Consider the following 56682-nt stretch of genomic DNA (forward strand, 5'->3'; position numbering starts at 1 on the left):
GTAGGTACCCGCCAGGCTAAGGAATTCCGCAACAAACCCGCTGGTACCCGGCAGACCGATGCTGGCCATGGTGAACAGCAAGAAGAAGATCGCGTATTTGGGCATATTGATCGCGAGCCCGCCATAGCGACTGATCTCGCGCGTATGCAGCCGGTCATAAATCACACCGACACACAGGAACAAGGCGCCCGATACCAGGCCGTGGCTGAGCATCACGATCATTGCGCCTTCGAGGCCCTGAATATTGAAAGCGAACAGGCCCGCCGTCACGATCGCCATATGCGCGACCGAGGAATAAGCGATCAGCTTCTTCATATCTTCCTGCACCAGCGCAACGAGCGAAGTGTAAATCACCGCCACCATCGACAGGCCGAAAATGAGCCACGTAAACTGCGCGGAAGCCTCCGGGAACATCGGCAGGCTGAAACGGATGAAACCGTATCCGCCGAGCTTGAGCAACACGCCCGCCAGGATAACCGAACCCGCGGTAGGCGCTTGAACGTGCGCGGCTGGCAGCCAGGTGTGGACCGGCCACATTGGCATCTTCACCGCGAAGCTGGCGAAGAAGGCCAGCCACAACCAAGTCTGAGCGCCCGGCGCGAAATCATATTGCATCAGCGTCGGGATGTCCGACGTGCCCGCAACATTCACCATCCAGAACATTGCGATCAGCATCAGGACCGATCCGATCAGCGTGTAGAGGAAGAATTTGAAGCTGGCATAAATCCGGTCTGCCCCGCCCCAGATGCCGATCAACAGATACATCGGGATCAGACCGGCTTCGAAGAAGATGTAGAACAGGAACAGGTCCTGCGCTGCAAACACGCCGATCATCAGAGTTTCGGTAATCAGCAGAGCGGCCATATATTCGCCGACCCGCTTCTGTATCGCTTCCCAGCTGGCCAGGATACAAATCGGCATCAGGAACACGCTGAGCATGATCAGAAGCATCGCAATACCATCGATGCCGAGCGCGTATTGGAAGCCTGCAAACAGGTCTGCCCGCTCGGTAAACTGCCATTGCGGCCCGCCGATTTCGTAACCGACCCACAGCGCAATGCCGAGGCCGAGATTGATCAGAGTCGCAACCAGCGCAATCATGCGTGCCGCGCTTGCCTCCACAAAGAAGCACAGCATGGCCGCAGCAAACGGCACCAGCAGCAAGGCGGTGAGAACGGGGAAACCTTCCATCACAGGAGCACCCATGTGACTGCCGCGACAATGCCAAGCAGCATCACCAGCGCATAAGAATAGAGATAGCCGGACTGGAACCGCTTGGCCGCGCCAGACCCCTTCATCACGACCCAGGCCGCGCCATCAGGGCCGAACCGGTCGATGATGCCGATGTCACCAATCTTCCAGAACTGGCGGCCGAACCAGAAGGCCGGCTTCACGAAGACGACATTGTAGAGCTCGTCGAAATACCACTTGTTGTAGAGGAAATGGTAGATCGGGCCGAGCTGCTCTGCCGTTTTCGCAGGGATCGATGTGTCCTTGATGTAGGCCATCCAGGCGATGAACAGGCCGGTTATCATAGATACCGTCGCGGTCAGCTTCACCCATAGCGGGACGGCGTGCAGCGCATGCATCAGGTTCTCGTTGAAGTAGATTGCATTGCCCCAGAAATCGGCGCCGTCAATAAAGTCGTATTTGAACACGAAGCCGGCAAAAATCGCGCCGATGCTTAGCACCACCAGCGGCGTCAACATGACCCAGGGGCTTTCATGCGGCGCGTAGCCACCCGTTGTGTCTTCGCCCGCCTCTTCCGGCGTCTTGTGGACGCTGTGCTGGATATGCTCGCTCTCGATCCAGCGCGGCTTGCCCCAGAACGTCAGGAACATCAGACGCCAGCTGTAGAAGCTGGTCAGAAGGGCGGCGAAAGCTCCGGCCCAGAAAGCGAAGTTGGCCATGGTGGTGCCGCGCGCAAAGGCGACTTCCAGAATAGCATCCTTGGAATAGAAACCGGCAAAGCCGAATACGCCCAGCACACCGACGCCGGTAATCGCCAGCGTACCGGCCATCATCGCCCAGAAAGTAATCGGAATCTTCTTCCGCAGACCGCCGTAATAGCGCATGTCTTGCTCGTGATGCATCGAATGGATCACGGAACCGGCACCCAGGAACAGCAGCGCCTTGAAGAAGGCATGCGTGAACAGGTGGAACATGGCGACGCCATAGGCCCCTACGCCGGCGGCAAAGAACATGTAGCCCAGCTGCGAACAGGTCGAATATGCGATAACGCGCTTGATATCCCACTGGGTGGTGCCGACCGTTGCAGCAAACAGGCAGGTCGCGGCTCCGATAAAGGTCACGATCGCCAGCGCGGTAGGCGCGGTTTCGAACATTGGTGACAGGCGGCACACCATGAAGACACCGGCGGTGACCATCGTGGCTGCATGAATCAGCGCCGAAACCGGGGTCGGTCCTTCCATCGCATCGGGAAGCCATGTGTGCAGGCCCAGCTGGGCTGATTTGCCCATCGCGCCGATGAACAGCAGGATGCACAGGATATCCATCGTGTAGAGGCGGTATCCGAGGAAACCGATCGTGCTGCCGCTCATCGCGGGTGCAGCAGCCAGGATTTCCGGAATGGATGTGGTTCCGAACACCAGGAAGGTGCCGAAGATGCCGAGCATGAAGCCCAGGTCACCCACACGGTTGACCACGAAGGCCTTGATCGCGGCAGCATTGGCCGTCGGCTTCTTGAACCAGAACCCGATCAGCAAGTAACTGGCGAGGCCCACCCCTTCCCAACCAAAGAACATCTGGACGAGGTTATCGGCGGTCACCAGCATCAGCATAGCAAAGGTGAAAAGGCTGAGATAAGCGAAGAAGCGCGGCTGGTCCGGATCTTCCTCCATATAGCCCCAGCTATACAGGTGGACGAGCGCGGAAACGCTGGTGATCACTACCAGCATCACGGCCGTCAGCGCATCGACCCGCAATTCCCAGTCAAAGCTGAGCGAGCCCGATTGCACCCATTGCAGCACCGGCACCACAGTCGCCTCGGCATTGCCCGAGAGGAACGCCATGAAGATCGGCCAACTCAGCGCGCACGACAGGAACAGCGCGCCCGTGGTAAGCAATTTGACTGGCGTATTGCCCAGTGCGCGGTTGCCCAACCCGCCAATAATGGCTGCAAGCAACGGTGCGAAAACGATGATCAGGATGGAGGACACTGGTTTATCCCTTCAGCCTGTCGACATCGTCGACTGCAATGGTGCCACGGCCACGGAAATAGATGACGAGAATGGCGAGCCCGATGGCCGCTTCACCCGCTGCCACGGTCAACACAAACATGGCGAAGATCTGCCCGGTCAGATCGCCCAGGAAAGCGCTGAACGCGACCAGATTGAGATTGACCGCCAACAAGATCAATTCGATCGCCATCAGGATGACGATAATGTTCTTGCGGTTGAGGAAAATGCCCAGCACGCCGAGCACGAACAGGATCGTGCTGACAACGATATAGTGTTCGATACCGATCACAGCTCGACCCCCTCACCAATAGTCGGTTGCTTCATCACCGTCGCATCTTCCGGGCGGCGGCTGACTTGCTTGCCGATGTTCTGGTGCCCGCGCGTATTGCCCAGGTCACGATGCGTCAGCACAATCGCGCCGATCATCGCCACCAGCAGGATCAGCCCCGCCCCCTCGAACAGGAACAGGTATTTGCCATACATCAGCGCGCCCAGGCTCTCGATATTGGTTTCACCCACTAGCGGAGCGGCGGAGCCATCGGGCGTGCCCAGCTCCAGGATACCCGCGCGATAGGCGCCGATGCCCAGCACCAGTTCGGCCAGCAAGACCAAGGCGATCAGGATGCCAAGCGGGAAGTTCTTGATGAAACCGGCCCGCAATTCGGCGAAATCGATGTCCAGCATCATCACCACGAACAGGAACAGCACCGCGACCGCGCCCACGTAAACAATTACCAGCAGCATCGCGATGAATTCGGCGCCCAGCAGCACCATCAGGCCCGCTGCATTGAAGAAGGCAAGGATCAGCCACAGCACCGAATGCACCGGATTGCGGCTCATAATCGTCATCACACCACTGGCGATTACCAGTGCCGCGAAGAGATAGAATGCGAAAACTTGGATCATGGTGCCCCGGTTCAGTCTGGCGCGCGGTTAGCGATACGGCGCGTCGGCTTCAAGGTTTGCGGCAATCGCCCGCTCCCACTTGTCACCATTGGCGAGCAGCTTGTGCTTGTCATACAGCAGCTCTTCACGCGTTTCGGTCGAATATTCGAAGTTTGGCCCTTCGACGATGGCATCCACCGGGCATGCTTCCTGGCAGAAGCCGCAATAGATGCATTTGGTCATGTCGATATCGTACCGCGTGGTCCGGCGGCTGCCGTCATCACGCGGTTCGCTTTCGATCGTGATCGCCTGCGCCGGGCACACCGCCTCGCACAGTTTGCACGCAATGCAGCGCTCTTCCCCGTTGGGATAACGACGCAGCGCATGCTCGCCGCGAAAACGCGGACTCAGCGGGTTCTTTTCGAACGGATAATTGATCGTCACCTTCGGCTTGAAGAAATACTTCAAGGTCAGCGCATGCGCCTTGAGGATTTCCCAAAGGGTGAAGGATTTGAGGAGTTGGGTTGCGGTGGTCATTTCTGCTTGTCCTCAAGCCTGCTAGCAACGCAAACGCCCCCTAGGGTCTCGGTTTGGTCTGAAGCCTGTTGCCTTGGCATATACAAAACTATCGAGAGTCCACTCAGCCGCCCGGTTTCAGGGTCGATGCCCGAGCTCAGCTGATGTCTGGTCATCTGAAACAATGCGGCGAAGTCACCTTGGCTGTCGAGTGATCGCACATACTCTTGACCAGCTATACGGCGAGGCTTGGCCTCGAACGAGAGCATTCGCTCAAACCGGCGATCACTTTTTTCGAGCACACGAAACTCGGGCTCAACGAATGGCACGTCTGTCGTTGTCTTCCAGAGACCTTCGTATTCTCCGACCACCGTCATGCGACCGCGCTTGACGATCTCTAACGGGAGTTTGTGGCCAGCTTCATCGACAATAGCGCAATCGTAATGGACCGACGCAATGTGATCGCTCAAGCGCTGCGCCGGCAGCGGGCTTGCAGTCGGCTGAAACAAAAGAACCAGAGCCTCGATCATCCGTAGTGCCCCGTGGCCATAAGATAGCCGCTAATCAGGAAAACAAACAGCAGGCTCATCGGCAGGAACACCTTCCATCCGAGCCGCATCAGCTGGTCGTAGCGGTACCGTGGTACCGTTCCCCAGATCCAGCTGAACATCAGGAAGAACAGGAAGGTTTTCAGCAGGAACCAGACGAAGCCCGGCACATAATAGAGCGGTGCCCAGTCGATCGGGGGCAGCCATCCGCCGAAGAACAGCAGCGTGTTGAGGCTGCACATCAGCAGGATGTTGGCATACTCGCCCAGCCAGAAGAGCGCGAAGCTCATCGAGCTGTATTCGGTCTGGTATCCGGCGACGAGCTCGCTTTCCGCCTCGGTCAGGTCGAATGGCGCGCGTTGCGTTTCGGCGAGGCAGGAAATGAAGAACAGCACCCACATCGGGAACAGCAACAGGTTGAAGAAATATCCGTTGACGATGCCGAGCCCGTGCCCGCGCTGCGCCTCGACAATTTCGCTCAGGTTGAAGGTACCAGCCCACAGCACCACGCAGATCAGGATGAAACCGATCGAGACCTCGTAAGAGATCATCTGGGCCGCGGCGCGCATGGCGGAGAAAAACGGATATTTCGAGTTACTCGCCCACCCGCTCATCACGATGCCGTAAACACCCAGCGAGCTTATCGCGAGAACATAGAGCAGCCCGACATTGATATCGGCCAGCACCATACCGGCATCGAACGGGATAACCGCCCACGCGACCAGGGCCACGGTGAAGGTGATGATCGGCGCGAGCAGGAAGATCACCTTGTTCGCAGCGCTGGGGATGATGGTTTCCTGCAGGAACACCTTCAGCCCGTCGGCAAAGCTTTGCAGCAGGCCGAGCGGACCAACCACGTTGGGTCCGCGCCGCAGCATAATCGCGCCCAGCACCTTGCGATCGACATAGATTACCATCGCGACCGCCAGCATCAACGGCAGAGCGATCAGCAGAATGCCAGCAATGGTCGCGGTCGCCCACGCCCATTCGTAATTCATGCCGAGGGATTGGAAGAATTCGGTCATTCTGCCGCCTCCGCCAGTTCATCCCCATGGAGCAGCTCTGCCGAGCATTGCTGCATCACCGCGCTAGCGCGGGCGATGGGGTTGGTGAGGTAGAAATCCTGGATCGGATAAGCAGTGATCGTACCCTCCGCCTTGGCCTTGCTGTCTGCCTTGGGCAGCTTGCCATAATCGGCGAGGCCCTCTTCGCCCAATGCAGGAACTTCCGCAATCATCGCGGCCTGCAATTCGGCGAAGCTGTCGAACCCGACCTCCACGCCCAGCGCATCGGCCAGCGCGCGCAGGATTGTCCAGTCTTCGCGGGCATCGCCGGGCGCGAACACGGCTTTCTCGGCATATTGCACGCGGCCTTCGGTGTTGACGTAGGTGCCATCCTTCTCGGCGTAGCTCGCCGCCGGCAAGATGATATCCGCCTGATGCGCGCCCTTGTCGCCGTGATGGCCGATATAAACCTTCAGCGCATCGGCAAATGGCTCGAAATCCATCTCGTCAGCGCCAAGGCACAGGATCACCGATGGCTTCGCCGCCACGATATCCGCCATACCGCCCTTTTGCGCATAGCCGAGCATCAGCCCGCCCATCCTGGCAGCCGAGAAATGCATCACGTTGAAGCCGTTCCAGCCATCCTTCACCAGCTTGTACTTGTCGGCGAAAGCAAGCCCGGCCCCGAGCGCACCCTTGGCCAGTGCAGCACCACCCATGATGATGGCCGGGCGCTCTGCCGCCTTGAAAGCATCTGCCGCGTCTTTCGGCAGCTTGGACAGGACAGACAGGTCTTCGCCCAGGAATGCCGCGGGGTAAGTCGGGTCCCAGTCAGGCCCGATCACGAACACCTTCGCGCCGCGCTTCACAGCCTTGCGAATGCGGACATTCACCAGCGCCGCCTCGTGGCGGATATTGCTACCGACGATCAGGATCGCATCGGCATTTTCCATGCCGGCAAAGGTCGTGTTGAAATTGACGGCGGCGAGGTTCGACACGTCATAATCCATGCCGGTCTGGCGGCCTTCGAGCAGCGTGCTGCCCATCGCGCCGAGCAGAGCCTTGGCTGCGAACATTGTCTCGCAATCGACCATATCGCCCGCGACTGCGGCAATGCTCTTGCCTGGCCCCGCTGCCTTGTGGGCCTTGGCGATGGCCTTGAAGGCTTCGTCCCACGTGGCAGGCTTCAGCCCGCCGCGCTTGCGCATGAAGACCTTGTCGAGGCGCCGTTTCTGCAAGCCATCGACCTGATAGCGGCCTTTGTCGCTCAACCACTCCTCGTTCACGTCATCATTGATGCGCGGTAGTGCGCGCATGACTTCGCGGCCTTTGGAATGCAGCGTGATATTCGCGCCGACCGCATCCGATACATCGATGCTGAGCGTTTTTTTCAGCTCCCACGGACGTGCTTCGAAGGCGTAAGGGCGCGATGTGAGCGCGCCGACAGGGCACAGGTCGATGACATTCGCGCTCAGCTCGTGCTCGGCCGCCTGTTCCAGATAGGTTGTGATCTGCATGTCTTCGCCGCGATAGATCGCACCGATTTCATCAACACCGGCGATTTCTTCGGAAAAGCGGACGCAACGGGTGCAATGGATGCATCGGGTCATGATCGTTTTGATCAGCGGGCCCATATATTTCTCGGTCACTGCGCGCTTGTTCATGTCGTAGCGCGAACCGCCACGGCCATAGGCGACGGCCTGGTCCTGCAAATCGCACTCGCCGCCCTGATCGCAAATCGGGCAATCGAGCGGATGGTTGATCAGCAGGAATTCCATCACGCCTTCGCGCGCGGTCTTCACCATCTCGCTGTCGGTGCGGATTTCCTGACCGTCGGCAGCGGGCAGCGCGCAGCTTGCCTGCGGTTTGGGCGGTCCCGGCTTCACTTCGACCAGACACATGCGGCAATTGCCCGCAATGCTCAGTCGCTCGTGATAGCAAAAGCGCGGGATTTCCTTGCCCGCAAGCTCCGCCGCCTGCAGCACGGTCGCGCCGTCCGGAACCTCGATTTCCTGTCCGTCTACGGTGACTTTAGGCATCGGTTTCTTCCTGTTTGTGGGCCTTGAGCGCGCCGAAAAGGCGGCCCATGCTCATCCCGTCAGTGTCTACGGGACACTTGGCAACACCTTCCTTGAGGGCCGCCAGAAATGCCTCCTGGCTTTCTGCGTCGCGAATCTTGCCGATCAAGTCAGGATCCTTCTCCGCAAGACACGCAACGAAAGCCGCCTCCTTGCCCTCAGCAGGCTCCGCAACTTGCGAAAGGGCCATCAGAGGCAAGGCAAATGTGAGCGCTAGCAGCTTCATTCCGCCGCCTCCGCAAACTGCGCGTTGTGCTCTTCGATCCGGCGTTCCAGCTCGGGGCGGAAGTGCTTGATCAGGCCCTGGATCGGCCACGCTGCTGCGTCGCCCAGCGCGCAAATGGTGTGGCCTTCGACCTGCTTGGTTACCTGATGCAGCATATCGATTTCCTCGATTGCAGCATCGCCGGTGCGCAGTCGTTCCATCATACGCCACATCCAGCCCGTGCCTTCGCGGCACGGCGTGCACTGGCCACAGGATTCATGCTTGTAGAAATAGCTGATCCGGCTGATCGCGCGAACAATATCGGTGGATTTGTCCATTACGATCACGGCCGCGGTACCGAGGCCGGAACCAACAGCTTTCAGCCCGTCAAAATCCATCGGTGCGGTGCGGATATCATGCGCAGGCACCAGCGGAACGGATGAGCCGCCAGGAATCACCGCCAGCAGATTGTCCCACCCGCCGCGAATGCCGCCGCAATGCTTCTCGATCAGCTCCTCGAACGGGATGCTCATCTCTTCTTCGACGACGCACGGCTTTTCGACATGCCCGCTGATCTGGAACAGCTTGGTGCCGTGATTGCCTTCATTGCCGAACCCGGCAAACCAAGCCCCGCCGCGCCGCAGGATCGTGGGGACGACCGCGATGCTCTCGACATTGTTGACCGTGGTTGGGCAGCCATAGAGGCCCGCGCCGGCCGGGAATGGCGGCTTGAGCCGTGGCTGGCCCTTCTTGCCCTCCAGACTTTCGATCATCGCGGTTTCTTCGCCGCAGATATAGGCGCCTGCACCGCGATGCATGAAGACTTCGAAATCATAGCCGCTGCCGCTGGCATTTTTGCCAATCAGGCCGGCATCATATGCTTCGTCAATCGCGGCCTGTAGAACTTCGGCTTCACGAATATATTCGCCGCGAATGTAGATATAGGCGGCGCGTGCGCGCATCGCGAAACCGGCGACCAGCGCGCCTTCGATCAGTTTGTGCGGATCGTGGCGGATAATCTCGCGATCCTTGCAGCTGCCCGGCTCGGATTCGTCAGCATTGATGACGAGAAAAGACGGGCGACCGTCTTTCGATTCCTTGGGCATGAACGACCATTTGAGGCCCGTGGGGAAGCCGGCCCCACCTCGCCCGCGCAGGCCGGAATCCTTGATTTCCTGAATGATCGAATCATTGCCACGTTCGATCAGGGCCTTGGTGTTGTCCCAGTCCCCGCGCGCCTGTGCTGCCTTGAGACCCCAATTCTGGAAGCCATAGACATTGGTGAAGATGCGATCCTTATCGGCCAGCATCGCTAGCTCCTGTCTTTCTCAACACTCTCAACTGGCGCAGCGCCAGCGCTTGAAACATCAAGCCCATACCCATCAGGCCAATGCCCAAGGGCCGTTCACCCGACGCGGCCAGATAGGCCCCGACGCCGAAGCCGACCATGCCGGCGATAGCCAAGGCGAGAACACCGCCCATCAGTCGGCCTCACCCGGATCGGCGGCTTCCGCAGCTTTCTTGCGGCCTTGCCAATGCAGGAACAGCATCGTGATGCCGCCGAACACATAGACAAAGCCGATGCTCTCGGCGTCGACGTAGAATGTACGCACGCCGAAAATGATGAAAAAGATTCCGCCGACCAGCAGGAGCAACTGCATTACCAGTCCCCCCGGTAATCGTGATTGGCGTCGACCATGTCCTTCAGCGTCGTCGGTCCGCCTGAAGGTTCCGACGTGTGCCGCCCCGGCTCCTGCGTCCCGGCCTTGGGTTGTTCGCCCTTGGCCAGCGCGTCGAGCACGGCATCGAGCCGCTCCACGGTCAGGTCTTCGTAATTGTCGTCATTGATCTGGACCATCGGCGCAGTGGCGCAATTGCCCATGCATTCGACTTCGGTGAGGGTCCAAAGGCCGTCTTCGGAGACCTTTCCCTTGGCCATTCCGCGCTTCTTGCAGGCGGAGATAATGTCATCGCTGCCGCGCAGCATGCAAGGCGTCGTGCCGCATACCTGGACGTGATATTTTCCAACCGGAACAAGGTTGTACATGAAATAGAAGGTGGCGACCTCGACCACGCGAATGATCGGCATGTCGAGATATTCGGCGACATATTCCATCACCGGCAGCGGCAACCAGCCCTGCGTCTCGGTCTCTTCACCAACCTGGCGCTGGGCCAGATCGAGCAATGGCATGACTGCCGATTTCTGGCGGCCTTCCGGATATTTGGCGATATGCTTGTCAGCAGCCGCCTTGTTCTCTTTCGTCCATTCGAAAGAGCTCCAGCGGTCCCGCAATTCAGGCGTATCTGGTGCTAGGTGGCGATCAGCCATTCGAAAGCCTCATTTGAAGATAGCGGCCGACATACAGCCCGATGACAGCGGCAAAGGCCGTCGAGAGAATTTCCTTCAGCGCCACCTCGCCATGAAACACAGCGAGATAGGCCGCGACGGCGGAGGCGAAGGCCGCAAAAGCTGCGACGAAGATGAAGAGTTCGCGGAGGATCATGAGTCACGCCGCCCTACTCTAGCCGCCGGAGCTGTGGGGCGTGCACATTCAGGCGTGTCGATCCTCGAATAACTCAGCTGCGCGAAAACATCGGGCGACGTCGCGCGATCGAGGCCGAGTACGAGCACATTGCTGTCACAGCCAGAGCGTTGGTTGGCGGCACTATCGCAGGTGTAGCTGATGCGAACGCGCGCGCCGGGACCTTGATCGGTTTCCCTTTTGATCTGTGTGCAGTCCGAAAGGCGTGCAATTAAGCCCGCTGCGGTAAGAGCGCTCCGATCGGTATCGTGAGCTGAGAAGCGCATGGATTCCAGAACGTCAGTATCGCCTGCAGCAATGGCTCGCTCGGCCCGCTCGACGATATTTGACGCCTCTGCGCCTCCAAGCAGCATCAAAACCGATGCGCAGACTCCATGCAAAATCACCGGTCACACTCCCCGAACACGATATCGAGCGCGCCAAGAATGGCGGTGGCGTCGGGCAGCATGTGGCCTTTGGACATGAAATCCATCGCCTGCAGGTGCGAGAACGCCGTCGGGCGGATTTTGCAGCGATACGGCTTGTTGCTGCCGTCGCTCACCAGATAAACGCCGAATTCACCCTTGGGGCTTTCGGTCGCGACGTAGACTTCGCCCGCAGGGACGTGGAAGCCCTCGGTATACAGCTTGAAGTGGTGGATCAGGCTTTCCATCGACTGCTTCATCTCTCCGCGCTTGGGCGGGGAGACTTTGCCATCGGTGCTGGCAACCGGGCCTTGCGGCATCTGCGCCAAGCACTGCCGGATGATCTTCGCACTCTCGCGCACTTCCTTCACCCGCACCATGAAGCGATCATAGCAATCCGAATTGGTGCCGACGGGAATGTCGAATTCCATCCGGTCATAGACATCGTAGGGCTGCGATTTGCGCAGGTCCCACGGCACGCCGGCCGCGCGGATCATTGGGCCGGAGAAGCCCCAGCGCACCGCATCATCCTTGCTCACGACGGCGATATCGACGTTGCGCTGTTTGAAGATGCGGTTGTCCATCACCAGGCTCATCGCGTCGTCGAACAGCTGGAAGAACCGGTTGTCGAGCCATTCGCCGATATCGACGAGCAGTTTTTCCGGCACATCCTGGTGCACGCCGCCGGGACGGAACCAGGCGCTGTGCATGCGCGCACCGCTGGCCCGCTCGAAAAAGTTCATGCAATCTTCGCGCAGGTCCATGATCCACAGGTTCGGCGTGAACGCACCCACATCGAGGATATGCGCGCCCATATTGAGCATGTGATTGGAAATGCGCGTCAATTCGGCGAACAGCACGCGCAGATACTGGGCCCGTTCGGGCACTTCGACATTGAGCAGCTTCTCGATTGCGAGGACGTAGCTGTGTTCCTGGCACAGCGGCGAACAGTAATCGAGGCGGTCGAAATAGGGGAGCGCCTGGAGGTAGGTCTTGTGCTCGATCAGCTTTTCCGTGCCGCGGTGCAGCAGGCCGACATGCGGATCGATCCGTTCGATGATCTCGCCATCCAGCTCCATCACCATTCGCAAAACGCCGTGTGCGGCGGGGTGCTGGGGGCCGAAATTGAGCGTGTAGTTGGAAATTACATCGCCATCAGTGGTCGGTGATTCTTCGAGTTGAACGCTCATCCGCAAATCCATTCGCCGCTGAAATTCTGGGTCTGTCCGGCCGCATCTGTCACCACCACATTGGCCTGGCTGCGGGTGGCGTTACCGGCAATCGGGGCGACGCTGATGCTGACCCCATCGGCACCGAACGTGGTCCCGGCCTTGATCGCATCGAGCCCGCCTGCCGCATCAACCACGACCAGCTCTCCGCCGACGCGGATCACGCCCTTGCCGCCCTGTATATTGCCCGATGTGAACAGCACTTCGCGCCCGACATCCTGAAACACACAGCCGCCATCGCGCTGGCCAAGATCGACTGTGCCGATATCGCCCAACCGTTCAAGCTGCTTCACATCAGCGCCAGCGGGAACACTCTGGACCGCAGCATTGGCGATCGGAGCCTGCGCACCGTTAGTATCCTGAGCCTGAGCAGCAGGAGCCGCACCCTGCACCCCGCCAATACGGTCCGCAAAGTCTTGCGCGCTCTGGGGCTCGCCTTGCTCGGAGCAGGCAGCCAGAACCATCAGGGATGCTGCGACAAACAGGCGAGTCACTTGTCCACTCCCTTGGCAGCCTTCTCTTCGGCTTTCTTCCCTGCGCCAGTATCTTTGGGGCCCTCGGTCACCTTTGGCTTGTCGACATCCGGCACGTCGGCCTTCTCGTCACCCGGCAGCTGATAATCGGCTCCTTCCCACGGCGAGAGGAAATCGAAGCTGCGCAAATCCTGCGCGAGCTCGACCGGCTCGTAGACAACGCGCTTTTCCTCTTCGGAGTAACGCAGCTCGGTATATCCGGTCAGCGGGAAATCCTTGCGGAAGGGATGCCCTTCGAAACCATAGTCGGTCAGGATGCGGCGCAGGTCGGTGTTGCCATCGAACAGTACGCCATACATGTCGAACACTTCACGCTCGAGCCAGCCGGCATTGGGCCACAGGGTCGTAATGGTCGGGACCGGCGTCGTCTCGTCGGTACATACCTTCACCATCACGCGGTGGTTCTTGGTCAGGCTGAGCAGCATATAGACGACTTCGAACCGCTCGGCACGCTCGGGGAAATCGACCCCGGCCATTTCCATCATCTGCTGGTAATCGTAATCGTCGCGCAGGGTACGCAGCGCGTTCTCAATCTGGTCCCGCTCGACCGTGATCGATATCTCGCCATGCTCTTCCTGCGAAGAGACAACCATATCGCCAAGCGCCGCGACCAGCGTGTCGCGCACGCCTTCGTTGGAGGCGAATTTCGGAGCGGAGTGAACAACAGCCATGCCCTGCCCCTATCGCTCGATCGTGCCGACGCGGCGGATTTTGCGTTGCAGCTGCATCACGCCGTACAGCAGCGCCTCTGCCGTTGGCGGGCACCCGGGTACATAGATGTCCACCGGAACGATCCGGTCACATCCGCGCACTACGGAATAGCTGTAGTGGTAGTAGCCACCACCATTGGCGCAGCTGCCCATGCTGATCACATATTTGGGCTCAGACATCTGGTCGTAAACCTTGCGCAGGGCCGGTGCCATCTTGTTGCACAATGTGCCCGCGACAATCATCAGGTCCGACTGGCGCGGGGATGCGCGCGGGGCGGCACCGAACCGTTCCATGTCATAACGCGGCATATTGGCGTGGATCATCTCCACCGCACAGCACGCCAGGCCGAAGGTCATCCACCAAAGCGAGCCGGTCCGCGCCCACTGGAACACGTCTTCGGTAGACGTGACGAGGAAACCCTTGTCGTTCACTTCGGTCTGCAGCGCGTGGAAATAGTCAGCGTCAGGCTGCCGCACTTCGCCCGGTTGGGCGGTCGGCATCTGGTCCATATTGGCGGGCGTCAGCCCCGCCAGAGTGGTGTTGGCTGTGGTGTTCTGCGTGCTCATATCATTCCCACTCCAGCGCGCCTTTCTTCCACTCGTAAGCAAAGCCTACAGTGAGAATGGCGAGGAAGATCATCATGCCGATCCAGCCGACCCAGCCCGTATGATCGAGGCTGACCGCCCACGGAAACAGGAAGGCAACCTCCAGGTCGAAAATGATGAACAGGATCGCGACCAGGTAGAACCGCACGTCGAAGCGGCTGCGCGCGTCCTCGAACGCGGGAAAGCCGCATTCATATTCGCTCAGTTTCTCGGCATTCGGACTGTGCGCACCGGTCAGGCGCGAGACGCCCATCGGCAGGAACACGAACAGGGATGACAGACCCACTGCGATAAACAGGAAGATCAGGATCGGGAGGTATTGCGAAAGGTCGACCAATTGCTGACTCGCCAAGGCTGTATTTCGGTTGGGTGCGCCCTAGTCCTGCCTCCCCCAACGCGCAAGGGGGCGAAGGCCCGTATTGCCCCCGCCCCCGTGCAAAATCCGCAACTTGTTGTGCGCTTCGTTGACCTAAGACGTGCGCTCAGGCCTTTTTCATGTCCCGCGCAATGGTTTTACGGGTGGTGTCGCTATAGGGCGGAAGCAGGCCTGCCAGCTTTGCAACATTGGCCTTGGGCTGGGTGTAGACGCTCCGTGCGTGGCTGAATTCCTTGAACCCTTCAGGCCCATGATAGGAGCCGATGCCACTGGGGCCGACCCCGCCAAACGGCAGATCATCCATCGACACATGCATGATCACGTCATTGACCGTAACGCCGCCCGAAATGGTCCGGGTCAACACATGCTCGCGCTCGCCGGCATCGGCGCCAAAGTAATACAGGCCGAGCGGACGGTCGTTTTCGTTCACGTAGTCGATCGCTTCATCCACACCCTTGTAGGTCTTCACCGGCAAGACCGGCCCGAAGATTTCCTCCTGCATCGCCATCATGTCGTCATTGACGTTGCGCAGGATAGTCAGCGGCATCTTGCGTGAATTGGTAGAGGAGAAATCCTCATTCGCCGGATTGACTTCCAGCACCTCTGCTCCCTTGTCACGCGCATCGGCCACCATGCTTTGCAGGCGGTCATAATGCCGATCGGTCACGACAGACGTGTAATCATCATTATCGAGCAGGGTCGGATACATGTTGTGCGCCGCCTGTCGAACGGAATCGACAGCTGTCTGCTCCTTGTCCTCCGGCACATACATATAGTCCGGAGCGAGGCAGATCTGCCCGGCATTAAGCATCTTGCCCATGGCGATCCGCTCACCGGCCTGTTCGTAATTCGCGCTGCGCCCGAGGAATACCGGCGACTTCCCGCCAAGTTCCAGCGTTACCGGCACGAGATTGCGGCCTGCCGCTTCCATCACCTTGCGGCCCGTCGGCGTCGAGCCGGTGAACAACAGGTGATCGAACTGCAGCGATGAAAACGCAGCCGCCACTTCCGGGCTGCCGGTTATCACGGCGACTTCCTCTTCCGCGAAATATTTGGCGACCAACTCGGCCGTCATTTCGCTGGTCGCTTCGGTGAATTCGCTCGGCTTGATCATCGCGCGGTTGCCCGCCGCCAGGATCTGCATCAGCGGGCCGATCGACAGATTGACCGGGAAATTCCACGGACTCAGGATACCAACAACGCCCTTGGGTTCGTAGCGCAGCTCCGCCTTTGCTCCCAGCAGGCCAAGTGGGAACCGTGTACCGCGCTTCTCCGGCCGGGCCCATTTGTCCATGTTCTTGAGGCAGTATTTGCCGAAGCCAATGGTGCCGGTAATATCGGTGATCATCGATTGTTCGTGGCTGCGATTGCCGAAATCACGAGCCATTGCGCGAGCCAGTTCATCACCATGATCGACCAGCAAGGCAATGGCGCGCTTGATCCGGTCGCGCCGGGCGCTCAGCGGCTCGGGCCGCGCCGCCGTGAAGGCAGCCCGCTGCCTGTGCAGGATGGCTTCCATCTCCGCCTTCTTGTCATCAGCCATGATCGTCTCTCCTCAAGTTTCTATTTGCCACGCATCCTTGACCAAGCGCAGGAGGATGACAAGCTAATACCTATTGCCCATTCGCGCAGGTTTGCCTTTGCCGCAGTGCAGCATTAGGTGAACCTGAAACCAATAACGCAGCCCCGACACGAAAGGTCCTCTCCATGGCCCAGTTCTCCTCTGCCGATCCGATCGTCATCCTTTCCTACGCCCGCACCCCGATGGGTGGCATGCAAGGCGCATTTGCCGATGTCTCTGCGACGGATCTGGGCGCCACGGCGGTGAAAGCTGCGGTCGAGCGCTCTGGCGTACCGGGCGAGAAATTCGACCGTGCCTATATGGGCTGTGTGCTTCCCGCTGGCCTGGGCCAGGCCCCTGCCCGGCAGGCGGCGATCAAGGGTGGCTTGCCCAAATCCGTGCAGGCCACCACCGTCAACAAAGTGTGCGGCAGCGGTATGCAGACCGTGATCATGGGCTCCGAAGCGCTGGCATCGGGCACTGTCGACTACGTGGTCGCGGGCGGGATGGAGAGCATGACCAATGCGCCATATCTGCTGAAGAAGCACCGTTCGGGCGCGCGGATCGGCCACGACACGACCTATGACCACATGTTCCTCGACGGGCTGGAGGACGCCTATGAGGAAGGGCGCGCGATGGGCACGTTCGCACAGGATACTGCCAACGAATACCAGCTAACCCGCGACGACCAGGATAGCTATTCGATCGAATCCCTGCGCCGCGCCAATGCCGCGATCGAGAGCGGTGCGTTTGCCGGCGAAGTTGTTCCTGTCACCTTTTCTACCCGCAAGGGTGAAGTAACAGTCGACACCGACGAGCAGCCTGGCCGAGGTCGTCCGGACAAGATCCCGCAACTGCGCCCTGCCTTCGCCAAGGACGGTACGATTACCGCAGCAACATCAAGCTCCATTTCTGACGGCGCAGCAGCAGTCGTGTTGACCCGCGCAAGCGTGGCCAAGGAAAACGGGCAAGAGCCGGTGGCGCAGATTGTCGCCATGGCGGCCCATGCGCGCGAGCCCAAGGATTTCACCGTCGCACCCGTTGGCGCGATCGAGAAGGTCTTGGCCAATGCTGGTTGGAGCGTTGAAGATGTCGATCTGTGGGAAGTGAACGAGGCTTTCGCCTGCGTTTCCATGTTCGCCATGCGCGACATCGGTATCCCGCATGACCGGATCAATGTGAATGGTGGTGCGACGGCGCTCGGCCATCCGATCGGGGCCAGCGGCACGCGGATTATCGTCACCCTGATCAATGCCCTGAAAGAGCAAGGGAAGACCAAGGGCGTCGCCAGCCTGTGTATTGGTGGCGGCGAAGCCACTGCAATCGCGGTGGAAATTCCCTGATCCAGGCCGATTCGGCGAAATATCGCAGGAATGCTACAATGTCGGCCTCTTGTTGAGGGAGAGCGACATGAAGAAACTCATTGCAATAGCGAGCCTGGCGGCATTGGGGGCCTGTTCCCAGTCCGAACCATCGACCGGCGCTGATCCGACCGAAGTCGTCGTGCCGCAGCCGAGCGTGACGGCCGGAACCTATGAAGCCACCAATGCCGAGGGCGCGGTCAACCGTGCCGTTCTAGCAGAGGACGGCACATATGCCACCTATGGTGCAGACGGGAGTGCGACCGGTAGTGGCAGCTGGACCAATGTCGGGCGCCGGACCTGTTTCGACCCGGAAGGTGACACGACAGAAGTCTGCTACACCGATGGGACGCCCGCCGAAGACGGCACGTTCACAGCAACCAGCGATGACGGGAATGTCATTTCGGTCCGCCCGGTCGAGGGTGACATTGCGACCGAGTAAGGCAGCAAATCAGCATGGACATGAAAAGGGGGCGGCCATTTGGTCGCCCTTCTTTTTGTCAGACAGGCCCGGCGCCCCAAAGACGATCTTCCCGGACATAGCCAGCCCGTTTCCCGACCGAAAAGACGCACCAGCCTGCTTCGCAGTCACCCAGCTTGCCAACCACGCCGGGCTGGAGGTTCCACTTCACCGCCGAGTTGTCTGCAGGAGCCGCGCGCATCGGCACCAGTCCTTCACCTGTGACCAGCGCCCCCCTTTGCGCGCTGAGATACCGCGCTGCGACCCAGCCCTTGGCGCCAGCGGGGTCTTCGATATAGCGCCAGCCCTCGCGCAGCCGGAGGACCTTGACCGGCAAACCGTCGCGCCGGAACACCCAGTCAATCTTGTATTCCGTGCTCGGCCCAACCCGCATATTCAGTTCAGTCGTATCGATCGTAGCCCAATAGGGCGTCTCGCGCTGCTGCGCGCTGGCCGAACCGCAGGCGGCCAGCACCAAGCAGGCCAGGAGCAAAAGGGGCGTTCTCATCATGACTCGGCGCATTATGGTAAACAGAACCTTGCCCGCAAGACTTTGCAGCAAGCTGCTTGACCAAATTTGCGGTACTGTCCAAGCACGGGACAAATGAGCGCACCTAGCAACACCACCACCCGCCGCGTCGAAGGCACGCCAAAAGTCATCGTGACCCGTCACCTGATGCCTTCCATAGAAGCACGCATGAGCGAGCTTTACGAGACTACACTCAACACGCAGGACACGCCCTTTTCGCGCGACCAGCTCGCCACGGCGATGGCCGATTGCAATGTTCTCGTCCCGACCGTGACCGACAGGATCGACGCCGATTTGATCGAAGGGGCTGATGACCGGCTCAAACTGATCGCCAATTTCGGAGCGGGAACCGACCATATCGACCTGGCCGCAGCCGCGCGGCGCAAGATCATGGTCACCAACACGCCCGGTGTATTCACCGACGATACGGCCGATCTTGCGATGACAATGATCATTGGCGTGCCCCGCCGCATTCGTGACGGGGTGGCCCTGATCCGGCGCGGAGAGTGGACAGGCTGGGCCCCTTCTGCCCTATTGGGCCGCCAATTGGGGGGAAAGACCCTCGGCATTATCGGCATGGGCCGGATCGGCCAGGCAGTGGCCTATCGCGCCAAGGCATTCGGCCTGAATATCGCCTATCACAATCGCAAGCCGCTGCCGCAAGCGGTCGAGACGATGTTTGGCGCAACCTATGTCGGAGATCTCGACACGCTGATTGCAGAGGCAGACATCCTGACGCTGCATTGCCCCTCGACCGAGGAATCGCAGCATATGATCGATGCCAGGCGGATCGGATTGATGAAACCGGGTGCCTCGCTGATCAACACGGCGCGCGGTGACCTGGTCGATTACGAAGCCCTGATTGCGGCGCTGGAAGGCGGCGCGCTGATCGGTGCAGGTCTCGACGTTTACCCGGAAGAACCAAAAGTCGATCCGCGACTGCTGGCCCACCCCAATGTGATGACCCTGCCCCATATCGGCAGCGCAACTGTGGAGGGGCGCGAGGCTTCGGGCGAAAAAGTGATCGCCAATATCCGTTTCTGGGCCGACGGGCATCGCCCGCCCGACCAGGTTTTGGACGCGCTGGTCTGACCCGAACTGGCACCCTTTCAGATTCTACGCATAAAACTTGCGCAGACCGCTTGTCTGCAACCCAAAAATTGCCATAACCGCGCCTGATTGGGAGTGCGGGCCAGATCAAGAGCGCGCGCCATCATAGGGGAATTCGATGCGTCGCCTGTTTGCTGCCACTTTGCTCGCTGCAATCCCGTCGGGCCTTGCCGCCCAAGATCCGGCCCAGATCGCGATCAGTGATAGCGGCGATACGGCATGGATCCTGACGGCGTCGGCGCTGGTCCTGATGATGACCTTGCCCGGCCTCGGCCTGTTTTATGGCGGCCTGGTGCGCGCAAAGAACTTCCTCTCGGTCTTGCTGCAAGTCGGGGCGGTCGCCTCGATCGCATCGGTTTTGTGGGTGGTTGTCGGCTACACTCTGGCCTTTGGCACTGTCACCAACGGTTTCCTCGGCGCCGGCAATGCCTGGATGCTGATTGATATTGCGAATGTGCGTGACGGGCTGACAATTCCCGAAAGCACGTTCTCCCTGTTCCAAATGACCTTCGCCGTGATCACGCCAGCCCTGATGGTTGGTGCATGGGTGGACCGTGCACGATTCGGCTGGGTCCTGGCCTTCTGTGCCCTGTGGGGCCTGGTGGTCTACGCCCCTGTTGCCCACTGGGTCTGGGGTGGCGGTTGGCTCAGCGGCCTTGGCGTACTCGACTTTGCCGGCGGTATCGTTGTCCACACAACGGCAGGTGTTTCGGCATTGGTTGTCGCCCTGCTGCTGGGTAAGCGGGCCGGTTTCCCGCAGAAGCTGATGTTGCCTCATGCCCCCAGCCTGACCATGGCCGGTGCCGCGCTGCTGTGGGTCGGCTGGTTCGGTTTCAATGGCGGCAGTGCCCTGACCGCGACAGATGATGCTTCCAGCGCTATCATCAACACCCATGTCGCGGCGGCGACTGCGGCGCTGGTGTGGCTGCTGGTGGAGAAATTCACCGTCGGTAAGCCCACCAGCGTTGGCTGGGCAACAGGTGCGATTGCCGGCCTGGCAACGATCACTCCTGCGGCGGGTTTTGTGTCACCGGGTGCAGCGATCCTGTTCGGGATTCTTGCGGCAGTCATCTGCTACGGCGCGATCCAGCTGATCAAACAGCGTCTGCAAATCGACGACTCGCTGGATGTGTTTGCCGTCCACGGTGTCGGCGGCATCCTTGGCTCGATCCTGCTCGCCGTTTTCCTGTCAGACAGCCTGGGTGGCCTTGGCTATGGCGAAGGTGCCACCATGGTATCGCAAATGATCGCGCAGCTGATCGGGGTCGGTGCGGTTGCCGTGTTCAGCGCGGTTGCCACGGCAATCCTCGCCCTGATGGTCAGTGTGGTATTCCCGATGCGGGTGAGCGAAGACGAGGAACGCGAAGGCCTCGACATCACCAGTCACGCAGAGCGTGCGTGGGAAATGGACTAAAGCTTCAGGTGAAAAAACCGGTTGAAGTCTGACGGTGAATACCCGGCGAAAGCTTCACCGGGTTCAAAACCGAAACTGCGGTAGAGCCCGACCGCCGCGTCGAACAATGCGCCGCTGCCGGTTTCCAGCCTGACATGGCTTAGCCCTGCCTCGCGTGCAGAATTGATAATGTGCAGGACGATGGCCTTGCCTGCGCCCTTGCCAACCGCGTCGGGATGCGCCCGCATCGACTTGATCTCCAGGAAGCCATCGTGCCGCCGCATGGCGCCAACCGCGAGCAAGTCCGCCCCATCCCAAGCCGCAAGAACCGTGATGTCAGGCGCGCGCAGCGAGCCGAGATCAAGCACATGCGCAGTTCCGGGCGGCGAGTATCCCACCATCTCTGCATGGTGATATTCCAGGAGGGACCGAACTTCCGGTTCGGACAGGTCTGTAGGCCGTATCTCCATCACTCACCCGTCAGGATGCGATCGACCAGCTCCTTCACGGTTGGCGTGAAATTGTTGGAATAGAACGGATCGCTTTTGAAGCGGTAAGCGGCGTGGCCGGCAAACATCAGATTATCGTCCGTATGCCCGCCATGAGCGATATCTTGCAGGGTCTTCTGGATGCAGAAACTGCGTGGGTCGGCGAGACGCCCTGTGGTGTAGTCGTCGTGATCCTTCCAGCTTGAGAACTGGCAGTGGCTGAGACAGCCCATGCAATCCTTCTGGTCCTTCTGGATTTCAGCGCGCTTGTCGGGCGTCACGAACACGACGGTATCATCCGGCGTCTTGAGAGCCTGAGTCTGGCCTTCGCCAAACCATGCCTTGGCCTTCTGGTAGTCGTCCGGTTTTACCCAGAAGCTCTTGCCCTTCACCCCGAAATCGAGCTGCTTGGAATGATCTTCGTCCTGCGCCTTCGCGAAGCCGATCTGGCGTTCGCTGCGATGGATCAGATCGTAGAGGAACGGCGTTTTCACCGCGCTGGAATAGAACCCGGTGGGGCTGAATTTGTGCAGCAGCACGTCACCTTCATCCAGCGTCCGCAAACGATCTTTCCATTCCTGCGGGATCGGGCTTTCCTGCGTCAGCAGGGGCCGCGTGCCGAACTGGAACGCGATCTTGCCCAGGTCCGGATTGTCGATCCATTCATCCCATTCGCCCAGCGCCCAGACACCGCCCGCCATTACGATCGCCGTATCTTCCGAAACGCCTTCCTTGCGCATGGTTTCACGCAGTGCCTTGACCCGGGGGTACGGATCCTGCGGCTCGCGCGGGTTTTCTGCATTGGAAAGACCATTATGGCCGCCTGCCAGCCATGGGTCTTCGTACACCACAGCCGCCATCAGGTCCGGAACCTTGGAGTAACTGCGCTTCCACAAGGCGCGGAAAGCACGGGCAGAGCTGATGATCGGCAGGTAGTTGACGTTATACCGCGCGGCAATTTCGGCCAGCTTGTAGGGCATGCCTGCCCCGCATGTAACGCCGGCGATCATGCCCGGCGTATTCTCCAACACACCTTCGAGCACGGCCTGTGCTCCGCCCATTTCCCACAGGACGTTGATATTGATCGCGCCCTTGCCGTTGGAAATCTCGTAAGCCTTCTTCACCTGCTCGGTCGCGCCATCGATACCGTACTGGATCAGCTGGGCATGGCGATCCTTGCGGGTCGCGGCGTCATAGACCTGGGGAATGATCTCGCCATTCTCGTCGGTGCTGTCGGCATTGACCGCGCTGACGGTGCCGATGCCGCCGGCAGCAGCCCATGCGCCGGAGCTGGCGTGGTTGGTCGCCGAAACGCCCTTGCCACCTTCGACCAACGGCCAGACTTCGCGGCCGCCATATTGGATCGGCTGCAACCCCTTGAAACTCATGAATATTCCAATTCGCTATTTGTTGCCCGCGCCGCCCCCTGCGGCTTTCACGACATCGCCCCGGCAGGGCGAAATTGCATCCGGTTGAGGCCTCGTAGCCGCTCTGCGGAACTGTGCATAGTACCCCGCCAATTCGGGTGCATCACGAAACATCTCGAGCTCGAAACCAACCTGTTCGAATTCGCATTTGAGCAGGAACGGGTCGATACCATGCTGGTCTGTTGGCCGGTCGACATCCACGACGATGGCCCGGCCACCTTCTTTCAACGATGGCCAGAGGCGCCACAGGAACGCGTAAGGCTCCTGCACCTCGTGGTACATATGGACCATGAAAACACGGTCGAAACTGTCATCGGGCAAGCGCGGATCGTCCGCTGCACCGAGCTTGATCGATACGTTGTCGAGCCGCTCTTTCTCGACCCGGTTGCCCAGCCGCTGCAGTGCGTCATCATCAATGTCCTGGGCCAGGACCCGCCCAATCTCGCCAACCCGCTGGGCCAGGCGTACGGTGTAATAGCCCTCGCCCGCACCGATATCGGCGACAGTCATGCCCGGTTCGATAGCAGCAAAGTCCATAACCTTGCGCGCTTCGCCGACGCTGTCGCGCGCAGTTTCGGTGCTGAATTCGTTCGATCCAAGTGCCGATACCGGCCTGTCAGGCAGCGGGAATTCTGCCGCGCTTGCCATGCGATCTTCCGGGATGGCAGCTTGTTCGCAAGCCGCCAGGCCCACCAGGCATGGAAGAAGGATCGCGAGCGCGCGCATTATTCGACGTCCTCCACCTCGACTGCCTCACCTGTCACCTGCTGGGCCAGCGCGGCCGAGATAAAGGGATCGATCGCGCCATCCAGCACATCACCGGGCGCAGTACTGGTCTCGCCCGTGCGCAGGTCTTTTACCATCTGGTAGGGCTGCAGCACATAGCTGCGGATTTGGTGGCCCCAGCCGATCTCGGTCTTTTCCTGATACTCGCCACTGGCCGCCGCTTCCCGTTCGGCCATTTCCTTCTCGAACAGGCGCGCCTTCAGCATATTCATCGCGGTGGCGCGGTTCTTGTGCTGGCTGCGATCGTTTTGGCTCGCCACCACGATGCCGGTCGGCTGGTGGGTAATGCGCACGGCGGAGTCGGTGGTGTTGACGTGCTGCCCACCTGCGCCCGAAGCACGGTAGGTGTCGATCTTGAGGTCCGACGGGTCGATCTCGATATCAATATCGTCGTCAATGACGGGATAAACCCAGACCGAGCTAAAGGATGTGTGTCGCCGCGCAGAGCTGTCATATGGGCTGATGCGGACCAGGCGGTGCACGCCGCTTTCGGTCTTGGCATAGCCATAGGCATTGTCGCCCTTTACCAGCAGCGTGGCAGACTTGATCCCGGCTTGCTCGCCCGCATGGTATTCGATCAGCTCCACCTTGAACCCGCGCCTTTCGGCCCAGCGGGTGTACATGCGCTGGAGCATCTCGGCCCAATCCTGGCTCTCGGTGCCACCGGCACCAGCGTGGATTTCGATATATGTGTCGTTGCTATCAGCTTCACCAGAAAGCAGCGCCTGGACCTTGTCGGCATCGGCCCGATCAGCGAGCTTTTCCAGGCTGGCGAGCCCGTCATTCACGATATCGTCGTCGCCTTCAGCCTCGCCCATATCGATGAACTCAATCGCATCGGCCATTTCCGAAGAGATTTCATTGACCGTATTCACCGCTGTCTCGAGCAGCTTCTGCTCGCGGCTGACGGCTTGCGCTTCTTTCGGATTATCCCACAGGGTCGGATCCTGCACACGGGCATTGAGCTCATCGAGGCGGCGCAGGGCGCGCTCCCAGTCAAGCGACTGGCGAACAAGGCCCAAGGCGGCTTCGATGCGGTCGATATTGGCCTGCCCTTCGGCACGCATGAAACTTCCCTTCAGATCAATTGGGGCACCGCTTAGCGAAAGAGGCGATGTTGGCCAATGGGCCAAAGGCGATACCGGTCAGTAAATGCCGCCCTGGTCCTCCACGAAGTCCGCTGGCGCATCTTCGCGTTCGACTTCCTGAACCACGCTCCGCCCGGCATTCCTGCCCCGCCGGATCAGCTCCAGCACTTCCTTGCGCTTGGCGGCGATCTCGTCCGCCCGGGTGGAACGCGGAGGCTCGGTATCGGGCTTGAACGCTTCCCAGATAATGGCGGCTTGTGGGTCGGAACCCGGCCATGCGTCGAACACCCGCTTGCCGGTGCGGCGATCAACCCGAACCATGCGCACACCTGACGGGGCGATGGCCGGGCGATTGCTCCAGCGATCCTTGGTTTCGCGCACGAAGCGCTTCACAATCGGGGCAGCAATCGTCCCGCCCTGGGCATAACCGCCCATATTCTTGGGCGTGTCGAAGCCGAGATAGGTGCCGACAATGTAATCCTGCGTGCCGCCGACGAACCAGACATCGGTCGGACCGGTGGTGGTGCCGGTCTTCCCGAACAAGGGCAGGCCCAGATCGCGCAGCACGGTGCCAGTGCCACGCTGCACCACGCCTTCCAGCATATGCATCGTCTGGAAGGCTGTGCGTGCATCCATCGCCTGTTTGCCCGAGGGCTTGAGGCGCGGCATCGGCTTGCCATCCCATTCCGCCATGTTGCAGCCATTGCAGGCGCGTTTATCGGCTCTCCAGATCACCTTGCCGCGCCTGTCCTGAACATAATCGATAACGGTCGGATCATTCAGACGCCCGTGATTGGCCAACGCCGAATAGGCATTGACCATTTTGAGCACGGTTGTCTCGCCGGCGCCCAGTGCGAAAGCCGGATAGGGATTGTAGCGGCCGATCCCGACATTATCGATCGTGTCGATAACATTGGGCATGCCCGATTCCATCGCGACCTGTACGGTCATGATATTCTGCGATTGCTCCAGGCCATAGCGCAGCGGGAACGTTCCGCCCCGCCCGCCACGAAAGCATTTCTCACCCAATCGCGAGCCCTGATAATAGCAGTAGCTGCCATTTTCGACCTGGGTGGAGGGGGTGAATCCATTGTCCAGACCGGTGGCATAGACAAACGGCTTGATCGTAGATCCCGGTTGGCGTTCCGCCTGCGTCGCACGGTTGAACGCGCCAAGGCGGCTGTCAAAACCACCTTGCATGGCCAGTACCCGGCCCGTCATCGGATCCTGCACCACCAATCCACCGGAAGCTTCCGGAATTGTTCGCACCCGGTAGCCATTGCCAGAGGGGGATGCGGCAATCACATCGCCAGCCTTGAGCGCGTTGGGAAGACCCGTCAGCGGCGCGGTCTCGCCATCGCTGAATCCGATGGTCGCATTGCTGCCCGACCGCTCTGTAACCAGCCCAACGCGCCAGTCCTCGTAATTGATGCCCAGAAAAGAGCTCGCCAGTTGGCCCTGCCAATTGCCTTCGCTCAGATCGATCGTTGCAATCGGGCCGCGCCAGCCACGGCTGCCGTGATAGCGTAGCATGCCCTGCCGTAGCGCCACGCGGGCTGCATCCTGCATTTCGACATCAAGCGATGTGCGGACCCACAGGCCACCGGCATAGACGCTGTTGTCGCCATCGTCGGCATTCTCACCGAAATCGGCGATCAGCTGGCGCCGAACTTCCTCCAGGAAGTATCCGGCATCCGCCGAACGCGTGCTACGCTGGCTGACCAGCCCCAGCGGTTGCTGCGTTGCGATGGTGGCCTCTGCCTGGGTCGCGAATCCGTTCTCGACCATTTGCTCGAGCACGAAGTTGCGGCGCGCGATCGCGGCCTGTTCTTGGCCACGCCGGCCATAGCGTTCAGGCGCTTTGGGCAGAACGGCAAGAAAGGCAGCTTCGTGCAATTCCAGATCGCCGACATCCTTGTCGAAATAGGCACGCGCCGCCGCCTGCACCCCGAAGGACCGGCGACCAAGCGGAATTTCGTTGAGATAGAGCTCGAGGATTTCTTCCTTGGTCAGCACGCCTTCAATCCGGCGCGCAAGCATCATTTCCTTGATCTTGCGGGTGACCGAATATTCGTTGGTCAGCAGGATGTTCTTGGCCACCTGCTGGGTAATGGTCGAACCACCCACCGCACGTTCGCCAGAGCCGAGCTTGCTGACATAATCCACCACTGCGCCCAGCACACCGCCGGCATCGATCCCGCCATGGCTGAAGAACGTCTTGTCCTCTGCCGCCAGATACGCCTCGATCAATTGCTCGGGAAAATCCGCATATTGCAGCTGGACCCGTCGCTCACGCGCGTAGGAATGGACGATCTCGCCATCGATCCCGCGTACCACCGTTGGCAGAGGTGGCTCATATTCCAGCAAAGTCTCTGCATTGGGCAATTGCCGAGCAAGCAGGGCCCAAGCGACCAGCCACAGGATGACAAAGGCCATCAACAAATAGCCGCCCCAGCGCACCCACCGGTGCGCCTGCCAGTGGCGCTTGATCCAATTGATCGCGCCCGACGCCTCACGGCGGATGCGATAGCGGAATGTTTCGATGGATGAACCGTCAGACATAATCAATGTAGGCGTTTAGCACGGGAATTCCGTGCCGCGCCACCGTGAAAAACGCGATTATGTCCCGCTTTGTCGGGCGAAGAATATCCTGATCGACCGGGCCATCGTCTCGGCGAAGGCTTTGCGGCCTTCGGGGGAGGACAGACGCCGGGCGTCATCAGGGTTGGTGATATACCCGGATTCGTAGAGCACGGCAGGAACATCGGGAGCGCGCAACACAGCCAGTGCGGCCGATCGCCTCGCCTGCGGATGGAAATTGAGCGAGCCCCTCCCCTCGCGCACGATCAGGCTGGCAAATTCGGCAGAGGTTTCCTGAACCCGGCGCTGCGAGAGCTCGACCAGGATATTGCTGACCTCGTCGCTTTGCTGGGTCACCGTGACGCCGTTAAGCTTGTCGGCATTGTTCTCCCGCTCGGCGAAACGGGCGGCGGCTTCGCTCGATGCCTCATTCGAGAGAGTGTAGATACTCGCCCCGCTCACGCCGCGAATCTCACCGGCAGAATCGGCGTGGATCGATATGAACAGGTCGGCATCGAGTCTGCGCGCGATTTCCGGCCGCTCTTCCAGGACCAGGAACGTATCGTCCTCGCGGGTCAGCGCCACACGGATGCCTCCCGCTTCGACCAGTTCGTCTTTCAGGGCCTTGGCCAGCCCCAGCACCAGCGCCTTCTCTCTCAGCCCTGCTCCGCTGGCTCCGGGATCCTTGCCGCCATGACCGGCATCGATCACCACCAGCGGGCGCGAACGGTCGGCAGGGCCATAAACTGTGGGCAAGTCCACCGGATCATCTGCCCCGGGCAGGATCAGGCGCAATACGTAGTCACGTCCCAGATGCGGCACCGGGATCGATAGCCCGAACGCATATAGCCCGCCGACCAGCAGCACCGGCAAGAGGAAGACCATCAGGATCTGGGTGCGCTGCGACATCATCTCCTTGCCTGTTAGGGGCGTTGATACCATTTACGCAATATAGTTGCTCGCAGGCACCCACGGTGCTAGCAGAGTTTTCGACCGAACACTTTCACCGCAATCGGGTCGCAACCGTTGAAAAACGTGGCGAAAGAAGGGTTTCGGGGGTTCCTTGCGGCATTGTGCCGAGGGGAACGACACTAACAGGTTGATGCGTCAGATGAGAAGCCACCCCCAAGCAAACGCGACACAGCCCCGTGCTGTCGCCGCGATGTTTGCGGGCGCGGCACCGCACCAGAAATGCACTCTCGCTGATGCAGACACAGTATTCCGTGGCCCGGTGGCAGAGCGCCCGGCCCGGCTTCCCAATTCCGCTGCGAGCACAGCCTCGTGCGGTTCCAACACATATTTGCGCGATAGTTCACGGTCACGGGGCCTGAGGCCCAAGGCCGTGCCGATCCGCGCATGGAGACACAATAATGGCAACGCGCATGCTAATCGATGCGCGCCACCAGGAAGAAACCCGGGTGGCGGTTCTCAAGGGAAATCGGATTGAGGAATTCGATTTCGAATCTGCTGAACACAAGCAGATCAAAGGCAATATCTATCTAGCCAAGGTTACGCGGGTCGAACCCTCGCTACAGGCGGCATTCGTCGACTTTGGCGGCAACCGGCACGGCTTCCTCGCCTTCAGCGAAATCCATCCGGACTATTACCAGATCCCGAAGGAGGACCGCGAGCAACTGCTGGCCGAAGAGGCCGAAGCTGCCGAGGAAGAAGCCCGCCTCCGCGCCGAAGAAGAAGATCGCGGCGAAGTGCCGGGTGACGAATATGACGCGGAAGACGAAGAGTCCGGTGAAGCACTTGCCGAAGACCTCGCCGAAGACGGTGTGGAAGACATCGATACGTCAGAGAAAGACAAGGTTGCCACCATCGAGGAAGGCCACGTCGAAGATGACGAGGACGACGAAGATGATGACGACAGTTCCGACGACGAGTCAGACGAAGAAAGCGACGACAAGCCCAAGGGCCGCCGTGGTCGCGGACGGGGCCGTGGCCGCCGTCAGGGCAAAGGCCAGAAGAGCCGGGCCAAAGAAGTGGACGAAGTCCGCGCCCGCCGTCAGGCCCTGCGCCGTCGTTACAAGATCCAGGACGTCATCCAGCGCCGCCAGGTGCTGCTGGTCCAGGTCGTCAAGGAGGAGCGCGGCAACAAGGGCGCTGCTCTCACCACCTATCTGAGCCTCGCTGGCCGCTACACGGTCCTGATGCCGAACAGCAGCCATGGCGGCGGTATCTCGCGCAAGATTTCCAGCTCGGGTGACCGCAAACGGCTGAAGCAGGTCGTATCCGACCTCAGCCTGCCCAAGGCGATGGGCCTGATCGTGCGCACTGCGGGCCTCAGCCGCACCAAGACCGAGATCAAGCGTGATTTCGATTATCTTGCACGCCTGTGGGACGAAATCCGCGAACGGACTTTGGGCTCGGCCGCACCAGCGCTGATCCATTCCGACAGCGACCTGATCAAGCGGGCTATCCGCGACATCTACAACCGCGAAATCGAAGAAGTCGTGGTCGAGGGCGAAGAAGGCTACAAGGCTGCGAAGAGCTTCATGAAGACGCTCATGCCCAGCCATGCGCGGCGGGTGAAAGCCTATTCCGACCCTGTGCCCCTGTTCCAGCGTTACGGTGCAGAAGACCAGCTGCGGGCGATGTATGATCCGGTGGTCCAGCTCAAATCGGGCGGTTACCTGGTGATCAACCCGACCGAAGCGCTGGTTTCGATTGACATCAACTCGGGCCGTTCGACCAAGGAACACGGGATCGAGCAGACCGCAACGGCCACCAATATCGAGGCCGCGCGCGAGATTGCCCGCCAATTGCGCCTGCGCGACATGGCCGGACTGGTCGTGATCGACTTCATCGACATGGAATACAATTCCAACGTCCGCAAAGTCGAGCGGGCGATGAAAGACGCGCTCAAGAATGACCGGGCGCGGATCCAGGTCGGCCGCATTTCGGGCTTCGGCCTTATGGAGATGAGCCGCCAGCGCCTGCGCACCGGCGTGCTCGAGGCTACTACCCGCGAGTGTCCGCATTGCGATGGTACCGGCTTGGTCCGCACGGCATCCTCGGCCGGCCTTTCGGCGCTGCGCCTGATCGAAGACGAAGCAGCCCGTGGCAAGGGCACGATCATCTCGCTCAAGGCCAGCACCGAAGCTGCGGTCTACATGCTCAATTCGAAGCGTGCCGACCTGCAGGAAATCGAAGATCGCTACAACGTAACGGTCGTCGTAGTTCCCGAAGGTGAAGACGAAGGCGCGAAGATGAGCGTGGGCAGTTCCGGCCCGCGTCCTTCCGAAGCTCCTAAATTCGAACCCATCGTCGATGATGACGATGATGATGACGATATCGAGGAAGAAGCCTTCGACGACGAGGACGATGATCGCCCGAAGAAGCGTCGTCGCAGGCGTCGCGGCGGTCGCGGACGCAACAAGAAGCGCGATGACCAGTCGGAAGATGGCGAGAGCCATTCGGACGACGATTCCAGCCGCGATAACAGCGCCGACAATGACGATGATGACGGGGAAGATAAGCCCAAGAAGCGTCGCCGTCGCGGTGGTCGCCGTCGTCGTGGCCGTGGGAATGGCGAAGAAGCCGAGGGCGAAGGCAACGGAAACGAAAGCACCGAGGTAACTGCCGAAGACGCAGAAAAGCTCGAAGATGTTTCCGAGCAGGTCAAGGACGACATGGCTGTAGTGGCCGGCCCTGACGATGCGCCTGAAACTGCCGAAGCAGCCGCCGCAGAAGAAAAGCCCAAGCGCAAACGCGCCCCGCGCAAAAAAGCTGCCCCCAAGGTAGAGGATGAAGCGCCTTCCGCGGAAGCTGGCAGCGAGACTGAAGAGAAGCCGAAGCGCAAGCGGGCTCCACGCAAGAAGAAGGTCGAGGAAGAGGCTGCTCCCGAAACCACCGACGCTCCTGCGGAGGAAGAAAAGCCCAAGCGCAAGCGGGCTCCGCGCAAGAAAGCCGAACCGAAGGCTGATGCGCCTGCGGCCGAAGCCAAGACTGAAACGGCGGATGCCGGTGATGCCGCAGCCGAGCAAGCTCCTGACGAAGGTGGAGAGACCAAGCCGCGTCGTGGTGGCTGGTGGCAGCGCACCTTCGGGGAATAATCTGCCCTGAAATCTGAAAGGCCGCTCTCACTCCTTTAGTGAGGGCGGCCTTTTCATGTTTGCGATAGCTGGCTGCGGGGCATTGGCACGCGCCGCGCTATCAGGCGCCCGCCTTTATCCCGACACCCCATTCGTTCCAGCCAATCGACTTGGGCGTCTTGGGCAAATAGCGTGCGCCCATCGGTTCCACCTCTAGCCCCCCTGCCCGCACCGCGTCGGTAATCGGACGAGTAAGATGGCAACCACCGGCAAATGGTTTCCAATAGGGCTCGATCGTCTCTTGCCAATTGGCCACTTTCGCGTCGGGCGCGCGGCCATGTTCGAGAAACAGCAGCCGACCGCCTGGTTTGAGTATGCGGCGCATTTCGCTCACCACTTTGGCCTGATCCTGCACCGAACACATCGTGTAGGTGCACACGACCGTATCGAAGCTTTCATCATCGAACGGGATATCTTCGCCAATCCCGTCGCGGATATCGGCCTTCCAGCCCTTTTTCTCTGCCTCGGCGCGGGCATATTCCAGAAGCTTGCCGCCGGGGTCGATCCCGGCATAGCTGTCAATCGCGCTGGCATTGTAGAATTGCTGGTTGATCCCGCCACCACAGCCGATTTCGAACACATTGCCCCGGGCCATCGGCACAAGCTGGCTGCGCAATTTCATGATCGCCGGCATTCCACAGGCGAATTTGATCACGCGCGGCACACCGTGCTGGTCCCACCAATCTGCAAGGCCCATCCGATCTCTCCCCAATTGTGTTGCGCGGCACTGTGCCAGAGTTTCGCGGAAATTGGGAGGGAAGCCCTTACCGGCGCCCCTGTCAAATTCGCTTTCTGAGTGCTCGATCTGCCTGTAGAGGCGCAATCAGGGACAGCACTGGAATAGGGATCATTCCACATGACCGAGATCGCACCGCTTCGGATTTCCCAGGCCGACAAAGAGCGTGTCCGTATGCTCTTTATGGCCAAGCATGCGCTTTGGGGCGGCGGCATGCATCCCGAAGACGGCAACCATGCGATTTACCATCACGAGGTGCGCACCACGCTGGAGAGCCTCGGGCTCAATCTCGAATTCGCCAATAGCTACGATGTGCTGTTCACCCGGCCGGACGTTGATTTCGTCTTTCCGCTGCTCAATCGCGGCGGCTTCGTGAATTCAGAAATGGTAATACCCACGCTCTGCAATATGCACCGTATTCCCTATGTGGGCGCAATGCCGTTTCTGCGCGGACTGGGCGATGACAAATCCGTCTCCAAGCTCGTCTGCGCCCATGCCGGCGTGCCCACTGCACCGTGGTTCTGCTACCGCAAAGGCGCTCCGGTCGAGGAGAACAACCTACCCCCCTCGCCCGAGGGCCGCTGGGTGATCAAGCCCAATGCCTCTTCCGCCAGCTGGGGCATCTCGGATGCATATGATTTTGCCGGTGTCGCCAATGCTGTGGCCAATATTCACGGCCAAGGGCACGATGCCATCGTCGAGCCCTATCTTGACGGGTATGACGTGCAATGCGCCTTCATCACCATCGACAACACACCGATCGCCCTGCCGATGTTGTGGTACGAGCGCGAAGATACGCAGCGGCTGTGGACCTATTACGAAAAGCGCGACCTGGTGCAGAACGCCGAGAAGGCCACTCTGAAACGGTTCGACGATGGCGATCTTGCCCCCAAGATGGAAGCGATGGCCAAGAAGGTGGCACAGGAATTCCACCCCTTCGACTATGGCAGGATTGAATTCCGTCTCGACCTGAAAACCGGCGACATCAATTTCATCGAGATCAATCTCAACTGCAATCTGTGGTCCGAAAAAGTGATGGCCAAGGCGGCAGCGCAATCCGGCTTCAGCCACGGCGATCTGCTCGAGACGATCCTGGCCGAAAGCTGGCGAAGGAACGGACTAATCGCCTAGTCGGGCACCCGTTTACCCTGCCAATCGAACTGGTGGCCGGATGCCTCCGGCGTCAAATTGTCGATGACTGCCAGTAGATTATCTGCCGCTTCCCGAGCATCAGTCAATTGCCCGTCAGCCAAGTTGGACTGGAAGGGCTGCGACAATTCCGTGTCCACCGTGCCGGGATGCAGTGAAACGGCGATGGCCTGTTTGTGGGTCCGGCCCAATTCGATCGCAAAGTTCTTCACCAGCATGTTGAGCGCTGCTTTGGAGGCGCGGTAACTGTGCCAGCCCCCGATCCCGTTATCGCCGATCGAACCGACCCGGGCAGAGAGCGCCGCGAAGACGGCCCTGTCCCTGCGCGGAAACAGGGGGAGCATATGCTTCGCGACCACGGCAGGCCCGATTGTATTGATGCGCAACACCCGTTCCATGACATCGGCATCCAGTTGTTTGAAGCTGCGTTCCGGCCCGGTGCCGTCGGGCAAGGTCAGCACGCCTGTCGCCACGATGACCAATTGCGGCGGCTGGGCCTCCATGTCGCGCGCAGCTCGCGCCAGGCTTTCGGGATCGTCATAATCGAACCGGAACGGCACAATGGCATCGTGATCGAAGGCGCGGCCACTGCGCGATCCGGCATAGATACGCTCGCACCCCCGCTCCGCAAGGGCCTCGCACAAGGCGGCGCCAATGCCGCCACTGGCTCCAAAAACCGCCGCTCTTGCGACGCTATGTCCTACATCATCCATACCGCCTAGACTGCCGGCATGGCCTGCTTGTTCCCGATCACCTGCTCCGCACTCTGCCGCTGGCACGCGCCGAAGTGTTTTTGTGTGCCAGGACCGTGTTCCATGTGTTCCATCGTGTAGGACTTCTCCTGCACATTCCGGACTTTTGTCCACCTTGTGCATCACAGCATAATCGTTAGATAGGCTGCATAAATTCACGCAGGAAATGTGAGCATTATGGCGACTTTCACCCTCCCGAAGAATTCCCGGATCAGCAAACAGGGCGAAGTCCACAAGGCCGATGGCGCAGGCCGGGTCAAGAAATTCAAGATCTACCGCTACGATCCCGACACCGGGAAGAACCCGCGTTACGACACGTTCGAGATTGATCTCGACGATTGTGGCCCGATGGTTCTGGATGCGTTGTTCAAGATCAAGAACGAGATCGACCCTACGCTGACCTTCCGCCGGTCCTGCCGCGAGGGCATTTGCGGGTCATGCTCGATGAACATGAATGGCAAGAATGGCCTCGCCTGCACCTCTGCGATCGAGGATATGAAAGGCGATATCCAGATCACCCCGCTTCCGCATATGGAAGTGATCAAGGATCTGGTGCCTGACTTTACCCATTTCTACGCGCAATACGCGTCGATCCGGCCGTGGCTGCAAACCGTTACCCCCACACCAAGCGGCAAGGAACGGCTGCAAAGCCCCGAACAGCGCGAAAAGCTCGACGGATTGTATGAGTGTATCCTGTGCGCCTGCTGCTCCACCAGCTGCCCCAGCTATTGGTGGAATTCGGACAAGTTCCTCGGCCCTGCGATCCTGTTGCAGGCCTACCGCTGGCTGGCCGACAGCCGTGATGAAATGACGGGTGAGCGGCTGGACGATCTGGAAGATCCGTTCCGCCTCTATCGCTGCCACACCATCATGAACTGCGCCAATGTTTGCCCCAAAGGCCTGAGCCCGGCCAAGGCGATTGCCGAAACCAAGAAGATGATGGCCGAACGCGCGATCTGACGCGCGGGCGACTGACATGGCGTTCAAGGATGATGTCTTCTCTCACGGGCCAGACCCGGACAATCCCGGCTGGCATCACTGGAACCTGAAAGACGATACGCTTTTCAACGGCGCAGTGATGGGCAAGCTCATCACGCGTCGCGAGGGCGATAAGTGCCGCCTGCGCATGTTCCCGCAGCGCAAGCATGAGAATTTGCAGGGGATCATCCACGGCGCAGTCTCGCTGGGCTTGATCGACATCTCCCTTTTCACCACCATGCATGTCGTCGGAACCGGCAATGCAGGCCCCTCCGTCACACTGGAATTGTCGACCCAGTTTATCGGCGGGGGTGACCCGAAAAAGCCGCTCGACGCAGTGACCGAAATCATGCGCGAAACCGGCAAGCTGGTGTTTGTTCGCGGCGAGGTCGTCCAGGAACAGACCTGCATCTGCGCCTATAGCGGGATCATCCGCAAGTTCCCGCCCCGGAAAACTGCGGAGTGAGCGGCATCCTCGCGCGGTACAATGCCCTGGTCTCAGCCGATGAACTGAGGCCGGACACGGAACAGGCGGCCATCGCCACCCGGCTCCAGCAATTACAGGAAGAGCTCGAAGCGACGCCCAAGCGTGGCAGCATCTTGTGGCGTGCGCTGCGCGGCAAGCCGGAGTCGCCCAAGGGAGTCTATATGTGGGGCGGTGTCGGTCGCGGAAAATCGATGCTGATGGACCTGTTCCACGAAACCCTTGGAATTGATCGCAAGCGCAGGGTTCATTTCCACGCCTTCATGCAGGAAGTACACGCCTTGCTGCGGGAGGAGCGCAAGAAAGAAAGCGGCGATCCGATCCCTCCCGTTGCCGCAAGGCTGGCAGAAGACATCCGTTGCCTCGCTTTTGACGAAATGGTCGTCAACAATTCGGCCGATGCCATGATCATGAGCCGCCTGTTCCGATCCCTGATCGAGGATGAAGGCGTTTGCGTCGTTGCGACGTCCAACCGCCCACCCGCTGATTTGTACAAAGACGGGCTCAATCGCGAACATTTCCTGCCCTTTATCGATCTGATCGCGGACCGGCTCGATGTGCTGCCACTCAACGGTCCGACAGATTATCGCATGGATCGCCTCGGCGACCTTGCAAGCTGGCACACACCGCTGGGCGACGCGGCAACTGCGCAGGTGCGCGAGGCGTTCTTTCGCCTGACAGATTACAAGCCGGAGGATGCCGATCATGTCCCCAGCGCGGAGTTGGATGTTGGCGGCGGACGGACTTTGCACGTGCCCAAGAGCCTCAAAGGTGTCGGCGTCTTCAGCTTCAAGCGCCTGTGCGGCCAACCGCGCGGGGCACCAGACTATCTTGCCATTGCCCGCGCCTATCACACTGTAATTATTGTCGGCATTCCGCAAATGACGAAGGATGATCGCAACGAAGCGGCACGCTTTGTGACGCTGATCGACGCGCTCTACGAGTATCGGGTCAAGCTGTTCGCAACAGCCGCTTCAGAGCCGAAAGACCTGTATCAGTCTGGTGACGGCAGCTTCGAATTCGAACGGACCGTGAGCCGTTTGATGGAAATGCGCAGTTCTGAATATATGGCCCTGGGCCATGGAGAATCGGGCGAGAAGCCGGCCTAGGCGGCCCGGGCAGCTCCACGTTGTTGCGCCGATGCGAGGCGCCCCATCAGTTTGAGATCCTGCTCACGCAATTGCAACGCTGCATCGGCCCAGAGCTCGGTAATTCTGGTCAGTTCCGAAAGCTCGAGCCCCCAGCTGACTTTCATCGCCTTGCGCGCCGCAACCAGCCCGGCATGGCGACGATCCGAACGTTTGATGAAGTCGCGTGTCGCCTCCAGTGCCTCGCCATCCTCTGCGAGATGGTGGACCAGGCCGATTTCATGCATCTCTTCGGCTGTGTAGGTCTTGTTGGAGACAATCAGCCGGTCAGCCATCGCGCTCCCCAGCTTGCGGCTGAGCAAGGCATGGGCCCCCATCCCCGGGAACAAGCCGAACATGATTTCCGGCAGCCCGAAAGTCGCGCTCTTCTCGGCTACGATATAGTCGAATGAAAGCAAAGCTTCGAAGCCACCGCCCAGTGCTGTGCCCTCCACCATACCCACCGTCAGCATCGGAATGCCGAGCGTATTGATATTGCGATGCAGGATTTCGCAGCAACGGTGGCCGTAGAGGACCAAGCCATCACGATCCCGGTCCATAATCAATTGCCGGAAGAGCGCGAGGTCCCCGCCATAGCAGAACACGTCCGGAGAACGGCTGCCCAAAACGAGGAATCGAAGCGGGACCTTCCCGACGCCGAAACTGGTTGCGATGAGGCGTTGCCAGCTTTCAAAGTCAGCCAGCATGGGCGGTGTGAAACTGGGGCGACCCTCAGGCCGCATATAGGTCCACAAGGCCTGCTTCTCAGAATCGTACAATACGTCGAGTTGGTCGAGATTAAAGAGCTCGTCGGCGATCACCGGCGCCCTTTCATTCAGGCTCGTCATGGCAGAGCCCCCCTCTTTGCCGGAATGGAAATGCGATTCCCCATCCGCGGCGATGATGCCATCCTCGAATTCAATATTCACTCGGTCCATTTGCGCCCCCGAATGACCCGCGTTGTTCACGGGTTCTTTGTTTGTGAGAGGAAGCTAGGTCAGGGAACGACGCGTTGGCAAACACTTATTTCGAAAGCACGACGAACCGAGTCCCAAATCGGGCCATCCGGATTAGTGGGAGACCTCAAGATGGCCCAGCGATCTTTCCAGCATGATCAACTGCCACAAAAGGCGAGAGTGGTCCGATTTTCCGGCAATATGATCTTCGGAAATCGCCCGTAAGCGCTTGTTATCAAACCAACCGGCTGCCGATATCCGGGCGCCGCTCGCAATTGCCATCGCTTCGCTTGCCAAGGGTCCCCTGAGCCATTCCGCAATCGGTGTCACAAAACCCTGTTTGGGCCGGTAGAGGACATCATCCGGCAAAAAGCGCTCCATCGTGTGTTTGAGCAACCACTTGCCCTGACGGCCCTTGATCCTGGCCGAGTGCGGCAGGGCTGCTGCGAATTCCACTAGCTCGTGATCCAGCAATGGCTCGCGCGCTTCGAGGCCGACGGACATGCTGGTCCTGTCCACCTTGGTCAGGATGTCGCCCGGCATCCAGAACTTGAGATCGGCATATTGCGCCCGGTCCAAACCACTTCTGGCTGGCGCCTTGTCCATCAGATCCAGGAACGGTTTCTCGGCGCGGTAGCCGCCCAATTGGCTGTGCATCGGATCGGAGTAGAGCCCGGCCCGGATTTCCGGAGCGGTGAAAGCCAGGGCCCGCGCGTACCCCTCGGCCCCGGTGGCGCCGAGCGACTGAAAGGTCGATTTCGCCCTCAGAGGTCGCGGTGCCCAGTCGGCTTTCGGCCAAATCTTGCCCAAAGTCCCGAACACCGGGCCGCGCAACGCTTGCGGGAGTATGGTTCTCACTTGCTCTTCGCGCGCATGGAAGACTTGGCGACGATAGCCTGCAAAAGCCTCGTCCGCCCCGTCACCCGACAAGGCGACGGTCACATTTTCGCGGGCAAGCTGGCAGACCCTCCATGTCGGCAGTGCCGATGCATCGGCAAAGGGTTCATCAAACATCCCTGCCAACTGGTCGATGGCCCCATAATCGTTCGGATCGACAATCCGCTCGCGATGGTTGGTGCCGAACATCTCCGCCACGCGCCGCGCGTAAGAGGTTTCATCGAGAGCTGCGATATCGAAACCGATCGAGCAGGTGTTGACCGGTTCGCGATGATCCTGCGCCATCAGCGCCACCACGGAGGAACTGTCTACACCACCAGACAGGAATGCCCCCAGCGGAACGTCTGCCACGGTGCGGGATTCGACCGCCTGGCCGAGCAGGTGCAGCAGCCGCGCCGAGAGGTCAGCCGGTTTTTCACGGTGACGGTGGGAAAAATCAATATCCCACCACTGGACTGGCGCAGCCGGTGGGCTGTCATGCTTGAGCAGGCGATAGTGCCCTGCGGGCAGTTTCTCGACACCCTTCAGGACTGACCGGTGGTCCGGCACATAGCCCCAGGTCATGAAATCTTCGACGGCCAGTGGATCGACTTCCCGGCGGAGCAACGGGTGCGCGGTTAGCCCTTTCAATTCCGATGCAAAGGCCAGGCTTCCGTCGCTGAGCGGCGCCATGAAGAGCGGCTTTACCCCGAACCGGTCCCGGGCAAGGAACAGGGTGCGATCCTTAAGGTCATAGAGTGCAAAGGCGAACATGCCTGACAGCCGTTCCAGGCAGGCTGGACCCCATTGTTCCCATGCTGCCAGAATAACTTCGGAATCGCCGTCGGTTGCGAACCGGGCACCGAGTTCACCAAGCTCCCGCCGCAATTCGCGAAAATTGTAGATCTCGCCATTGAAGACCAGCATCGAGCGGCCGCTCGCAGAGGTCATCGGCTGGGGGGAGCCCTCCAGATCGATGACAGACAAGCGCCTGTGGCCGAGGCCGACTCCGGGCGCAGTCCACACACCCGATCCATCAGGCCCGCGATGGGCCAGCGCATCGGTCATCCGTTCGACCCGTTTGGGATCAACCGGTTTGGGTGTCCCGCAATGAAAGATTCCCGCGATCCCGCACATGGGCGCTGACTATCGGCTTTGCAGGATGCGGTCTATCCACGGCCCGAGCGGGCCTGTGGACCGGCGCAAGGAAGCGATCGCCTTGGCCGGATCCTGGTCCGGTTGCTCGACAGCGCTCAAGATCACCATGGTCGTCGGCACACTGCGAAGAGCGAAGCGGTCTCGGATTGCGGCGAGCTTCAACTCGGCCGCGCTGCCGGTCACCAGATCGCCACTGATATAGCTTGTTTCCGCACGGCGCTTGATGCGGCCAAGGGCATAGAGCTGGTCCACTTTCGCACCAGTCTGCGCAGTTTCCCCGCTCATCCAGCGCCACGCAGTGTCGGGCACCAATGCGCCCTCATTTGCGGCACTGGCTTCCTTGCCGTCGCCTTGTGAAGAATAGGTGGCAATGAAGACATCCACTTCCTGCCCTGCCCCGTTGCGATAGCGGCCCAGCAGGCGGTGATCTGCCCCGGTTGCTCGCGGCTCCCAATCAAGTTCGGGCGTGTAAGGAACGCTCTGCCAGCCTTCGATCTGGGGCAAACTGATCCGGGAAGGCATCTGTGCCTCCAGACGACTGGCAACGGAGGCCCACAGGGCGAAGACGAGTACAGTCAGGCTCGCAGCGAGGATCGCGGGGTTTCCGGCCATTCGGAAACTGGCAAGAGGATCGAGCGACGGTGCAGTCGCAAGCGCCTCCCCATCGATTGCTGGCTCATCGGGAGCGCGATCAAACCATTGCCACGCCACGCCCAGGACAAGGGCGACTACGATGGCGAAGAAAATCCAGCCGTAGAAGATGTGATCGAACCCGGCAGCAAACTCGATACCTTGCGATTGGGCGATGTAGATTGTTCCCCAGGCCCGGACACCATTGGCCAGAATGGGCACAATTATGCAAGCCGCCATGAACACGGCCCGCCGGCTCCAGCGATTGAAGCAGGTTTGCGCCACCAGCACGCCGAGCGCGACCATGGCGACGAGGAACTTCACGCCCGAACACGCCTCTGCCACTTCGAACAATCCAGCCGGTGTATCGATGAACACCCCTTCGATCTGGGCCGGAATCCCGCTCCATTCGGTTAGGGCGATAGTGATCTTGGCGGTGATCATCTGCAAAGCAGGAACCAGCTCGTCACCGAAGGGCACGAGGAAAAGCATGTAAGCCAACGGGAATGCGAGCCCTGCCGCAACGCGTGGCCCCAGAAGCGCCAGAACCGACATCTGCAAAGCCGCAACGGCCCCGAACTGGCTTATCGTATTGACTCCGCCAATCGTGCCCAGGAGCCAGACAAACATGGCTCCGCCAAGGCCCAGCAGACCCGGCCACCATGCTTCAGGTGCGATCTTCGCCAGCTCTGACCGGCGCGACCATACCAACGCACCAACGATCAACGGAATCAGCAGGATGTGATTGTAGGTGGAGATATTCCACCACTGCTTGGCCATCACGATCCAGTCGCCGGAAGTGGCGAGGAAGACGGCAGCCACGACCAGTGCCAGGCGTGCCAGAGGCATGCGCCAGGCCTCAGCGATATTCTCGTGCCAGTGGCCGTCACGAATCCTGCCCAGGGTTGAGCTAGGCTGCATCGCGCTTTGCCTCCGGCCTGCGCATGATCGCTTCCAGCGGAGCCAGCATGGCAGGCCAGCTTTGCCGGGCGAGCACATATTCACGGGCTGCGCGCGCCATTTCAGCCGCTTCGTCCCGCTCGTCGATCAGCGTTAGCGCACGCCCGATCATCATCGGATCGCCATCGGCCACGGCGAAATGCACACTGTCTTGCGCATCGATCCCGGTCGCGGCTTCGGGCGACAGCAGCACAGGCCGCGCCATGGCCATCGCCTCGAGAACTTTGTTCTGGATGCCACGCGCGATTGTCAGGGGTGCGATGACCAGATCGGCCGCCGCCAGGAACGGTTTCACGTCCGGCACTGCGCCCCACACCCGGATGCCATCCTGCCCATCATGGTCAAGCAGCTTGGCGACCGGCGCACGCCCGACGATGTGGAACTTCGCGTCGGGATGATGCTTGCGAATGGCTGGCAGGATTTTATGGATCACGCGCTCCGCCGCCACAATATTGGGCGGGTAGTCCATCTGCCCCGTAAAAACGAGTTGCGGACCAGAGGCAGTGAAGAGTTTGGAATGCGGCTCCACCTTACGGGGGTCAAACAGGTCTGCATCGATGCCGTTGCGGATCGCACATATGCTGGTGCCTGCCGGAACGATCAGGCGTGACCGGAACAGGTTTGCTTCGTTCTCGCTGATCAGGATGGTTTCATCGGCCCGGTGCGCCAGTCGCTCTTCTTCGCGGGCAAGGACCTTGCCCTCGCGCCGGTCGATGACCTTGCGTGGCCAGGAACCTTCGATGCCGTAAGCTTCGAACTTCGCGCTATCGACGTCGCACAAATCCACCACCACGCGCCCGGCAAAGTCTGCCGGCACATATTGCCCCATCTGGCCCGAGAACACGAAGATTGTGTCGATCTCGTGCTTGGCGAGACATGTCCCGATCCAGCTACGTAAGGCTGCGCTTTCAAACGCGGTCAGGCTGACCGGCTTGCCCGATCCCAACGCCTCCAGCCCTGCCAGCGGCAACGGCTTTGTCCGCCGGACCAGGCAATGGCTCTTCGCGATTTCAGTCAATTCACTCTCTGCGGCCATATCCGCATCAGTCTCGCCGAAACACGCAACATGGACCGGCTGCATCGCTGCCAGCGCCTTGAGCAAATGGTGAGAGCGGATCTTGTCACCCCGGTCCGGCGGAAACGGAATGCGATGCGCGAGAAACAGAATATCACCCATCAGCCCAACCCGCGGGCAATCAACGGACCAATGCGATTGGCGACCGACAGTGGGAGTCTCTTCCACAATTGGATCTTGCGCGAATAGGCGTCGCTGGTGGGATCGACATCACGCTTGCCGCCACCGGCCGCTGTCCATGTTCCGTATGTCAGCGGTTCTGGATCGAAACCCCAGTTCTTCTTGAAATTATAGGGCCCGCTGCCAGTCTTGGAGCGCCCGAAATCGAACCGGATGCAACCCTTGCTACGGGCGTGACACATCAGCTGGTAATACATCACTTCGTTGGCCCGCAGGTGGCGGGCTTCGAACCGGCCCCCGCCCCAATACGGCATCGCCGCACCCATATGGTAGAGACTGAGAACACTGGCGACCGCGCGACCGCCGGCCCACACGGTCAGGATATCGGCCTCGTCGCCAAACGCATCGAGTACGGCGTCGAACAGGCTGTGCGGGAAAACCGGCGTACCAAGGTTGCGGACACTTTCAGCGTAGCAGGCGTAATGCGCCTGGCGATCTTCTGCCCCCGACCCGATGGTAACCCGTAGTTCGTTCTTCAATCCCTTACGGACCTCGGCCCGCTGCTTGCGCGGAATGGCGAGCAGCTGCGCTTCGTCATCGTCGGCAAGTGGACCGGAGAAATTGCAATGGCTCTCGGACTGCACGTCCCAATCGTCGGGATAAGTCCCGCCCCGCAATTCCACCGAAGCGCAGGCTTCCCGCTGCGCCAACTCTGTCGCCAGTTGGCACAGTTTGCGTGCCGTTGTTGGTGATGACGCCAAGACGCCGCCATCCACGGCAAACCCGCTGGAGACAAGCGCGCGTGGAAACAGCAGCGAATGAACCACGCTGAGGGGGAGCCAGCCGGTCAACTCGCCGCCCTTCTCCGCGATCAGACCGGTCGCTTTCTGTCCGGTCCCGCGCTCTACCGCTGTCAGCCATTTTGGCAGATGGAACGGCGAGCCGTTCCAACGATAAACGAAGTCTGTAATCCGCGCCGCTTCGCCCGGATCAGCCAGATCGACCTGGGTAAAAACCTCTTCGCAAAGGGAAAAGGGCGCGTTCATGCCGTTTCCTCTGACGGCAATTCGCCCGCCAGTTGCGCCTCGCGATAGGCAATCGTGTCCATCCGACCCCACGCAAAGTCGTGGACTAACTCGCCCAGCTTGCCGGCCATCTTGTCGAGATTGGTATAGTGGCGCAGCTTCGACCGGACCGGCGCATGGCCGACACGGGGCTGGCCAGGATCGATTTCCCACGGGTGGAAATAGAACACAGCCGGGCGCTGTTCGTCACGGTTGACCTGTCGGATCGCCCAACGGCTGAACGCATAAGGAAGCACGCGGAAGAAACCGCCACCGCCAGCTGCTACGCGCTTGCCACCCAGAATGGCTGTCGTCACCGGGATTTCGACCAGATCTGACCAGGGCAGTGGCTTGAAGGCAAAACGTGGCGCTTCCCGCCAGCCGTAATGATCGTGCACAATCGGGGCGACGCTACTGGAATAGGCATAGCCTTGCTCGGCCAGCTCCAGATAGGCCCACGGGGTGCGACTATCGATCGAAAAGCTGGGTGCGCGATAACCTGTAATCTTCACCCCGCCGGCATCCTCCAGGATCATCCGGGCGAGCTTGATGTCACCGGCAAATTGCTTGCGGTCGAAGTTGAAGACCCGGCCGTGATCATAGCCATGGCTGGCCAGTTCATGCCCCTTCTCCACAATCCGGCGCATCAGTGGCCCATGCCTTTTGGCCACCCAGCCAAGGGTGAAGAATGTGGCCTTGACGTCGGCCTCGTCAAACAGGTCGAGAATGCGCATGACGTTGTCTTCCACGCGCAGGGACATGCTGCTCCATTGGCTGCGATCGATAACCTTCTCGAACGCACCGACCTGGAACCAATCCTCGACATCGACGGATAGGCCATTGGTGATCTGCGGCGTTTTCACAGCGCCCATTCTCCCTTGATCAAGCAGCCTGGCGATCGTCGCCTTCAATCCACTCGATCATCATGGTCAGTACCTGCTTCACGCTTTGCTCTTGCTCCTCGACACGCTTCTCAAGCGCATCGAGCCGGGCAAAGAACTCGTCGGAGCGATCATTTTCAGCCACGCTCGGTTCGGCCTTGGCCTGAGCCGAAAGTGCCGCGATCGCTTCTTGTAGTTCAGCGATCTGGGCATCGCGCTGTGCCAGCAATTCTTCAAATTGCCCGCTTGCGCTTGCTGATGCTGCTGCCACTTGCTCGGGCGCGGTATGCTCTTCTGCAACGTGCTTGATCGGCCCGGGTGCAGGCGCAGGCTCTTTCTTCGGCATCGGCTTTGGCGCAGCTTCCGGAAATGCATTGTCGCCCGCCATTTCTTTCAGGACCGAGCTGAGCATCGCATTGTCGATCCGTGTGCGCTGTTCAACAGCACCCAACAGCAGCAAGCGCGTGGCAACCTGGTTGACCCGGCGCGGAATGCCGCCAGTGGCTTCGTACATCTCGGCAAAGACGCGCTGGTCCCAGGCCGGGTTGCCTTGCCAACCGACACAGGCAAGCCGGTGCTCGATATAAGGTTGCAGTTCTTCCGGCTCCATTGCGCCAAGGTGGTGTGCAGCGATCACGCGCTGGCGCAGTTGCTCCAGCTCGCCATGTGTCGCCAGCACATCCTTGAATTCCGGCTGGCCGAGCAGCAGCTGCTGCAGCAACGGATGCGAGCCAAGCTGGAAGTTTGACATCATCCGCAGCTCTTCGAGCGCTTCAATGCTGAGGTTCTGCGATTCATCGACCACCAGCAAGCAACGCCGGCCGGCGCGCGCTTCTTCGTGGAGGAAATCTTCAATTGCTCCCAGCGCCGCGGCTTTGTCGTGGCCTTCGATATCGAGGCCAAAGCTCTGCGCCACAACATGGACGAGTTCTTCCCCGTCGAGATTGCTGGTCACGACCTGCCCGACCGTCATCTGGTCCGGATCGATCTTCTGCATCAAATGCGCAACCAGGGTTGATTTGCCTGATCCGATCTCGCCGGTGATGACAATGAAGCCTTCACCCTGAGCCATGCCATAGCCGAGATAGGACAGCGCCTTGCGGTGCGTCGCGCTCTCGAAATAGAAATCCGGATCCGGCGTCAGCTGGAAAGGACGCCCCGTCAGGCCATAAAAATCATCGAACATTGTTCAGTCCTTTTCGGGGTCAGAAGTCGTAGCGCAGGCCGACAAGCGCGGAGGCCGTTTTCAGGTCCTCGCCTGCCGCTTCGCTGTTGAGATAGTCCAGAGCCACAGCTGCACGTGCCGACAGACCGCCATAGATATACCGGCGGTAGGCCGCCGATGCGCCGAGAATGGTCGCGTCGGTATCGGTGAAGTCGCTGGTCAGGTAATTGGCATAGGCGTTGACCGAGAAGCCGGCATTGCGGCCCAATTCGCCACTGACTGCGATGCTGCCATAGAAACTCTCTTCGCTCAGGCCGTCGGCACCGGCCAAGACCGTGCCTTGGGCTGCGATAAAGGTCCGGCGATCATATCCGATCCCGACAGAGGCATTCATCCGGCTGCCCACGGCGCGCGAATACGACAGTACGCCGCCACGGCTGCGGAATACGGCGCTGCGGACAGAACCAAGGGCACCGCCGAGGCAGTTGCCGCCCTCGAGGCTGGTGACACAGCCATTGAGATCACCTGTCAACGGATTGCGATTGGCTTCGAAATTGGTCGGCAAGGCGACGAGTGCGTTGTTTAGAACGCCGCCGAAACCGGCGACCCCGTCATATACCGACAGGTTGACCGAGCTACGCGCATTGGGCGCATAGGCGAAGCTGCCGTAATAGGTGTCGCTATCATAACGGCGACCATAATGCGCTTCGAATGCCGTCCGGCGCGATGGGCGCCAGACAACGCCGACATCCCAGATCAATCCGTCGGTTTCGAAGGCGATCTGGCGTGGAGCGCTGGTATCGGTCACGAAACGACCATCGGCATCGATAACCGGTGCGCCGCCAGCATCCAGCACGGCATCGCGGCTGGATACTTTGACATCTTCATAGCCAACGCCGCCAACCACGGCGAACTCGGAGGTCACGGGCACCGTCACATCGCCGCGCACATAAACATCGCGCACACGCTGATCGAGGTTGGAGATATCTTCCTGATAAAACCCTGCACCAGCACCAAGGCCGACCGGCAGAACCGTGTTCGGCTTCACACCCAGCGACGCGTTGGCGCTGTGCGTAGTGCTATCATCAAACACATCGACGGCCGGGCCGCCTGGCGTGGTGACGACTGCATCGGGTGCCTCGACGCGGGTATAGCCGAAGCGATAATTGGCGCTGACGGCGACTTCACCAACTTTGGTCGCAAGGTTCGGACCGGCATAGGCCGAGTAGATCCGGCTTTCATCTTCCGCGCCCAACCCTTCGACTGGATTCAGGGACGCACCGCCGCCATTGTCGACTTGCGTGCGGGCTGCGAGCGCACCCGCTTCGACCGTCAGGACTTGCGGAACGACCGAGGCATAGCCCCGGGCGATGCCGGTAACCGTATCGCTGTCCAGCGCCGCATCGCCATAGCCGATATTGCGCTCGTACCGCAGCGAGACTGAACCGCCATTGTTGCGACCCTGCACGGAGGCATCGACACCGGCAGCCACCTGGCTGAAAGTAACAACATCATCGTTGGGCGAAAGCTCCGCCAGAACGACCTGGCTCACCTCGATATAAGGGGTGACTGTCGCCCGCTTGCGCTGCGGGCGCTCGCTGCGTTCGTCGCGCGAACTTCTTTCGCTGCGATCACCACCGCCGGTAACGGCATCGTCAGGACCGTAGGCCTGGGCCTGTGCTATCGCTGGCATGACCAGCGCGATAGCTGCGATAGAGCTGAGATATTGGACGCGTTTCATCATTCGTCCCCTTTCACCCGTAATAGGACCCGAAGCGGCGACCGCTCGGGCTGAAATTGGCTGCATTGAGCAGGAGTTTGATATCGTCGCAGGCGCTGAGGAGCTGACAGGCATCCTCCATCGCGCTGCGCCCGGTCTTGTCGGCGCGCGCCACCAGCATGACTTGGCCGACATGCTTGGCCAGTTCTGCCGCAGGCGAAGCTGCCAGGGCAGGCGGCGTATCGAAGATCACGATCCGGCCCGGCACACCCACTGTAAGCCGGTCGAGCACTTCCGCAGTCGCACCACTGGACAGGAGTTCGGACGCGGAATTGGTGTTCAGGCCAGCCGGCAAGACCCAGAGGTTGGGAATGTCGGTGCCCATCACCAGGTCTTCGACCGGCACATCGGGGTTGGCCATGGCATCCATGAAGCCGGAACCTTTGGGCAATCCGAAGGTCGACAGGATCGACGGATTGGCGACATCGGCATCGACCAGAAGCACTTCGGTATCCCGCTCTGCCGCCATCGCAATCGCAAGGTTGGATGCGCAGAAGGTTTTGCCCTCGTCCTGGTGCGGTGAGCTGACAAGAATGCGGCGTGACTTGGCGGTGCCCTTTTCACGGGCCGTGCCGAGCAGCTGGCGCTTCACGATACGGAATTCTTCCAGCAGCTCGCTGACCGGACCATCCGGATCGATCATCCCCTGATCCCGCAGATGGGCACGGTCCACCGGATGCCGCGCGCCATCGAATACGGGCGCAAGCGGCGCGCCCTCGACTACGGCAGGAACGGCGGGTGCCGCCGCCGGAACCGGCAGATTCGCGGCCGGTTCGACCTCGGTTGCTATATGTGCCTGCGCAACAGGTTCGGCCACAGGCGCCTCGGCACCCTTGCGGGTCACCTTCTTGGCACGCTTCATCGGGCGTTCGGAAAGCTTGCCCGGCATTGCTGCAGGTTTGAAACTGTCAAACCCGAATGCACCGCTGGCACGCTCCAGCAAGGAACTTTCCTTGCTCTCGCCCGGGCCACCTTCACCAGGGAGGGGGATTTTCTTGTGTTCGGTCATTTCCCTCTCCTCAGGCCACGCTGCCGACTTGGATGAATTCGACGGCCATCAGGATCACCAGGACCCCGACCAGAGCGGCGGTTCCGGCAAAGAACATCTTGGTGCGCTTTGCTTCCTCCGCCCGTTGCTGGTCCGTCAGGCTGGTCGAGATCGCGCCCAGGACCGGCAGACCAATGGCCCGCTGAAGCCCAGCCGTGGTGGCAAAGGTCGATTTGAGCTGCGTCATCGCGATGGCCGCACCAACGCCTGAACCCAATCCGGCGATCAGGACGCCAAGGAGGAGGAGCGGACGATTGGGCGCTGCCGGTTTGAGCGGCAGTGCCGGCGCATCAATGATGTCGAAACGGAACGAACTGCGCTGGCTTTCCAGATTGCTCCGGAGCTCCATTTCCTCACGGTCTTGCAGCAGCTCGTCATACTTCTTCTTCAACACTTCGTAATCACGGCCAATGCGCTGGGCCTCCGCCGCGAGGGCAGGTTCGCTGGCCTGGTCGGCAATGGTCATCGAAATGTCAGCCTGAAGCGCGGCTTTGCGCGCCATCAAGGCCTGCACATTGGCCTGGCGTTCGGCGCGGATCGAGACCAGCGAGCTATAGGCCGGGTTCGGAATATTGCCCGAACCTGCCGGTCCTTCGCGGGCAGCCTGTTCGCGTAGCAAGGCTACCTGCTTGAGCGCAGCTTGCATGTCGGGGTGGCTATTCTTCAGGCCACGAGCCCGCAATTGGGCTACCTGGGCCTGCGATTGCGCCAGTGCGCCTGCCGCGGAATTCGGGTTCACGCCCGTAGCGCCTGGCAGGGTCTGGGGAGTACCTGCCAGCTGGCCGTTGATGGCGGCTGCGGCACTCTGTGCAGCGGCAAGGTCAGCCTCTACGCCGCGCATTTCAATGCGGGCCTGCTGCAGCTTGGTTGAAATCGCAGTTGCACCGCCAATCAGTTCGGGATGCTCGGCTTCGAATTCGGTTCGGCGCGCTTCGGCAGCTTCGAGTTCCTTCGCCCGCAATTCCAGCTGCTGGTCCAGAACAGCGACGGCTTCCGCCACTTCGCCCCGGTTGCCGGCAATGTTCTCCTCGCGGAAGATGTCGAGCAGCTTCTGCACCACATCCTGCGACAAACGCGCATTCTCTGGATCGGAGAAGTGCCCCTTGCCGATTGTCGCGGTGATTTCGAAGAGATTGTCCTCTTCGCTCTTCACACTGACAGATTCAGCAAGGCCACCGATCTCGCGTTCCATCTGCTGCGGACTGGTGACGCCGTCACCGAGCTTGGTCGAGCGGATGACCTTTTCCAGGGTCGAAGCACTGGCCAAGGTCTGCCGCACCCGCGCAATGTCGGACTTGTCACTCCCGGCAATACCGGTCTGCTTGGTCAGGATATCGTCGAGCTGGACAAAGATCTTGGCTTTTGACTCATAGGAATTGGGGATCATCGCGACGACCAGCCAACCGGCCAGACACACGCCCCATGCAACACCCAGCACGAGCCATTTCCTGGCCCATGCCGAGTAGATCGCTGCGCGAACTTCTTCGAAGACTTCGTTCATGCGTCAGGGCCGCCTTAGAAACTGCTCTCGGGGATGATGATGACGTCGCCAGGCTTCAGCATGACGTTCGCCTTGCTTTCACCACGGCGCAGCAGATCAGCGAGACGCAATGCGTATTCCGCCTGCTTGCCGGTCTGCGGGTTGAAACGGATCAGTTTGGCGCGGTTGCCGGCAGCGAATTCGCTCAGACCGCCCACCGCAATCATCGCATCCAGCACCGTCATGTTCGCACGGTAAGGTAGAGAGGCCGGCTTCTCGGTCGCACCGATCACGCGAACTTGCTGGCTGAACGTGCCGGCAAACTTGGTCACGATGACCGAAACAATCGGCTGTTCGATGAACTGCGACAGATGCAGGCGGATATCTTCCTGCAGCATGGCAGGTGTTTTCCCGACAGCAGGCATGTCCGTCACGAGCGGGATAGTCACCCGGCCATCGGGACGCACCTGAATGCTCTTGGCCCCCAGTTCGGGGTTACGCCAAACGTGAATGGAAAGCTCGTCCAGCGGACCGATTACGTATTCCTGGCTAGGCCCTTCCTGCATCGAGACAAAGCTCGCAGGCGGCAAGGTCTGTCCTCCGCCCGAGGCGCAGCCTGCCAGCGCAAGCGCAGCGCATGCGCTGCCTGCGAGGAGTGTGGGGAACCGGTTGATCGACATCGAAACGCGTCCTTGGTCAAATGCGTCGACCCTGCAGTCCGGCTGATTCCGGATAGACGGGTCCCCGCGATTTGGATGCGTTTCTCGCCAAAAAGGGTGAATATCCCGTTATCTAATCAGGGATTGTATGAGGCGATCCCGAAACGGGACAACGCCTGCGTAAAGGTTAAGCGCCCGTTAGGTTAAACGAGCACCTCGCGCGCAGGCCCTTGACCGAGGAATTGCGCCGGTGATGCGGTGGCGCCATAGGCCCCGGCACAGAATATGGCGACCAGATCGCCGACTTCGGCACGGGGAAGAAAACCCTTGTCCGTAAGCCTGTCCAAGGGGGTGCAAAGGCACCCGACGATGCTCGCGACCTCTTCCGGAGGTGCTTCAAACCGGTTCGCAATGGCCGCCGGATAGTTGCGGCGAATCACTGTCCCGAAATTGCCTGATGCAGCGAGCTGGTGGTGGAGCCCGCCATCGGTGACGAGGTAGGTTTCGCCATGGCTGACCTTCTTGTCGACCACACGGCATAGGTAGACCCCGGCAAGACCAACCAGATAGCGGCCAAGTTCGATGCACAGATGCGCGTCCGCCAGCGTGTCGGGCAGATCAGCGAAGCGCTCTTCCAACGCAGCACCGATCGCTTCGATATCCAGCGGCTCGTCACCCGGAAAATAGGGTATACCAAACCCGCCACCCATATTCAGCTTGGGCAGGGGCTGCCCGATCTCGCGGGCGATCGTGTCGGCCAGAGCCAGCACATTGCCCTGGGTTTCAATAATCGCTTCTGCCGAAAGCGCCTGGCTTCCGGTGTAAATATGCAGGCCGCGCCACTCGGCACCGGCCGCGATGATCTCCGTCGCCAGCGCAGGCACACGCTCGGCATCGACACCAAACGGCTTGGCGCCGCCGCCCATCTTCATGCCCGATCCCTTCATATCGAAATCAGGGTTTACGCGAATGGCCAGCCGCGGTGTCACGGCCAGGCGAGCGGCAATGTCGAGCGCTCGGCGTGCTTCGCCTTCGGATTCGAGATTGAGCGTAACGCCCGCGGCGATTGCAGCCTCAAGCTCCGCGTCGCGCTTGCCCGGCCCGGCGAAGCTGACCCGAGCCGGATCGATGCCAACCTCCTTCAGGATGGCAAGCTCGCCTGCCGAGGCAATGTCATATCCGTCCACCAGGTCTGCCATGAAGTGCAGGACATCGGCATGCGGATTGGCCTTGATCGCGTAATTGATGTGCAGCCGATCCGGCATGGCAGCGCGCAGCCGGTCCATCGTGTCGTGCAGCACCTGCCGCGAATAGACGAACAATGGCGTCTCACCGGCTTGCTGCGCCAGCAGAGAGGCTTTCTGCCCTCCGATGGCCAACTCGCCATCGATAGCCTCGTAGCCCTCTGGTATCGGCCCAAGCGGCTTTCCTGGCAGTTTCTCTTTCTTCATCGCGGCGGATTTCATGCCCCAATCTCCTGCGCAATCGCCGTTCGATCAAGCTTTCCATTGGGATTGACCGGCAAACTCTCGCGCCAGTGGATTTGCTGCGGCAGCATGAAATTGGGCAATTCCTTGGCCAGAGCCTTTGGCAGAGCCCCCTGCGGATCAAGTGCATCATAAGACGCCCGCACAACCAGATGGACTGCGTGGCCAAGCCGTTCGTCTGCGACCCCCAAAGCAACAGCCTCTGCCACCAGCCCTGTTGCGATGGCAGCATCCTCGATTTCCTGCGGGCTGATCCGATTGCCTGCGCTCTTGATCATCGCGTCTCTTCGACCGACGAAATAGAGCAGGCCATCCTCACCGCGCTTCACCCGATCACCTGACCAGACAGCCATGCCGCCATAGTGCGACGACGGTGGCGCAGGCTTGAAACGCACTGCGGTGCGTTCGGGGTCGTTCCAATATCCCTGCGCCACCAAGGGCCCGCAATGCACCAATTCGCCCTCTTCATCTGCCGCCGCGATATCGCCTGCATCATTGATGACGAGAATTTCAGCAAAGGGGATCGCCGTGCCCATCGAAGTGGGGTGGGCGTCGACCAGTTCGGGATCAAGATAGGTCGACCGGAAAGCCTCGGTCAGCCCGTACATGGGAAATAGCGCCGCATCAGGGAATATCCCGCGCAGATCGTGCACCAGATCAACTGTCAGCGCTCCGCCGGAATTGGTCATACGCCGCATTGGTGCCACTGCCTCGTGCGACCACTCAATTTCAGTCAGTTGCACCCATAGCGGCGGAACCGCTGCCAGCGTCGTGACGCCATGTTTGGCGCATGCCTTCACCACGTCACGCGGCATCAGATAATCGAGCGGCGCAACGCTCCCGCCTGCATACCAGGTGGAAAGCAGTTGGTTCTGGCCATAATCGAAGGACAGCGGGAGCACCGCCAAAGTGACATCGTCTGCTGCCATGCGAAGATAATGCGCCACACTGACCGCACCGAGCCACATATTCGCATGGCTCAGCATCACGCCCTTGGGCCGTCCTGTCGACCCACTGGTGTAGAGGATCGCGGCCAGATCATCGGGATCGGCCGAAGATGGTCCCAGAATCCCTGCATGCGTGTCCACCGCCGCCCACACAGCTGCCTCGTCTTTCGCGACGCAACCGGTCGGCAGATCCCCACCATCGAGCGACTTCAGGCGCGCTGCAGTGCCCAGAAGCATCCGGGCACCGCAATCGGCGAGGATATGAGCGGCCTGAGCGCGTTTCAGCAGCGGGTTGATCGGCACATGCACCAGCCCGGCGCGCGCGCAGGCCAGCGGCAGGATGCAGGTCAATTCGCCCTTGGCTGCCCAGCTGGCAATCCGTGCGCCACCCTGCGGAACCTGCGATTGCAACCAGGACGCCATCGTGGCGACACGGCTTCTTAAGTCATCGAAGCTAAGAGTGTCTGTGCGCAAGACCAGCGCCGGCGCCCCGCCCTTGCCGCATTCGGCAAGGTGGTCGAGCGGCTTCGGCATTGGATCAGGCGCATTGGACATTGATGTTCTTCGATATTTCCGTGAGGGTTCTTTGACTGCAATTGCTGCCAGCTATCACGACAGGGTTAATGTCTTGCAAGGGACGATGCCACAAGATGCATCTCCTTTCGACAGGCCCGAATGGTATGCCCTGCTCGCGCAGCGCAAGATGCCGCTGGTCGCGATGGCGAGTGATGGCCAGAACACAGCCGCCCTCGCCCTGACCCGCGCAAAGGGGCGGATCGAACCGCTCAATCACTGGTACAGCTTCACCTGGCGGCAGCTGGCACCGGTGGGTGAGGATGGTGACAGACTGCTGGGCGCAATCGCGCACGGCTTGCGTGCGCAAACACATCGCGTCACTCTCTCGCCTGTACCTGACGAGGATGGGTCCGCATCCCGACTGGAGCGTGCTTTCCGCGATGCAGGGTGGATCGTTCACCGCGAACAATGCGATTTCAATCACGTCCTGCCGGTAAACGACCGCAGCTTTGCAGAATACTGGGCCAGTCGCCCGGGCCGCATGCGCACCACGCTCAAGCGCAAGGCGAAAAAGGTCGAGGTCGAATTGCTGACCCGCTTCGATGAAACCGCATGGGGTGCCTACGAAGAGATTTACGCCCAGAGCTGGAAGCCTGCCGAGGAGACGCCGGAAATCTTGCGCAAATTCGCGCGCGAGGAAGGCGATGCAGGTAGGATCCGTCTGGCCATTGCACGTCACGAAGGTCGGCCGATCGCCGCCCAATTCTGGACCGTCGAGAATGGCGTCGCCTATATTCACAAGCTCGCGCACCTGGAAGAGACCCGCAATCTGTCGGCGGGTACCACGTTGAGCGCGGCCCTGTTCGAACACGTGATCGACATCGACAATGTCGGTTTGGTCGATTTCGGCACCGGCAATGACAGCTACAAGGCCGACTGGATGGAGAAGGTTCGCCCCCGCTTTCTGATCGATTGCCTCGACCCGCGACAGCCCCGGTCATGGGCACCATTGGCCAAGCGATTCCTTACGCGGCTTGCGCAGCGCCCCTCCGAAAGCTAGGGACGCCCGCACTTTTGGGGGCAAACAGGACTGAGCATGACAGCTGATCCCGTTCACGACGGTAGCGACGCCTTGGGGCCGAGCCGGGCCAAGATCGATAGCGCTTTGCGTTCGGTCCTGTGCGACGTGCTGGGCCTGGAAGCCGATGATGTCGCCGGCTTCGATGCCGATACCGGCCTGTTTGGGCACCTGCCCGAGCTTGACTCCATGGCTGTGGCGGGATTGCTGACCGAGCTGGAAGACCGGCTCGATATCCTGATCGAGGATGACGACGTCGACGGGGAAATGCTGGAGACCTATGGTGGCCTGCTGGCCTTTGCCGAAGCCAAAGTCATCGAAGGCTGATAGTCCCGATGTTCGCCGAGTGGCCCTGCCCGTTGCCCGGCGGCAAAACCTCCACCGAAATGGCCCGTGTATTCGCGGAAGACCGGCGGCACCGCCTGCTGGTGATTCCTCCGCTGTTCGATGAGCACAACAAGTTACGACATCAGCTGGTCGAAGTGATGCGGCGCCTGCACCTGTCGGGAATCGACAGTGTTTTGCCCGATCTGCCCGGTTGGAACGAAAGTGTGCAGCCCCTCGACCAGCAGCACCTCGAAGGCTGGCGTGATGGCATCAAAGCGGCGGTCACAACATTCAAGCCTACGCGTTTCCTGGCTGTAAGGGGCGGAACGCTGCTGGTGCCGGTCGGACTGCCCGGATGGGACTATGCACCCGTCGGCGGGAAACAGATTTTGCGCGGCATGATCCGCGCACGCACCATCGCTGCCAAAGAGGCAGGACAGGACGAGACCAGCGACGCGCTGCTTGAATTGGGACGCCAAAAAGGATTGGACCTCGTTGGCTGGCCACTGGGCGCCGAGATGATCCGTCAGCTTGAAGCTGCAACAGCAGCCGAAAGCCCGATCCGTGTGAAGATCGATCAGGCGACTGTTGGCGGCAAACCCTTGTGGCTTCGCGCCGAGCCCGATGACGATCCGGAACAAGCTGACGCGATTGCTGCGATCATTGCTATCGCATTGGACGATGTGGAGGCTGGCGCATGAGCCGTCTCCACCTGACCTTCAATTGCAAGGGTGACACCCTCGCCGCCACGCTCGACACGGCCCCATCCTCAACCGGATTGCTGTTGGTCAGCGGCGGCAACGAGCTGCGGTCCGGCGCATTTGCCGGACAGGCCATGCTGGCACGGCAGATCGCCAAGGCCGGGTTCCCGGTGTTTCGCTTTGACCGTCGTGGCGTGGGCGACAGCGAAGGCGAAAATCGCGGTTTCGAACGATCCCGGTCCGACATCCTTGCTGCTATCGAGGCTTTCCGCGCGATCGCGCCGCAGGTGACCAAGATTGTTGCGTTCGGAAATTGTGACGCGGCCAGTGCCCTGATGCTGGCCAAAGGGGCCGGATGTGATGCGCTTGTCCTTTCAAACCCCTGGACGATCGAGGATGGGGCGGATGATACCCCGCCCCCGGCAGCGGTACGATCGCGCTATCTCGAAAAACTGAAGAACCCGAAGGAAGTGTGGCGCCTGCTGTCCGGCGGGGTTGATTTACGCAAACTGTTCGGCGGCTTGCAACAGGCCTCCAAGGCGAAACCGGAACCCAGCGGCCTCGCAGAGCGTATGCAGGCGGGGATCGCCGACTATGAGGGCACCGTCCAGTTCGTGCTCGCGAGCGAAGACCGCACTGCCCAAGTGTTCGACAGCGTCTGGCCCAAGGAAGATGCGAGAGTGAACCGGTGTGACGGGGCCACCCATGCTTATGTCGAACCCGATGCCAGTGCATGGCTCGAAAAACGCATTCTCTCGGTGTTGAGGGGGCTATGTCCGGGTAAAAAGGCTGGCTAGCTCGACATGGGTCGACCAGCGGAACTGGCCC

General features: G+C 60.4%; 56 protein-coding genes (2 of these 56 only partly in view). 13 read left to right on the top strand and 43 right to left on the bottom strand.

Going from position 1 to position 56682, the window contains the following annotated elements; genetic code table 11:
• The 20 genes from ABD653_RS03005 to ABD653_RS03100 all read right to left on the bottom strand — a co-directional run.
• Positions 1-1191 carry the 5' portion of an NADH-quinone oxidoreductase subunit M gene (locus ABD653_RS03005; protein ID WP_160780470.1) on the bottom strand. The gene continues 357 nt to the left of window position 1, outside the view, so only the first 1191 of its 1548 coding nucleotides appear in the window; the start codon lies at positions 1189-1191; its stop codon lies off the left edge, out of view.
• Positions 1191-3179: an NADH-quinone oxidoreductase subunit L gene (gene nuoL, locus ABD653_RS03010; protein WP_160779790.1), complete on the bottom strand. Its 1989-nt coding sequence runs from the start codon at positions 3177-3179 to the stop codon at positions 1191-1193. Before nuoL ends, ABD653_RS03005 begins: the two co-directional genes overlap by 1 nt.
• Before the next feature lie 4 nt (positions 3180-3183).
• Positions 3184-3489, bottom strand: a complete 306-nt coding sequence (gene nuoK / locus ABD653_RS03015; RefSeq protein WP_160779791.1) for an NADH-quinone oxidoreductase subunit NuoK — start codon at positions 3487-3489, stop codon at positions 3184-3186.
• Positions 3486-4106, bottom strand: a complete 621-nt coding sequence (locus tag ABD653_RS03020; RefSeq protein WP_160779792.1) for an NADH-quinone oxidoreductase subunit J — start codon at positions 4104-4106, stop codon at positions 3486-3488. Before ABD653_RS03020 ends, nuoK begins: the two co-directional genes overlap by 4 nt.
• Before the next feature lie 27 nt (positions 4107-4133).
• Positions 4134-4622: an NADH-quinone oxidoreductase subunit NuoI gene (gene nuoI / locus ABD653_RS03025; RefSeq protein ID WP_160779793.1), complete on the bottom strand. Its 489-nt coding sequence runs from the start codon at positions 4620-4622 to the stop codon at positions 4134-4136.
• Positions 4619-5131 carry a hypothetical protein gene (locus ABD653_RS03030; protein WP_160779794.1) on the bottom strand — a complete coding sequence of 171 codons (513 nt, stop codon included), beginning with the start codon at positions 5129-5131 and terminating at the stop codon, positions 4619-4621. Before ABD653_RS03030 ends, nuoI begins: the two co-directional genes overlap by 4 nt.
• Positions 5128-6174, bottom strand: coding sequence for an NADH-quinone oxidoreductase subunit NuoH (nuoH, locus tag ABD653_RS03035; RefSeq protein ID WP_160779795.1), 1047 nt, complete (start codon positions 6172-6174; stop codon positions 5128-5130). The genes ABD653_RS03030 and nuoH overlap by 4 nt, the downstream gene beginning before the upstream one ends.
• Complete coding sequence (gene nuoG, locus ABD653_RS03040; RefSeq protein WP_160779796.1) at positions 6171-8192, bottom strand: NADH-quinone oxidoreductase subunit NuoG; 2022 nt, start codon at positions 8190-8192, stop codon at positions 6171-6173. The genes nuoH and nuoG overlap by 4 nt, the downstream gene beginning before the upstream one ends.
• Positions 8185-8457 carry a hypothetical protein gene (locus tag ABD653_RS03045; protein WP_160779797.1) on the bottom strand — a complete coding sequence of 91 codons (273 nt, stop codon included), beginning with the start codon at positions 8455-8457 and terminating at the stop codon, positions 8185-8187. Before ABD653_RS03045 ends, nuoG begins: the two co-directional genes overlap by 8 nt.
• Positions 8454-9746: an NADH-quinone oxidoreductase subunit NuoF gene (gene nuoF / locus ABD653_RS03050; RefSeq protein ID WP_160779798.1), complete on the bottom strand. Its 1293-nt coding sequence runs from the start codon at positions 9744-9746 to the stop codon at positions 8454-8456. Before nuoF ends, ABD653_RS03045 begins: the two co-directional genes overlap by 4 nt.
• Positions 9733-9918 carry a hypothetical protein gene (locus ABD653_RS03055; protein ID WP_234032196.1) on the bottom strand — a complete coding sequence of 62 codons (186 nt, stop codon included), beginning with the start codon at positions 9916-9918 and terminating at the stop codon, positions 9733-9735. The genes nuoF and ABD653_RS03055 overlap by 14 nt, the downstream gene beginning before the upstream one ends.
• Positions 9918-10097: a hypothetical protein gene (locus tag ABD653_RS03060; RefSeq protein WP_160779799.1), complete on the bottom strand. Its 180-nt coding sequence runs from the start codon at positions 10095-10097 to the stop codon at positions 9918-9920. Before ABD653_RS03060 ends, ABD653_RS03055 begins: the two co-directional genes overlap by 1 nt.
• On the bottom strand, positions 10097-10765 hold the full coding sequence (gene nuoE, locus ABD653_RS03065) for an NADH-quinone oxidoreductase subunit NuoE (protein ID WP_160779800.1): 669 nt from the start codon (positions 10763-10765) through the stop codon (positions 10097-10099). The genes ABD653_RS03060 and nuoE overlap by 1 nt, the downstream gene beginning before the upstream one ends.
• Positions 10758-10940 carry a hypothetical protein gene (locus tag ABD653_RS03070; protein ID WP_160779801.1) on the bottom strand — a complete coding sequence of 61 codons (183 nt, stop codon included), beginning with the start codon at positions 10938-10940 and terminating at the stop codon, positions 10758-10760. Before ABD653_RS03070 ends, nuoE begins: the two co-directional genes overlap by 8 nt.
• Positions 10941-11361: 421 nt before the next feature.
• Complete coding sequence (locus ABD653_RS03075) at positions 11362-12573, bottom strand: NADH-quinone oxidoreductase subunit D (RefSeq protein ID WP_160779802.1); 1212 nt, start codon at positions 12571-12573, stop codon at positions 11362-11364.
• The gene (locus ABD653_RS03080) at positions 12570-13106 is read right to left on the bottom strand and encodes a hypothetical protein (RefSeq protein ID WP_160779803.1); all 537 of its coding nucleotides are present in this window, start codon (positions 13104-13106) and stop codon (positions 12570-12572) included. The genes ABD653_RS03075 and ABD653_RS03080 overlap by 4 nt, the downstream gene beginning before the upstream one ends.
• A complete protein-coding gene (locus ABD653_RS03085) occupies positions 13103-13816 on the bottom strand; it encodes an NADH-quinone oxidoreductase subunit C (RefSeq protein WP_160779804.1) in 714 nt (237 codons plus the stop codon). Before ABD653_RS03085 ends, ABD653_RS03080 begins: the two co-directional genes overlap by 4 nt.
• A 9-nt stretch (positions 13817-13825) precedes the next feature.
• Positions 13826-14365 (bottom strand): NuoB/complex I 20 kDa subunit family protein, encoded by a 540-nt coding sequence (locus tag ABD653_RS03090; protein WP_160780472.1) that lies wholly within the window; start codon positions 14363-14365, stop codon positions 13826-13828.
• Between the two features lie 58 nt (positions 14366-14423).
• Positions 14424-14798: an NADH-quinone oxidoreductase subunit A gene (locus tag ABD653_RS03095; RefSeq protein ID WP_160780473.1), complete on the bottom strand. Its 375-nt coding sequence runs from the start codon at positions 14796-14798 to the stop codon at positions 14424-14426.
• 145 nt (positions 14799-14943) lie between these two features.
• Positions 14944-16380, bottom strand: a complete 1437-nt coding sequence (locus ABD653_RS03100; protein WP_160779805.1) for a coniferyl aldehyde dehydrogenase — start codon at positions 16378-16380, stop codon at positions 14944-14946.
• A gap of 164 nt (positions 16381-16544) precedes the next feature.
• Between ABD653_RS03100 and ABD653_RS03105 the strand changes: the two genes are divergently transcribed.
• Both ABD653_RS03105 and ABD653_RS03110 read left to right on the top strand, forming a co-directional pair.
• On the top strand, positions 16545-17741 hold the full coding sequence (locus ABD653_RS03105) for a thiolase family protein (RefSeq protein ID WP_160779806.1): 1197 nt from the start codon (positions 16545-16547) through the stop codon (positions 17739-17741).
• Between the two features lie 67 nt (positions 17742-17808).
• A complete protein-coding gene (locus tag ABD653_RS03110) occupies positions 17809-18201 on the top strand; it encodes a hypothetical protein (protein WP_160779807.1) in 393 nt (130 codons plus the stop codon).
• Positions 18202-18259: 58 nt separating this feature from the next.
• Here the strand turns inward: ABD653_RS03110 and ABD653_RS03115 are convergent, their stop codons facing one another.
• Entirely contained in the window at positions 18260-18730 is a 471-nt protein-coding gene (locus tag ABD653_RS03115; protein ID WP_160779808.1) for an SH3 domain-containing protein, read from the bottom strand.
• A gap of 93 nt (positions 18731-18823) precedes the next feature.
• Between ABD653_RS03115 and ABD653_RS03120 the strand changes: the two genes are divergently transcribed.
• The gene (locus ABD653_RS03120) at positions 18824-19840 is read left to right on the top strand and encodes a 2-hydroxyacid dehydrogenase (protein WP_160779809.1); all 1017 of its coding nucleotides are present in this window, start codon (positions 18824-18826) and stop codon (positions 19838-19840) included.
• Positions 19841-19976: 136 nt separating this feature from the next.
• Positions 19977-21272, top strand: coding sequence for an ammonium transporter (locus ABD653_RS03125; RefSeq protein ID WP_160779810.1), 1296 nt, complete (start codon positions 19977-19979; stop codon positions 21270-21272).
• On the opposite strand, the gene ABD653_RS03130 is transcribed toward ABD653_RS03125, so the two are convergent.
• From ABD653_RS03130 to ABD653_RS03155, 6 genes are all read right to left on the bottom strand, one after another.
• Positions 21269-21721 (bottom strand): GNAT family N-acetyltransferase, encoded by a 453-nt coding sequence (locus tag ABD653_RS03130; protein ID WP_160779811.1) that lies wholly within the window; start codon positions 21719-21721, stop codon positions 21269-21271. The genes ABD653_RS03125 and ABD653_RS03130 overlap by 4 nt on opposite strands.
• Complete coding sequence (locus ABD653_RS03135; protein ID WP_160779812.1) at positions 21721-23127, bottom strand: NAD(P)H-dependent flavin oxidoreductase; 1407 nt, start codon at positions 23125-23127, stop codon at positions 21721-21723. Before ABD653_RS03135 ends, ABD653_RS03130 begins: the two co-directional genes overlap by 1 nt.
• Before the next feature lie 15 nt (positions 23128-23142).
• Positions 23143-23892 (bottom strand): class I SAM-dependent methyltransferase, encoded by a 750-nt coding sequence (locus tag ABD653_RS03140; protein ID WP_160779813.1) that lies wholly within the window; start codon positions 23890-23892, stop codon positions 23143-23145.
• A complete protein-coding gene (gene prfB / locus ABD653_RS03145; protein ID WP_160779814.1) occupies positions 23892-25019 on the bottom strand; it encodes a peptide chain release factor 2 in 1128 nt (375 codons plus the stop codon). Before prfB ends, ABD653_RS03140 begins: the two co-directional genes overlap by 1 nt.
• 78 nt (positions 25020-25097) lie before the next feature.
• A complete protein-coding gene (locus ABD653_RS03150) occupies positions 25098-27602 on the bottom strand; it encodes a penicillin-binding protein 1A (protein ID WP_160779815.1) in 2505 nt (834 codons plus the stop codon).
• 57 nt (positions 27603-27659) lie between these two features.
• Positions 27660-28529, bottom strand: coding sequence for an N-acetylmuramoyl-L-alanine amidase family protein (locus ABD653_RS03155; RefSeq protein ID WP_160779816.1), 870 nt, complete (start codon positions 28527-28529; stop codon positions 27660-27662).
• 461 nt (positions 28530-28990) lie between these two features.
• On the opposite strand from ABD653_RS03155, the gene ABD653_RS03160 reads away from it, so the two are divergent.
• Positions 28991-31681 carry an Rne/Rng family ribonuclease gene (locus ABD653_RS03160; protein ID WP_160779817.1) on the top strand — a complete coding sequence of 897 codons (2691 nt, stop codon included), beginning with the start codon at positions 28991-28993 and terminating at the stop codon, positions 31679-31681.
• 100 nt (positions 31682-31781) lie between these two features.
• Here ABD653_RS03160 and ABD653_RS03165 read toward each other — a convergent pair whose 3' ends face one another.
• Entirely contained in the window at positions 31782-32417 is a 636-nt protein-coding gene (locus tag ABD653_RS03165; protein WP_160779818.1) for a class I SAM-dependent methyltransferase, read from the bottom strand.
• Between the two features lie 159 nt (positions 32418-32576).
• On the opposite strand from ABD653_RS03165, the gene ABD653_RS03170 reads away from it, so the two are divergent.
• Positions 32577-33587, top strand: a complete 1011-nt coding sequence (locus ABD653_RS03170; protein ID WP_160779819.1) for a D-alanine--D-alanine ligase family protein — start codon at positions 32577-32579, stop codon at positions 33585-33587.
• Here the strand turns inward: ABD653_RS03170 and ABD653_RS03175 are convergent.
• Positions 33584-34318 carry an SDR family NAD(P)-dependent oxidoreductase gene (locus ABD653_RS03175; protein WP_160779820.1) on the bottom strand — a complete coding sequence of 245 codons (735 nt, stop codon included), beginning with the start codon at positions 34316-34318 and terminating at the stop codon, positions 33584-33586. The genes ABD653_RS03170 and ABD653_RS03175 overlap by 4 nt on opposite strands.
• Before the next feature lie 216 nt (positions 34319-34534).
• On the opposite strand from ABD653_RS03175, the gene ABD653_RS03180 reads away from it, so the two are divergent.
• Genes ABD653_RS03180 through zapE form a run of 3 tightly spaced genes read left to right on the top strand, consistent with a single transcriptional unit; the run spans position 34535 to position 36928 of the window.
• A complete protein-coding gene (locus tag ABD653_RS03180) occupies positions 34535-35317 on the top strand; it encodes a succinate dehydrogenase iron-sulfur subunit (protein WP_160779821.1) in 783 nt (260 codons plus the stop codon).
• Between the two features lie 16 nt (positions 35318-35333).
• Positions 35334-35801: a PaaI family thioesterase gene (locus tag ABD653_RS03185; RefSeq protein WP_160779822.1), complete on the top strand. Its 468-nt coding sequence runs from the start codon at positions 35334-35336 to the stop codon at positions 35799-35801.
• On the top strand, positions 35798-36928 hold the full coding sequence (zapE, locus tag ABD653_RS03190; protein WP_160779823.1) for a cell division protein ZapE: 1131 nt from the start codon (positions 35798-35800) through the stop codon (positions 36926-36928). The genes ABD653_RS03185 and zapE overlap by 4 nt, the downstream gene beginning before the upstream one ends.
• On the opposite strand, the gene ABD653_RS03195 is transcribed toward zapE, so the two are convergent.
• From ABD653_RS03195 to ABD653_RS03255, 13 genes are all read right to left on the bottom strand, one after another.
• Positions 36925-37884, bottom strand: a complete 960-nt coding sequence (locus tag ABD653_RS03195; protein WP_160779824.1) for a crotonase/enoyl-CoA hydratase family protein — start codon at positions 37882-37884, stop codon at positions 36925-36927. The two genes, zapE and ABD653_RS03195, sit on opposite strands and share 4 nt — an antisense overlap.
• A 132-nt stretch (positions 37885-38016) precedes the next feature.
• Positions 38017-39915 (bottom strand): XrtA/PEP-CTERM system amidotransferase, encoded by a 1899-nt coding sequence (locus ABD653_RS03200; RefSeq protein WP_160779825.1) that lies wholly within the window; start codon positions 39913-39915, stop codon positions 38017-38019.
• Between the two features lie 9 nt (positions 39916-39924).
• Complete coding sequence (xrtA, locus tag ABD653_RS03205) at positions 39925-41415, bottom strand: exosortase A (protein WP_234032197.1); 1491 nt, start codon at positions 41413-41415, stop codon at positions 39925-39927.
• A gap of 61 nt (positions 41416-41476) precedes the next feature.
• Entirely contained in the window at positions 41477-42703 is a 1227-nt protein-coding gene (locus ABD653_RS03210) for a TIGR03087 family PEP-CTERM/XrtA system glycosyltransferase (RefSeq protein WP_160779827.1), read from the bottom strand.
• Entirely contained in the window at positions 42703-43767 is a 1065-nt protein-coding gene (locus tag ABD653_RS03215) for a FemAB family XrtA/PEP-CTERM system-associated protein (protein ID WP_160779828.1), read from the bottom strand. The genes ABD653_RS03210 and ABD653_RS03215 overlap by 1 nt, the downstream gene beginning before the upstream one ends.
• Positions 43764-44657, bottom strand: coding sequence for an XrtA system polysaccharide deacetylase (locus tag ABD653_RS03220; protein WP_160779829.1), 894 nt, complete (start codon positions 44655-44657; stop codon positions 43764-43766). The genes ABD653_RS03215 and ABD653_RS03220 overlap by 4 nt, the downstream gene beginning before the upstream one ends.
• A gap of 10 nt (positions 44658-44667) precedes the next feature.
• Entirely contained in the window at positions 44668-45852 is a 1185-nt protein-coding gene (locus ABD653_RS03225; protein WP_160779830.1) for an XrtA/PEP-CTERM system-associated ATPase, read from the bottom strand.
• Positions 45853-45871: 19 nt separating this feature from the next.
• On the bottom strand, positions 45872-47575 hold the full coding sequence (locus ABD653_RS03230) for a preprotein translocase subunit YajC (RefSeq protein ID WP_344705266.1): 1704 nt from the start codon (positions 47573-47575) through the stop codon (positions 45872-45874).
• A gap of 10 nt (positions 47576-47585) precedes the next feature.
• Complete coding sequence (locus tag ABD653_RS03235) at positions 47586-48620, bottom strand: P-loop NTPase family protein (RefSeq protein ID WP_160779832.1); 1035 nt, start codon at positions 48618-48620, stop codon at positions 47586-47588.
• Positions 48621-48630: 10 nt separating this feature from the next.
• On the bottom strand, positions 48631-50160 hold the full coding sequence (locus tag ABD653_RS03240) for an XrtA system polysaccharide chain length determinant (protein WP_160779833.1): 1530 nt from the start codon (positions 50158-50160) through the stop codon (positions 48631-48633).
• 14 nt (positions 50161-50174) lie between these two features.
• On the bottom strand, positions 50175-50819 hold the full coding sequence (locus ABD653_RS03245; protein WP_160779834.1) for an XrtA/PEP-CTERM system exopolysaccharide export protein: 645 nt from the start codon (positions 50817-50819) through the stop codon (positions 50175-50177).
• A gap of 182 nt (positions 50820-51001) precedes the next feature.
• Entirely contained in the window at positions 51002-52264 is a 1263-nt protein-coding gene (locus ABD653_RS03250; protein WP_160779835.1) for a pyridoxal-dependent decarboxylase, exosortase A system-associated, read from the bottom strand.
• On the bottom strand, positions 52261-53787 hold the full coding sequence (locus ABD653_RS03255) for an acyl-CoA ligase (AMP-forming), exosortase A system-associated (RefSeq protein WP_160779836.1): 1527 nt from the start codon (positions 53785-53787) through the stop codon (positions 52261-52263). Before ABD653_RS03255 ends, ABD653_RS03250 begins: the two co-directional genes overlap by 4 nt.
• A 31-nt stretch (positions 53788-53818) precedes the next feature.
• Here ABD653_RS03255 and ABD653_RS03260 point away from each other — a divergent pair, with 31 nt between their 5' ends.
• From ABD653_RS03260 to ABD653_RS03275, 4 genes are read left to right on the top strand one after another with little or no spacing between them, the layout of a single operon-like run.
• Positions 53819-54808, top strand: coding sequence for a GNAT family N-acetyltransferase (locus tag ABD653_RS03260; RefSeq protein ID WP_234032198.1), 990 nt, complete (start codon positions 53819-53821; stop codon positions 54806-54808).
• 36 nt (positions 54809-54844) lie between these two features.
• Positions 54845-55153, top strand: a complete 309-nt coding sequence (locus tag ABD653_RS03265) for an acyl carrier protein (RefSeq protein ID WP_160779837.1) — start codon at positions 54845-54847, stop codon at positions 55151-55153.
• An 8-nt stretch (positions 55154-55161) separates the two neighbouring features.
• Positions 55162-55854 (top strand): hypothetical protein, encoded by a 693-nt coding sequence (locus tag ABD653_RS03270; RefSeq protein WP_160779838.1) that lies wholly within the window; start codon positions 55162-55164, stop codon positions 55852-55854.
• Positions 55851-56651: a hydrolase 1, exosortase A system-associated gene (locus ABD653_RS03275; protein ID WP_160779839.1), complete on the top strand. Its 801-nt coding sequence runs from the start codon at positions 55851-55853 to the stop codon at positions 56649-56651. Before ABD653_RS03270 ends, ABD653_RS03275 begins: the two co-directional genes overlap by 4 nt.
• Here ABD653_RS03275 and ABD653_RS03280 read toward each other — a convergent pair.
• Positions 56625-56682: the final stretch of a class I SAM-dependent RNA methyltransferase gene (locus ABD653_RS03280; RefSeq protein ID WP_160779840.1), read on the bottom strand. It continues 1142 nt past the right edge of the window; only the last 58 of its 1200 coding nucleotides appear in the window; its start codon lies off the right edge, out of view — the gene reads right to left on this strand; its stop codon occupies positions 56625-56627. The genes ABD653_RS03275 and ABD653_RS03280 overlap by 27 nt on opposite strands.

It is taken from the genome of Parerythrobacter jejuensis (assembly GCF_039536765.1).
In the GTDB taxonomy this organism is placed as follows: Bacteria; Pseudomonadota; Alphaproteobacteria; order Sphingomonadales; family Sphingomonadaceae; genus Parerythrobacter; species Parerythrobacter jejuensis.

Excerpts from the sequence above, each read along its gene's own strand:
- ABD653_RS03130 (WP_160779811.1), bottom strand. The coding sequence starts at position 21,721 with ATGGAGATACGGCCTACAGACCTGTCCGAACCGGAAGTTCGGTCCCTC.
- ABD653_RS03140 (WP_160779813.1), bottom strand. The coding sequence starts at position 23,892 with ATGCGCGCGCTCGCGATCCTTCTTCCATGCCTGGTGGGCCTGGCGGCT.
- ABD653_RS03150 (WP_160779815.1), bottom strand. The coding sequence starts at position 27,602 with ATGTCTGACGGTTCATCCATCGAAACATTCCGCTATCGCATCCGCCGT.
- prfB (WP_160779814.1), bottom strand. The coding sequence starts at position 25,019 with ATGCGTGCCGAAGGGCAGGCCAATATCGACCGCATCGAAGCCGCCTTG.
- ABD653_RS03165 (WP_160779818.1), bottom strand. The coding sequence starts at position 32,417 with ATGGGCCTTGCAGATTGGTGGGACCAGCACGGTGTGCCGCGCGTGATC.
- ABD653_RS03180 (WP_160779821.1), top strand. The coding sequence starts at position 34,535 with ATGGCGACTTTCACCCTCCCGAAGAATTCCCGGATCAGCAAACAGGGC.
- ABD653_RS03110 (WP_160779807.1), top strand. The coding sequence starts at position 17,809 with ATGAAGAAACTCATTGCAATAGCGAGCCTGGCGGCATTGGGGGCCTGT.
- ABD653_RS03045 (WP_160779797.1), bottom strand. The coding sequence starts at position 8,457 with ATGAAGCTGCTAGCGCTCACATTTGCCTTGCCTCTGATGGCCCTTTCG.
- ABD653_RS03210 (WP_160779827.1), bottom strand. The coding sequence starts at position 42,703 with ATGGGTGATATTCTGTTTCTCGCGCATCGCATTCCGTTTCCGCCGGAC.
- ABD653_RS03030 (WP_160779794.1), bottom strand. The coding sequence starts at position 5,131 with ATGATCGAGGCTCTGGTTCTTTTGTTTCAGCCGACTGCAAGCCCGCTG.
- ABD653_RS03155 (WP_160779816.1), bottom strand. The coding sequence starts at position 28,529 with ATGTCGCAGCGCACCCAGATCCTGATGGTCTTCCTCTTGCCGGTGCTG.
- nuoI (WP_160779793.1), bottom strand. The coding sequence starts at position 4,622 with ATGACCACCGCAACCCAACTCCTCAAATCCTTCACCCTTTGGGAAATC.
- ABD653_RS03105 (WP_160779806.1), top strand. The coding sequence starts at position 16,545 with ATGGCCCAGTTCTCCTCTGCCGATCCGATCGTCATCCTTTCCTACGCC.
- ABD653_RS03225 (WP_160779830.1), bottom strand. The coding sequence starts at position 45,852 with ATGTTCGATGATTTTTATGGCCTGACGGGGCGTCCTTTCCAGCTGACG.
- ABD653_RS03215 (WP_160779828.1), bottom strand. The coding sequence starts at position 43,767 with ATGAACGCGCCCTTTTCCCTTTGCGAAGAGGTTTTTACCCAGGTCGAT.
- ABD653_RS03070 (WP_160779801.1), bottom strand. The coding sequence starts at position 10,940 with ATGATCCTCCGCGAACTCTTCATCTTCGTCGCAGCTTTTGCGGCCTTC.
- ABD653_RS03245 (WP_160779834.1), bottom strand. The coding sequence starts at position 50,819 with ATGTCGATCAACCGGTTCCCCACACTCCTCGCAGGCAGCGCATGCGCT.
- ABD653_RS03115 (WP_160779808.1), bottom strand. The coding sequence starts at position 18,730 with ATGATGAGAACGCCCCTTTTGCTCCTGGCCTGCTTGGTGCTGGCCGCC.
- ABD653_RS03220 (WP_160779829.1), bottom strand. The coding sequence starts at position 44,657 with ATGGGCGCTGTGAAAACGCCGCAGATCACCAATGGCCTATCCGTCGAT.
- nuoE (WP_160779800.1), bottom strand. The coding sequence starts at position 10,765 with ATGGCTGATCGCCACCTAGCACCAGATACGCCTGAATTGCGGGACCGC.
- ABD653_RS03100 (WP_160779805.1), bottom strand. The coding sequence starts at position 16,380 with ATGGCTGATGACAAGAAGGCGGAGATGGAAGCCATCCTGCACAGGCAG.
- ABD653_RS03270 (WP_160779838.1), top strand. The coding sequence starts at position 55,162 with ATGTTCGCCGAGTGGCCCTGCCCGTTGCCCGGCGGCAAAACCTCCACC.
- ABD653_RS03085 (WP_160779804.1), bottom strand. The coding sequence starts at position 13,816 with ATGGCTGTTGTTCACTCCGCTCCGAAATTCGCCTCCAACGAAGGCGTG.
- ABD653_RS03090 (WP_160780472.1), bottom strand. The coding sequence starts at position 14,365 with ATGGACCAGATGCCGACCGCCCAACCGGGCGAAGTGCGGCAGCCTGAC.
- ABD653_RS03020 (WP_160779792.1), bottom strand. The coding sequence starts at position 4,106 with ATGATCCAAGTTTTCGCATTCTATCTCTTCGCGGCACTGGTAATCGCC.
- xrtA (WP_234032197.1), bottom strand. The coding sequence starts at position 41,415 with ATGCCTCTGGCACGCCTGGCACTGGTCGTGGCTGCCGTCTTCCTCGCC.
- nuoG (WP_160779796.1), bottom strand. The coding sequence starts at position 8,192 with ATGCCTAAAGTCACCGTAGACGGACAGGAAATCGAGGTTCCGGACGGC.
- ABD653_RS03175 (WP_160779820.1), bottom strand. The coding sequence starts at position 34,318 with ATGGATGATGTAGGACATAGCGTCGCAAGAGCGGCGGTTTTTGGAGCC.
- ABD653_RS03060 (WP_160779799.1), bottom strand. The coding sequence starts at position 10,097 with ATGCAGTTGCTCCTGCTGGTCGGCGGAATCTTTTTCATCATTTTCGGC.
- ABD653_RS03170 (WP_160779819.1), top strand. The coding sequence starts at position 32,577 with ATGACCGAGATCGCACCGCTTCGGATTTCCCAGGCCGACAAAGAGCGT.
- ABD653_RS03135 (WP_160779812.1), bottom strand. The coding sequence starts at position 23,127 with ATGAGTTTCAAGGGGTTGCAGCCGATCCAATATGGCGGCCGCGAAGTC.
- ABD653_RS03160 (WP_160779817.1), top strand. The coding sequence starts at position 28,991 with ATGGCAACGCGCATGCTAATCGATGCGCGCCACCAGGAAGAAACCCGG.
- nuoF (WP_160779798.1), bottom strand. The coding sequence starts at position 9,746 with ATGCTGGCCGATAAGGATCGCATCTTCACCAATGTCTATGGCTTCCAG.
- ABD653_RS03240 (WP_160779833.1), bottom strand. The coding sequence starts at position 50,160 with ATGAACGAAGTCTTCGAAGAAGTTCGCGCAGCGATCTACTCGGCATGG.
- ABD653_RS03055 (WP_234032196.1), bottom strand. The coding sequence starts at position 9,918 with ATGGGCGGTGTTCTCGCCTTGGCTATCGCCGGCATGGTCGGCTTCGGC.
- ABD653_RS03125 (WP_160779810.1), top strand. The coding sequence starts at position 19,977 with ATGCGTCGCCTGTTTGCTGCCACTTTGCTCGCTGCAATCCCGTCGGGC.
- ABD653_RS03230 (WP_344705266.1), bottom strand. The coding sequence starts at position 47,575 with ATGATGAAACGCGTCCAATATCTCAGCTCTATCGCAGCTATCGCGCTG.
- ABD653_RS03235 (WP_160779832.1), bottom strand. The coding sequence starts at position 48,620 with ATGACCGAACACAAGAAAATCCCCCTCCCTGGTGAAGGTGGCCCGGGC.
- ABD653_RS03120 (WP_160779809.1), top strand. The coding sequence starts at position 18,824 with ATGAGCGCACCTAGCAACACCACCACCCGCCGCGTCGAAGGCACGCCA.
- ABD653_RS03265 (WP_160779837.1), top strand. The coding sequence starts at position 54,845 with ATGACAGCTGATCCCGTTCACGACGGTAGCGACGCCTTGGGGCCGAGC.
- ABD653_RS03185 (WP_160779822.1), top strand. The coding sequence starts at position 35,334 with ATGGCGTTCAAGGATGATGTCTTCTCTCACGGGCCAGACCCGGACAAT.
- ABD653_RS03200 (WP_160779825.1), bottom strand. The coding sequence starts at position 39,915 with ATGTGCGGGATCGCGGGAATCTTTCATTGCGGGACACCCAAACCGGTT.
- nuoH (WP_160779795.1), bottom strand. The coding sequence starts at position 6,174 with ATGACCGAATTCTTCCAATCCCTCGGCATGAATTACGAATGGGCGTGG.
- ABD653_RS03250 (WP_160779835.1), bottom strand. The coding sequence starts at position 52,264 with ATGAAATCCGCCGCGATGAAGAAAGAGAAACTGCCAGGAAAGCCGCTT.
- ABD653_RS03075 (WP_160779802.1), bottom strand. The coding sequence starts at position 12,573 with ATGAGCGTTCAACTCGAAGAATCACCGACCACTGATGGCGATGTAATT.
- ABD653_RS03255 (WP_160779836.1), bottom strand. The coding sequence starts at position 53,787 with ATGTCCAATGCGCCTGATCCAATGCCGAAGCCGCTCGACCACCTTGCC.
- ABD653_RS03195 (WP_160779824.1), bottom strand. The coding sequence starts at position 37,884 with ATGGACCGAGTGAATATTGAATTCGAGGATGGCATCATCGCCGCGGAT.
- ABD653_RS03275 (WP_160779839.1), top strand. The coding sequence starts at position 55,851 with ATGAGCCGTCTCCACCTGACCTTCAATTGCAAGGGTGACACCCTCGCC.